Origin of the sequence: Curtobacterium sp. PhB146 (assembly GCF_004342995.1) — a bacterium.
In the GTDB taxonomy this organism is placed as follows: Bacteria; Actinomycetota; Actinomycetes; order Actinomycetales; family Microbacteriaceae; genus Curtobacterium.
Map to the genome: position 1 here is coordinate 396,203 of NZ_SMBN01000001.1, position 55,650 is coordinate 451,852.

Annotated in this window: 59 protein-coding genes (2 of these 59 only partly in view); 17 read left to right on the top strand and 42 right to left on the bottom strand. The window is 71.5% G+C overall.

What is annotated here, in order from left to right; all coding sequences use genetic code 11:
- The 7 genes from EDF33_RS01915 to EDF33_RS01940 all read right to left on the bottom strand — a co-directional run.
- Positions 1-878: the 5' portion of an ATP-binding protein gene (locus EDF33_RS01915; protein WP_132099159.1), read on the bottom strand. The gene continues 1,615 nt to the left of window position 1, outside the view; the window shows 878 of its 2,493 coding nt (coding positions 1-878); the start codon lies at positions 876-878; its stop codon lies beyond the left edge, outside the window.
- Between the two features lie 126 nt (positions 879-1,004).
- On the bottom strand, positions 1,005-1,610 hold the full coding sequence (gene kdpC / locus EDF33_RS01920; protein ID WP_132099160.1) for a potassium-transporting ATPase subunit KdpC: 606 nt from the start codon (positions 1,608-1,610) through the stop codon (positions 1,005-1,007).
- 2 nt (positions 1,611-1,612) lie between these two features.
- Complete coding sequence (gene kdpB, locus EDF33_RS01925; protein ID WP_132099161.1) at positions 1,613-3,706, bottom strand: potassium-transporting ATPase subunit KdpB; 2,094 nt, start codon at positions 3,704-3,706, stop codon at positions 1,613-1,615.
- Positions 3,703-5,394, bottom strand: coding sequence for a potassium-transporting ATPase subunit KdpA (gene kdpA / locus EDF33_RS01930; RefSeq protein ID WP_132099162.1), 1,692 nt, complete (start codon positions 5,392-5,394; stop codon positions 3,703-3,705). The genes kdpB and kdpA overlap by 4 nt, the downstream gene beginning before the upstream one ends.
- A gap of 8 nt (positions 5,395-5,402) precedes the next feature.
- Complete coding sequence (locus tag EDF33_RS01935; RefSeq protein ID WP_017887940.1) at positions 5,403-5,492, bottom strand: potassium-transporting ATPase subunit F; 90 nt, start codon at positions 5,490-5,492, stop codon at positions 5,403-5,405.
- Positions 5,489-5,659, bottom strand: a complete 171-nt coding sequence (locus tag EDF33_RS20030) for a hypothetical protein (RefSeq protein ID WP_165918692.1) — start codon at positions 5,657-5,659, stop codon at positions 5,489-5,491. The genes EDF33_RS01935 and EDF33_RS20030 overlap by 4 nt, the downstream gene beginning before the upstream one ends.
- A gap of 61 nt (positions 5,660-5,720) precedes the next feature.
- Positions 5,721-6,668 (bottom strand): WYL domain-containing protein, encoded by a 948-nt coding sequence (locus tag EDF33_RS01940; protein WP_132099163.1) that lies wholly within the window; start codon positions 6,666-6,668, stop codon positions 5,721-5,723.
- A gap of 62 nt (positions 6,669-6,730) precedes the next feature.
- On the opposite strand from EDF33_RS01940, the gene EDF33_RS01945 reads away from it, so the two are divergent.
- Entirely contained in the window at positions 6,731-7,150 is a 420-nt protein-coding gene (locus tag EDF33_RS01945) for a VOC family protein (protein ID WP_132099164.1), read from the top strand.
- A 19-nt stretch (positions 7,151-7,169) separates the two neighbouring features.
- Here EDF33_RS01945 and EDF33_RS01950 read toward each other — a convergent pair whose 3' ends face one another.
- Complete coding sequence (locus tag EDF33_RS01950) at positions 7,170-8,018, bottom strand: putative RNA methyltransferase (RefSeq protein WP_132099165.1); 849 nt, start codon at positions 8,016-8,018, stop codon at positions 7,170-7,172.
- Positions 8,019-8,053: 35 nt separating this feature from the next.
- On the opposite strand from EDF33_RS01950, the gene EDF33_RS01955 reads away from it, so the two are divergent.
- Genes EDF33_RS01955 through EDF33_RS01970 form a run of 4 tightly spaced genes read left to right on the top strand, consistent with a single transcriptional unit; the run spans position 8,054 to position 11,019 of the window.
- Positions 8,054-8,809, top strand: a complete 756-nt coding sequence (locus tag EDF33_RS01955) for an SDR family oxidoreductase (protein ID WP_132099166.1) — start codon at positions 8,054-8,056, stop codon at positions 8,807-8,809.
- Between the two features lie 49 nt (positions 8,810-8,858).
- Positions 8,859-9,479 (top strand): hypothetical protein, encoded by a 621-nt coding sequence (locus tag EDF33_RS01960; RefSeq protein ID WP_131845897.1) that lies wholly within the window; start codon positions 8,859-8,861, stop codon positions 9,477-9,479.
- A 51-nt stretch (positions 9,480-9,530) separates the two neighbouring features.
- Complete coding sequence (locus EDF33_RS01965) at positions 9,531-10,469, top strand: aldo/keto reductase (protein ID WP_132099167.1); 939 nt, start codon at positions 9,531-9,533, stop codon at positions 10,467-10,469.
- Positions 10,470-10,491: 22 nt separating this feature from the next.
- Positions 10,492-11,019: a GNAT family N-acetyltransferase gene (locus EDF33_RS01970; RefSeq protein ID WP_132099168.1), complete on the top strand. Its 528-nt coding sequence runs from the start codon at positions 10,492-10,494 to the stop codon at positions 11,017-11,019.
- A 93-nt stretch (positions 11,020-11,112) separates the two neighbouring features.
- On the opposite strand, the gene EDF33_RS01975 is transcribed toward EDF33_RS01970, so the two are convergent.
- The 13 genes from EDF33_RS01975 to EDF33_RS02035 form a co-directional block, all read right to left on the bottom strand.
- A complete protein-coding gene (locus tag EDF33_RS01975; RefSeq protein WP_131845893.1) occupies positions 11,113-11,331 on the bottom strand; it encodes a hypothetical protein in 219 nt (72 codons plus the stop codon).
- 60 nt (positions 11,332-11,391) lie between these two features.
- Entirely contained in the window at positions 11,392-14,559 is a 3,168-nt protein-coding gene (locus EDF33_RS01980; RefSeq protein WP_243692329.1) for a GH92 family glycosyl hydrolase, read from the bottom strand.
- Between the two features lie 47 nt (positions 14,560-14,606).
- On the bottom strand, positions 14,607-16,253 hold the full coding sequence (locus EDF33_RS01985; protein WP_131877756.1) for a serine/threonine-protein kinase: 1,647 nt from the start codon (positions 16,251-16,253) through the stop codon (positions 14,607-14,609).
- A gap of 208 nt (positions 16,254-16,461) precedes the next feature.
- On the bottom strand, positions 16,462-17,283 hold the full coding sequence (locus EDF33_RS01990; RefSeq protein ID WP_131877758.1) for a phosphatase PAP2 family protein: 822 nt from the start codon (positions 17,281-17,283) through the stop codon (positions 16,462-16,464).
- Positions 17,284-17,327: 44 nt separating this feature from the next.
- Entirely contained in the window at positions 17,328-17,579 is a 252-nt protein-coding gene (locus EDF33_RS01995) for a hypothetical protein (protein ID WP_131877760.1), read from the bottom strand.
- Between the two features lie 23 nt (positions 17,580-17,602).
- Positions 17,603-19,288 carry a bifunctional 3'-5' exonuclease/DNA polymerase gene (locus tag EDF33_RS02000; RefSeq protein ID WP_131877762.1) on the bottom strand — a complete coding sequence of 562 codons (1,686 nt, stop codon included), beginning with the start codon at positions 19,286-19,288 and terminating at the stop codon, positions 17,603-17,605.
- A 48-nt stretch (positions 19,289-19,336) separates the two neighbouring features.
- Entirely contained in the window at positions 19,337-19,543 is a 207-nt protein-coding gene (locus tag EDF33_RS02005) for a hypothetical protein (RefSeq protein ID WP_111083557.1), read from the bottom strand.
- 34 nt (positions 19,544-19,577) lie between these two features.
- Entirely contained in the window at positions 19,578-20,351 is a 774-nt protein-coding gene (locus tag EDF33_RS02010) for a hypothetical protein (RefSeq protein ID WP_132099169.1), read from the bottom strand.
- Entirely contained in the window at positions 20,348-21,208 is an 861-nt protein-coding gene (locus EDF33_RS02015; protein WP_165901014.1) for a carbohydrate ABC transporter permease, read from the bottom strand. Before EDF33_RS02015 ends, EDF33_RS02010 begins: the two co-directional genes overlap by 4 nt.
- Positions 21,205-22,182 (bottom strand): sugar ABC transporter permease, encoded by a 978-nt coding sequence (locus EDF33_RS02020; protein WP_111083559.1) that lies wholly within the window; start codon positions 22,180-22,182, stop codon positions 21,205-21,207. The genes EDF33_RS02015 and EDF33_RS02020 overlap by 4 nt, the downstream gene beginning before the upstream one ends.
- An 11-nt stretch (positions 22,183-22,193) precedes the next feature.
- Positions 22,194-23,519 carry a sugar ABC transporter substrate-binding protein gene (locus tag EDF33_RS02025; RefSeq protein WP_132099170.1) on the bottom strand — a complete coding sequence of 442 codons (1,326 nt, stop codon included), beginning with the start codon at positions 23,517-23,519 and terminating at the stop codon, positions 22,194-22,196.
- 23 nt (positions 23,520-23,542) lie between these two features.
- The gene (locus EDF33_RS02030; RefSeq protein WP_132099171.1) at positions 23,543-24,793 is read right to left on the bottom strand and encodes a Gfo/Idh/MocA family oxidoreductase; all 1,251 of its coding nucleotides are present in this window, start codon (positions 24,791-24,793) and stop codon (positions 23,543-23,545) included.
- 148 nt (positions 24,794-24,941) lie between these two features.
- Positions 24,942-25,730, bottom strand: coding sequence for a DeoR/GlpR family DNA-binding transcription regulator (locus EDF33_RS02035; protein WP_165901013.1), 789 nt, complete (start codon positions 25,728-25,730; stop codon positions 24,942-24,944).
- 132 nt (positions 25,731-25,862) lie between these two features.
- Here EDF33_RS02035 and EDF33_RS02040 point away from each other — a divergent pair, with 132 nt between their 5' ends.
- The 5 genes from EDF33_RS02040 to EDF33_RS02060 are packed head-to-tail and all read left to right on the top strand — an operon-like array spanning position 25,863 to position 30,553.
- Complete coding sequence (locus EDF33_RS02040; protein WP_123293030.1) at positions 25,863-26,741, top strand: SIS domain-containing protein; 879 nt, start codon at positions 25,863-25,865, stop codon at positions 26,739-26,741.
- The gene (locus EDF33_RS02045; protein ID WP_123293029.1) at positions 26,741-27,646 is read left to right on the top strand and encodes an ROK family protein; all 906 of its coding nucleotides are present in this window, start codon (positions 26,741-26,743) and stop codon (positions 27,644-27,646) included. Before EDF33_RS02040 ends, EDF33_RS02045 begins: the two co-directional genes overlap by 1 nt.
- Positions 27,643-28,764 carry an N-acetylglucosamine-6-phosphate deacetylase gene (nagA, locus tag EDF33_RS02050; protein ID WP_123293028.1) on the top strand — a complete coding sequence of 374 codons (1,122 nt, stop codon included), beginning with the start codon at positions 27,643-27,645 and terminating at the stop codon, positions 28,762-28,764. The genes EDF33_RS02045 and nagA overlap by 4 nt, the downstream gene beginning before the upstream one ends.
- Positions 28,761-29,720, top strand: a complete 960-nt coding sequence (locus tag EDF33_RS02055) for a hexose kinase (protein ID WP_132099172.1) — start codon at positions 28,761-28,763, stop codon at positions 29,718-29,720. Before nagA ends, EDF33_RS02055 begins: the two co-directional genes overlap by 4 nt.
- Positions 29,717-30,553 (top strand): class II fructose-bisphosphate aldolase, encoded by an 837-nt coding sequence (locus tag EDF33_RS02060; RefSeq protein ID WP_194671778.1) that lies wholly within the window; start codon positions 29,717-29,719, stop codon positions 30,551-30,553. The genes EDF33_RS02055 and EDF33_RS02060 overlap by 4 nt, the downstream gene beginning before the upstream one ends.
- Before the next feature lie 28 nt (positions 30,554-30,581).
- On the opposite strand, the gene EDF33_RS02065 is transcribed toward EDF33_RS02060, so the two are convergent.
- From EDF33_RS02065 to EDF33_RS02075, 3 genes are all read right to left on the bottom strand, one after another.
- Positions 30,582-32,021, bottom strand: coding sequence for an L-serine ammonia-lyase (locus EDF33_RS02065; RefSeq protein ID WP_132099173.1), 1,440 nt, complete (start codon positions 32,019-32,021; stop codon positions 30,582-30,584).
- Positions 32,022-32,197: 176 nt separating this feature from the next.
- The gene (locus EDF33_RS02070) at positions 32,198-32,392 is read right to left on the bottom strand and encodes a PspC domain-containing protein (protein WP_111083567.1); all 195 of its coding nucleotides are present in this window, start codon (positions 32,390-32,392) and stop codon (positions 32,198-32,200) included.
- Between the two features lie 132 nt (positions 32,393-32,524).
- Positions 32,525-33,463: an NADP-dependent oxidoreductase gene (locus tag EDF33_RS02075; protein ID WP_243692330.1), complete on the bottom strand. Its 939-nt coding sequence runs from the start codon at positions 33,461-33,463 to the stop codon at positions 32,525-32,527.
- A 78-nt stretch (positions 33,464-33,541) separates the two neighbouring features.
- Here EDF33_RS02075 and EDF33_RS02080 point away from each other — a divergent pair, with 78 nt between their 5' ends.
- Positions 33,542-34,360: a shikimate 5-dehydrogenase gene (locus tag EDF33_RS02080; protein WP_132099174.1), complete on the top strand. Its 819-nt coding sequence runs from the start codon at positions 33,542-33,544 to the stop codon at positions 34,358-34,360.
- Between the two features lie 77 nt (positions 34,361-34,437).
- Here the strand turns inward: EDF33_RS02080 and EDF33_RS02085 are convergent, their stop codons facing one another.
- The 3 genes from EDF33_RS02085 to EDF33_RS02095 form a co-directional block, all read right to left on the bottom strand.
- A complete protein-coding gene (locus tag EDF33_RS02085) occupies positions 34,438-34,881 on the bottom strand; it encodes an SRPBCC family protein (RefSeq protein WP_123293024.1) in 444 nt (147 codons plus the stop codon).
- A gap of 5 nt (positions 34,882-34,886) precedes the next feature.
- Positions 34,887-36,332: an NAD(P)/FAD-dependent oxidoreductase gene (locus tag EDF33_RS02090; RefSeq protein ID WP_131877782.1), complete on the bottom strand. Its 1,446-nt coding sequence runs from the start codon at positions 36,330-36,332 to the stop codon at positions 34,887-34,889.
- A gap of 307 nt (positions 36,333-36,639) precedes the next feature.
- Complete coding sequence (locus EDF33_RS02095; protein ID WP_111083572.1) at positions 36,640-37,308, bottom strand: hypothetical protein; 669 nt, start codon at positions 37,306-37,308, stop codon at positions 36,640-36,642.
- A 102-nt stretch (positions 37,309-37,410) separates the two neighbouring features.
- On the opposite strand from EDF33_RS02095, the gene EDF33_RS02100 reads away from it, so the two are divergent.
- The gene (locus EDF33_RS02100; RefSeq protein WP_123671362.1) at positions 37,411-37,686 is read left to right on the top strand and encodes a hypothetical protein; all 276 of its coding nucleotides are present in this window, start codon (positions 37,411-37,413) and stop codon (positions 37,684-37,686) included.
- Positions 37,687-37,730: 44 nt separating this feature from the next.
- Here the strand turns inward: EDF33_RS02100 and EDF33_RS02105 are convergent, their stop codons facing one another.
- Genes EDF33_RS02105 through EDF33_RS02115 form a run of 3 tightly spaced genes read right to left on the bottom strand, consistent with a single transcriptional unit; the run spans position 37,731 to position 40,305 of the window.
- Positions 37,731-38,258 carry a GNAT family protein gene (locus tag EDF33_RS02105; protein ID WP_123293021.1) on the bottom strand — a complete coding sequence of 176 codons (528 nt, stop codon included), beginning with the start codon at positions 38,256-38,258 and terminating at the stop codon, positions 37,731-37,733.
- Positions 38,259-38,284: 26 nt separating this feature from the next.
- Complete coding sequence (locus EDF33_RS02110) at positions 38,285-39,562, bottom strand: ABC transporter permease (RefSeq protein ID WP_132099175.1); 1,278 nt, start codon at positions 39,560-39,562, stop codon at positions 38,285-38,287.
- On the bottom strand, positions 39,559-40,305 hold the full coding sequence (locus EDF33_RS02115) for an ABC transporter ATP-binding protein (RefSeq protein ID WP_111083576.1): 747 nt from the start codon (positions 40,303-40,305) through the stop codon (positions 39,559-39,561). The genes EDF33_RS02110 and EDF33_RS02115 overlap by 4 nt, the downstream gene beginning before the upstream one ends.
- A gap of 80 nt (positions 40,306-40,385) precedes the next feature.
- On the opposite strand from EDF33_RS02115, the gene EDF33_RS02120 reads away from it, so the two are divergent.
- Positions 40,386-41,015, top strand: coding sequence for a TetR/AcrR family transcriptional regulator (locus EDF33_RS02120; RefSeq protein WP_123293018.1), 630 nt, complete (start codon positions 40,386-40,388; stop codon positions 41,013-41,015).
- Between the two features lie 81 nt (positions 41,016-41,096).
- Here the strand turns inward: EDF33_RS02120 and EDF33_RS02125 are convergent, their stop codons facing one another.
- The 8 genes from EDF33_RS02125 to EDF33_RS02160 all read right to left on the bottom strand — a co-directional run bounded on the left by EDF33_RS02125 (position 41,097) and on the right by EDF33_RS02160 (position 47,998).
- Positions 41,097-42,107 carry a glycine betaine ABC transporter substrate-binding protein gene (locus EDF33_RS02125; RefSeq protein WP_131877788.1) on the bottom strand — a complete coding sequence of 337 codons (1,011 nt, stop codon included), beginning with the start codon at positions 42,105-42,107 and terminating at the stop codon, positions 41,097-41,099.
- Positions 42,104-42,865, bottom strand: coding sequence for an ABC transporter permease (locus EDF33_RS02130; RefSeq protein ID WP_123937044.1), 762 nt, complete (start codon positions 42,863-42,865; stop codon positions 42,104-42,106). The genes EDF33_RS02125 and EDF33_RS02130 overlap by 4 nt, the downstream gene beginning before the upstream one ends.
- Positions 42,862-44,139, bottom strand: a complete 1,278-nt coding sequence (locus EDF33_RS02135) for an ATP-binding cassette domain-containing protein (RefSeq protein ID WP_132099176.1) — start codon at positions 44,137-44,139, stop codon at positions 42,862-42,864. The genes EDF33_RS02130 and EDF33_RS02135 overlap by 4 nt, the downstream gene beginning before the upstream one ends.
- Positions 44,126-44,773 carry an ABC transporter permease gene (locus EDF33_RS02140; protein ID WP_111083581.1) on the bottom strand — a complete coding sequence of 216 codons (648 nt, stop codon included), beginning with the start codon at positions 44,771-44,773 and terminating at the stop codon, positions 44,126-44,128. Before EDF33_RS02140 ends, EDF33_RS02135 begins: the two co-directional genes overlap by 14 nt.
- Positions 44,774-44,981: 208 nt before the next feature.
- The gene (locus EDF33_RS02145; RefSeq protein WP_132099177.1) at positions 44,982-45,686 is read right to left on the bottom strand and encodes a DinB family protein; all 705 of its coding nucleotides are present in this window, start codon (positions 45,684-45,686) and stop codon (positions 44,982-44,984) included.
- Positions 45,683-46,294 (bottom strand): hypothetical protein, encoded by a 612-nt coding sequence (locus tag EDF33_RS02150; protein WP_132099178.1) that lies wholly within the window; start codon positions 46,292-46,294, stop codon positions 45,683-45,685. Before EDF33_RS02150 ends, EDF33_RS02145 begins: the two co-directional genes overlap by 4 nt.
- Before the next feature lie 58 nt (positions 46,295-46,352).
- On the bottom strand, positions 46,353-47,231 hold the full coding sequence (locus EDF33_RS02155; protein WP_132099179.1) for an aminoglycoside phosphotransferase family protein: 879 nt from the start codon (positions 47,229-47,231) through the stop codon (positions 46,353-46,355).
- A 116-nt stretch (positions 47,232-47,347) separates the two neighbouring features.
- On the bottom strand, positions 47,348-47,998 hold the full coding sequence (locus tag EDF33_RS02160; RefSeq protein WP_132099180.1) for a ScbR family autoregulator-binding transcription factor: 651 nt from the start codon (positions 47,996-47,998) through the stop codon (positions 47,348-47,350).
- 74 nt (positions 47,999-48,072) lie between these two features.
- Here EDF33_RS02160 and EDF33_RS02165 point away from each other — a divergent pair, with 74 nt between their 5' ends.
- The gene (locus tag EDF33_RS02165; RefSeq protein WP_132099181.1) at positions 48,073-48,516 is read left to right on the top strand and encodes a hypothetical protein; all 444 of its coding nucleotides are present in this window, start codon (positions 48,073-48,075) and stop codon (positions 48,514-48,516) included.
- 22 nt (positions 48,517-48,538) lie between these two features.
- On the opposite strand, the gene EDF33_RS02170 is transcribed toward EDF33_RS02165, so the two are convergent.
- A complete protein-coding gene (locus EDF33_RS02170; RefSeq protein WP_132099182.1) occupies positions 48,539-49,693 on the bottom strand; it encodes a GAF domain-containing protein in 1,155 nt (384 codons plus the stop codon).
- Complete coding sequence (locus EDF33_RS02175; protein ID WP_235035887.1) at positions 49,690-50,466, bottom strand: ThuA domain-containing protein; 777 nt, start codon at positions 50,464-50,466, stop codon at positions 49,690-49,692. Before EDF33_RS02175 ends, EDF33_RS02170 begins: the two co-directional genes overlap by 4 nt.
- A gap of 89 nt (positions 50,467-50,555) precedes the next feature.
- Here EDF33_RS02175 and EDF33_RS02180 point away from each other — a divergent pair, with 89 nt between their 5' ends.
- Positions 50,556-51,008 carry a DUF3817 domain-containing protein gene (locus EDF33_RS02180; RefSeq protein ID WP_132099183.1) on the top strand — a complete coding sequence of 151 codons (453 nt, stop codon included), beginning with the start codon at positions 50,556-50,558 and terminating at the stop codon, positions 51,006-51,008.
- Positions 51,009-51,141: 133 nt separating this feature from the next.
- Here EDF33_RS02180 and EDF33_RS02185 read toward each other — a convergent pair whose 3' ends face one another.
- Positions 51,142-53,352: an NADP-dependent isocitrate dehydrogenase gene (locus EDF33_RS02185; RefSeq protein ID WP_123937051.1), complete on the bottom strand. Its 2,211-nt coding sequence runs from the start codon at positions 53,350-53,352 to the stop codon at positions 51,142-51,144.
- 193 nt (positions 53,353-53,545) lie between these two features.
- On the opposite strand from EDF33_RS02185, the gene EDF33_RS02190 reads away from it, so the two are divergent.
- Positions 53,546-53,911: a hypothetical protein gene (locus EDF33_RS02190; RefSeq protein WP_132099184.1), complete on the top strand. Its 366-nt coding sequence runs from the start codon at positions 53,546-53,548 to the stop codon at positions 53,909-53,911.
- A gap of 27 nt (positions 53,912-53,938) precedes the next feature.
- A complete protein-coding gene (locus tag EDF33_RS02195) occupies positions 53,939-55,630 on the top strand; it encodes a cation:proton antiporter (protein WP_131877804.1) in 1,692 nt (563 codons plus the stop codon).
- A gap of 15 nt (positions 55,631-55,645) precedes the next feature.
- Here EDF33_RS02195 and EDF33_RS02200 read toward each other — a convergent pair whose 3' ends face one another.
- Positions 55,646-55,650: the 3' end of a hypothetical protein gene (locus EDF33_RS02200; protein WP_132099185.1), read on the bottom strand. It continues 490 nt past the right edge of the window; 5 of the gene's 495 nt are visible here — the last part of the coding sequence; its start codon lies beyond the right edge, outside the window; the stop codon is at positions 55,646-55,648.

The window sequence follows — 55,650 nt, forward strand, 5'->3', positions numbered from 1 at the left end:
CCGAGCTGTTCGAGCAGGGTGCGTTGGGCACCGAGCGCCCCCGGGTGGCGCTCGCGCAGGCCGTCGTTCGTCGTCACGTGCACGGCCGCGAGTTCACCCCCGGCACTGCGGGCAGCGATGCGGGCACCGCGGCGCAGGAGGGTCTCGCCCTCGGGGCCGCCGGTCAGGGCGACCAGTACGCGCTCCCGGGTCTCCCACCGGTGCTCGATGCCGTGCTCGGCGCGGTAGGCCTTGAGCGCGTCGTCGACCTCGTCCGCCAGCCAGAGCAGCGCGATCTCGCGCAACGCCGTCAGGTTCCCGAGCCGGAAGTAGTTCGACAGGGCCGCATCGATCCGGGCAGCCGGGTACACGAGTCCGTCGGAGAGCCGCTCGCGCAGGGCGGCCGGTGCCAGGTCGACGACCTCGATCTGGTCGGCCGCGCGCACCACGGCGTCGGGGACGGTCTCGCGCTGCACGGTGCCGGTGATCTCGCGGACCACGTCGCCGAGGGACTGCATGTGCTGCACGTTGACCGTCGAGATGACGTCGATGCCGGCGGCCCGCAGCGCTTCGACGTCCTGCCAGCGCTTCTCGTTCGGACTGCCGGGAGCGTTCGTGTGCGCGAGTTCGTCGACGAGGGCGACCTCGGGCGCTCGCCGGAGCACCGCGTCGAGGTCCAGGTCGTCGAGCTCCACGCCGCGGTGGTCCACGGTGCGGCGCGGGACGACCTCGAGGCCGTCGACGAGCGCGGCGGTGGCAGCACGTTCGTGCGTCTCGACCACGGCGACGACGACGTCCCGTCCCTCGTCGAGCAGCCGGCGGCCCTCCTCGAGCATGGTGAACGTCTTGCCGACGCCCGGTGCGGCACCGAGCAGGACCCGTAGCTTGCCGCGCTTCACGTGCTCATCCTCTCGCGTCGAGTTCCGCAGCGGGCGCGAAGCCGGGCGCAGGGCGGGATCGCGCCCCCAAGTGGTCATCGCGCCCCGGTGAGTCGGGGCGCGATGACCACCGCGGGGCGCGATCGATCACGAGGATGCCTTCGCCAGCGCGAGGTTCAGGGCCAGCACGTTCACGACGGGCTCGCCGAGGAACCCGAGCTGGCGCGACTCGGTGTGCTGCACCACCAGTGCACGCACGCGGTCCTCGGACAGCCCCCGCGCCGCAGCCACACGCGCCACCTGCTGCGCCGCGTACGCCGGGCTGATGTCCGGGTCGAGACCCGAGCCCGAGGCCGTTACGGCGTCGGCCGGCACCTCGGACACGGACACACCGTCGGCCTTCGCGACCGCCTGCTGCCGCTCCTTGACGGCCTTGAGCAGGTCCGGGTTGTTCGGCCCGAGGTTCGAGCCGGACGAGGCCCCGGCGTCGTAGCCGTCCTCGCCAGCTGCGGAGGGCCGCGACTGGAACCAGCGATCAGCCTGCTTGCCGGAGAACGACTGCCCGATGAGGGAGGACCCGACGACGGCGCCGGACGAATCGGTGATCTCCGAGCCGTTGGCCTGCTCGTGGAACACCCCCTGGCCGACGCCCCAGACGGCGAGCGGGTAGCCGACGCCGAGCACGACGGTGGCGAGCAGGGTGAGGCGGATGGCCACACCAGCGGAACGGACGGTGGAACGTGCAGATGCCATGACTAGAACCCCGGGATGAGACCGACCACGAGGTCGATCAGTTTGATGCCGATGAAGGGGACGATCACGCCGCCGAGCCCGTAGACGAGCAGGTTGCGGCCGAGGATCGACGACGCTGCGGCGGCGCGGTACTTGACGCCGCGCAGTGACAGCGGGATGAGCGCCACGATGACGAGCGCGTTGAAGACGACGGCGGACAGGATCGCGGACGACGGGCTGTGCAGCCCCATGATGTTGAGCGCCGCGAGCCCGGGGAACGCCGCCTGGAACATCGCCGGGATGATCGCGAAGTACTTCGCGACGTCGTTCGCGATGGAGAAGGTGGTCAGGGCACCACGGGTGATGAGCAGCTGCTTGCCGATCCGGACGACGTCGATGAGCTTGGTCGGGTCGGAGTCGAGGTCGACCATGTTGCCCGCCTCCTTCGCCGCCGTCGTGCCGGTGTTCATCGCGACGCCGACGTCGGCCTGCGCCAGGGCCGGGGCGTCGTTGGTGCCGTCGCCGGTCATCGCGACGAGGTTGCCGCCCTCCTGCTCGCGCTTGATGTACGCGAGCTTGTCCTCCGGGGTGGCCTCGGCCAGGAAGTCGTCGACGCCGGCCTCGTGCGCGATCGCGGCCGCGGTTCGGGGGTTGTCACCGGTGATCATCACCGTGCGGATGCCCATCGACCGGAGCTCGGCGAACCGTGACGCCATGCCGTCCTTGACGACGTCCTTCAGGTGCACGACGCCGAGCAGGGCGACCGCGCCGTCCGAGGAGCGGCGGCCGACGACCAGTGGGGTGCCGCCCTGGTCGGAGATCTCCGCGACGGTGGAGTCGATCGCGGCAACCAAACCGGCTTCGGGGGTGTCTGCCCAGGCCAGTACGGCCGCAGCGGCACCCTTTCGGATCTGCGACCCGTCCGGCAGGTCCAGACCGGACATGCGCGTCTGCGCCGTGAACGGCACCTCGACGGCACCGTCCGGCAGTGCCGGCGTCACCCCGGCGTCGGCAGCGAGCGACACGATCGAGCGGCCTTCGGGCGTCGAGTCTGCCGCGCTCGACAGGGCTGTTGCCGCCATCAGCGAAGCCTCGCTCACGCCCGGCACCGGCACCACGCGGGACGCCCGACGGTTGCCGTACGTGATCGTGCCGGTCTTGTCGAGCAGCAGGGTGGTGATGTCGCCGGCGGCCTCGACCGCGCGGCCCGACATCGCGAGCACGTTGTGCTGCACGAGCCGGTCCATGCCGGCGATGCCGATCGCGGAGAGCAGGGCGCCGATGGTGGTCGGGATGAGGCAGACGAGCAGGGCGATCAGGACGGGGACGCTGACCGTGGCACCGACGAGTCCCGCGATGGGCTGCATCGTCAGGCAGACGATCACGAAGACGATCGACAGCGAGGCGAGCAGGATGTTCAGCGCGATCTCGTTGGGCGTCTTCTGCCGGGCTGCACCCTCGACGAGGCGGATCATCCGGTCGATGAAGGTCTCACCAGGGGTCGAGGTGATGCGCACGATGATCCGGTCGGACAGCACCCGGGTGCCGCCGGTGACGGCACTGCGGTCGCCGCCGGACTCGCGGATGACCGGTGCGGACTCCCCCGTGACGGCCGACTCGTCGACGGACGCGATGCCGTCGATGACGTCACCGTCACCGGGGATCACCTCGCCGGCGACGACGACCACCACGTCACCCTTGGCCAGGTCGACCGACGCGACCTCCTCGGTCTCGTTGCCGATCGCCGCTGCGTCGGCCGGGTCGTAGCCGAGCACCCGTCGGGCGCTCGTGGTCGAGCGGGTCTTCCGCAGCGTGTCGGCCTGCGCTTTCCCACGGCCCTCGGCGACCGACTCCGCCAGGTTCGCGAAGACGACGGTGAGCCAGAGCCACACCGCGATGGCGATGGTGAACGCGGACGGCTCGACGACGGCGGCCGCCGTCGTCAGGGCTGCGCCGACCTCGACGATGAACATGACGGGGTTCCGCCACATCAGTCGCGGATCGAGTTTCCGCAGGGCTCCCGGGAGGCCCGCCACCAGTTGACGGGGTCCGAATGCGGACGAGCGGGTGGCCGGCTCCACTGCGGTGCGCGGTTCCGGCTCGGTGGTCACGGTCATGACAGTCCTTCTGCGAGCGGGCCCAGTGCGAGCACCGGGAAGTAGGTGAGTGCGGTGACGATGACGGCGACGCCGCCGAGCAGCCCGATGAACAGCGGGCGGTGGGTGGGCAGCGTGCCGGCGGTCTCGGGTACGCGGTCCTGGGCGGCGAGGGACCCGGCGAGCGCCAGGACGAACACCATCGGCACGAAGCGCCCGAGCAGCATCACGACGCCGAGCGCGGAGTTCATCCACGTGGTGTTCGCGGTGAGCCCGCCGAAGGCCGAGCCGTTGTTGTTCGCACCCGAGGTGAAGGCGTAGAGCAGCTCGGAGAGCCCGTGGTTGCCGGGGTTGAAGATCGACGTGCCGAGTACCTGTTCGCGGACGCCGGGGATGACCAGGGACAGTCCGGTGGCGAGGAGCACGAGGGTCGGCGTCACCAGGATGTACAGCGCCGCGAAGGTCATCTCCTTGGCGCGGATCTTCTTGCCGAGGTACTCCGGGGTCCGGCCGACGAGCAGCCCGCCGATGAACACCGTGATGACGGCGAGCACGAGCATGCCGTACAGACCGGAACCGACACCGCCGGGGGTGACCTCGCCGAGCATCATGTTGAGCATCGCCATCATCCCGCCGATCGGCGTGAAGCTGTCGAACATGCCGTTCACCGCACCGGTCGAGGTCGCGGTCGACGTCGTGCCGAACAGGGTGGTGCCGAGGATCCCGAACCGGGTCTCCTTGCCCTCCATCGCGGCACCGGCTGCGTGTGTGGCGAGCCCCCCACCGCTGAGCTCGGCGATCGACATCACCGACAGGGACACGAGGAAGATCGCGCCCATCACGGCGAGGATCGCGTAGCCCTGGCGGTCGTCGCCGACCATCCGGCCGAAGGTGCGCGGCAGCGAGAACGGGATGACGAGCATCAGGAAGACCTCGACCAGGTTCGTCCACGCCTGCGGGTTCTCGAACGGGTGCGCCGAGTTGGCGTTGAAGTAGCCACCGCCGTTCGTGCCGAGTTCCTTGATCGCCTCCTGCGACGCCACGAACCCGTCCGGCAGGTGCTGCGTGCCACCGACCAGCGTGGTGACGTCGGTGCCGCTCCCCCACGACTGGATGACGCCGCCGGCGACGAGCACGATCGCGAAGACGAACGCCCCGGGCAGCAGCAGTCGGCCGACACCGCGGACGACGTCCACCCACACGTTGCCGAGCGTGCCGGACTTGCGGCGGGCGAACCCGCGCACCAGTGCCACGGCGACGGCGAGGCCGACGGCTGCGGACAGGAAGTTCTGCACCGCGAGGCCGGCCATCTGCACGCTGTACCCGACGGTGACCTCGGGCGAGTAGGACTGCCAGTTCGTGTTCGCGACGAACGACGCCGCGGTGTTGAACGCGAGCGACGGGCCGACGGCAGGGAGCCCGAGGTCGCCGGGCAGCACGACCTGGATGCGCTGCAGCAGGTAGACGAGCAGGAGGCCGACGACGCTGAAGAGCAGCACGCCGCGCAGGTACACGGCCCACGACTGCTCGGCGTCCGGGTCGACCCCGATCAGCCGGTAGACCCCGCGCTCGACCCGGTTGTGCCGGACGGGCGTGAAGACCCGGGCCATCCAGTCGCCGAGCGGCCGGTAGGCGACGACGAGCAGCAGGACGAGCGTGGCGACCTGGACGATCCCCGCCCAGACGTCCGCGGCGCCCGACGCGCCCACGGCGCCCACTAGAACCGCTCCGGACGCACGAGCGCCCAGACGAGGTACACGACAGCGGCGATGCCGAGGACGGCGGCCGCGATGGTGATGCCGATCACAGCCGTTCCACCCCCTTGGCGATCAGTGCCACCACGCCGAACACGGCGAGGACACCGGCGACGACGAACACGTCGAACACGAGGGACTCCAGAAGGTCTGCGGTGTCCGCGTCGGGCGACGCGGACGGCACCACGTGTGGTGCCTGGACCGATGCTGGATCCTGCACCGGGCCTCCTGGGCGCTCCTAACGGTTTCCTCACGCCGCCCTGGCGGACGCATGCGCCCCGCTAACGCGCGCTCGCCGCCTGGAGGCGCGTGGTCAACGCACCGACGGCGTCGCGGAGGCTCTCGGGACCCTCGACCACGAAGTCGATCGCGAAGCCCGCGAACGCTCCGGCGAGACCCGGCCAGGACCACGAACCGAGCGTGACACGACTCCGCTCGTCGGACAGGGGTTCGACGACGGCGCCCTCGGGCAGGTAGTGCGCGATCGTCCGGGCCTCGGCGGCCGTCATGGTGACCGCACCAACGCACGGCCACACGTCGGCCTGCGCCGATCCCTTGAAGCGCGCCGCCACGAAGACCACGGGGTCGCCACCGGGTACGGGCCGTGGGGTGAACGGCACCCGCGTACGCATCCGCGGGGTGATCCGGTCGATGCGATGGGTGCGCCAGTCGTCGCGGTCGAGGTCCCAGTCGAGCAGGTACCAGCGGCCGTTCCGCGCGATCACGGCGTGCGCTTCCACCCGGTGCGGGGTCTCGTCCTCGCCGTAGCCGAAGCGGAACACCTCGCGCAGGTGGACGGCCTCGCTCACCGCCACCAGGACGTCCGGGTCGGTCGTGGTGCGGCTCGTCGCGGTCACGGCCTGCACCGCGTCGATGCGCGACCGGAGCCGCCCCGGCATGACCTGCCGGATCGTCGCAAGCGCCCGGGCGGCCGACTCGGCGATGTCCGCGCCCGAGGCGGGTGCGACGGCGAGCGCCAGGGCGATCGCCACGGCCTGGTCGTCGTCGAACAGCAGCGGCGGAAGGTCCGAGCTCGCTGCGAGCCGGTAGCCCCCGGCCGGCCCGCGGAGCGCCTCCACCCGGTACCCGAGCTCGCGGAGCCGGTCGACGTCGCGGCGGACCGTGCGGGGGCTGACCTCGAGGCGTCCGGCGAGCTCGTCGCCTGGCCAGTCGCGGTGCACCTGCAACAGCGACAGCAGCGCGAGCATGCGCGAGGAGGGTCCGGCCATGTCGAGCATTCTCGTCGGAGAAGCGGACATGATCTGACCGCATTGCCGGTCATCCTCGTTCCATGAGCATCGAAACGACACCCCACCTCAACTTCGACGGCAATGCCCGCGAGGCCCTCGACTTCTACGCATCGGTCTTCGGCGGCGAGGTCACCGCCGCCACCTACGGCCAGATGGGCGCCCTGGACGACCAGGCCTGGGCCGACCGCATCGTCTTCGGCCAGGTCTCCACCGACGCCGGGTTCCGGGTCATGGCCTTCGACGTCTGGCCCGGGCAGCCCTACGACCGGGGATCGAACGCGTTCTACGTGTTCGTGCACGGCGACGACTCCGCTGAGATCGAGCGGTACTGGGCCGTGCTGTCCGACGGCGCCGAGATCCGGCAGCCCCTCGCTCCCTCGGCCTGGGCGCCGCTCGCCGGGCAGCTCCGCGACCGGTTCGGCGTGGTCTGGCAGCTCGACGTCGCCCCGGCCGACCGCTAGCGCGTTCCGAGGGCCGCGGTCAGCGCGTCGGCGTCCACGTCGACACGGTGACCGCGGCCGTCACCGTCGCTGGGGCGAACACCGCGTCCGGTGCGACGTGGTGGTGGCTCGGCCCCATGTGCACCACGTCGTGGACGTCCTCGGCGGAGAGGTCCATCGTCCACGTCAGGTCCTCGGAGGACCGCAGGACGAACGACGGCGTGAGCGAGTCGAGCAGCCGCCGCTCCTTCTCCGGGTCGACGGAGATCGTCGCCTCGGCCAGCTCCGCCAGGTGGCCGGTGCGCGGGGTCACGACGACCAGCACGCCGTCGGGGTGCAGGACGCGGGCGTACTCGGTCTGGTTGCGCGGAGCGAAGACGTCGAGGACGACGGTGGCAGCGTGGTCGACGACCGGGAGGCGCTCGGTCACGTCCCCGACGACGGCTCCGGCACGTTCGTGGACGCGGGCCGCCCGTCGGATCGCGATGGCCGACAGGTCCAGCGCAACCCCGAGCCTCCCGTCCGCACCGTCCGGAACGTCCGCACCGTCCGGAACGTGCGCTGCGTCCAGCGCATGCGCCAGGTAGGTCCCCGGACCGGACCCGACGTCGAGCACGATGCCGGGGGCCGTCGCCTCGGCGACGGCGTCGGCGAGCGCCCGCTCGACAGGCGCGTAGTGGCCCCGTCCCAGGAACCGCAGCCGCGCGTCGACCATCTCCGGGGTGTCCGCGGTGAGCGCCCGACGCTTCGCCGGCAGGAGCGTCAGGTGGCCCTGCTTGGCCTCGTCGAACCGGTGCCCGGTCGCACAGCCGACCTGGCCGCCGTCGACCCGACCGAGGGGCTCGGCGCACACGGGGCAGGCGAGCATCGGCAGCAGGTCGTCACGCACCGGCCCAGCGTACGGGGCCTCGCTAGCCTGGCCGGATGTCGCTGCAGCAGCTCTTCGGTCTCGACGGACGCACCGCCCTCGTGACAGGAGGCAGTTCCGGCATCGGACGCGCCATCGCCACCGCACTCGCCGACGCGGGTGCGCACGTGCTCGTCGCTGCTCGGACACGGTCAACCATCGACGCGACGGTCGACGACGTCCGCGCCGCTGGAGGATCGGCCGACGGCATCGTGGCCGACCTGTCCTCGCGTGCCGGGGCACACGCCCTCGCCGACGCGGCGGGTGACGTCGACGTCCTCGTGAACTCCGCGGGGATCAACCTCCGGCCGCCGATGGCCGACCTCGACGAGGACACCTGGGACGCCACGATGGCCGTGAACCTCGACGCACCCTTCGTGCTCGGCCAGCGGCTCGCACCCGGCATGGCCGCGCGCGGCCACGGCCGGATCATCAGCATCAGCTCGCAGCAGGCGCACCGTCCGTTCGCCTCGAGTGGCGCGTACGGGGTCTCCAAGGCCGGCCTGGAGGCACTGGCCCGGTCCCAAGCGGAGGCCTGGTCCGCGCAGGGGGTCACCTCCAACGTCCTCATCCCCGGTTTCGTGCGCACCCCGCTCAACGAGCGGCTCGGGTCCGACCCGGCCGCGGTGCCAGCCCTCGCGGCGCGGACGCTGGTCGGCCGGAACGGACTCGCGTCGGACTTCGCCGCCGCTGCCGTGTTCCTCGCCGGCCCCGGTTCGGCGTACGTCACGGGGCAGTCGATCGCGGTCGACGGCGGGTTCTCCGTCCACTGACCTCGAGGTGCGCCGACGGCAGGGTGCTGCGCAGCAGTACGGTCGGGGCATGGCAGTCATCGAGCAGGCAACGCTCCGCCCCTCCAAGGCCGAAGCGCTCGCCGCTTGGCTGCCCGACCAGGCGTGGAGCGGCGTCGTCGCGGGAGCGCCGCTGCAGGTCGTCGGGCAGTTCCGGTTCGACGATCCCGCCGGCGAGGTCGGCGTCGAAGTGCTGCTCGCCCGCACCGAGGACGGCCGGGTCCTGCAGGCGCCACTGACCTACCGGGACGCACCGCTGCCCGGCGCCGACGCGTTCCTGGTCACCGAGATGGACCACTCCGTGCTCGGGCGACGCTGGGTGTACGACGCCGTGGGCGATCCCGTCCACGCCGACGTCCTGCGCCGGGCGATCGTCACCGGCGGGCACGAAGCGGAGCTCGAACTCGCGAACGATGCCGGACGGCGGCCGAAGGACGCCTGGGCCAGCGGCAGCGGCTCCGAACCCGACTCCCCCGATGTCACCTCGGTGCACGCGACCACGACGGGCGCGGTGACGTCGATCGCGACCGACCACGGCACGATCGTCATCGCTCGGGTCGTCGGCACCGCCCTGCCCGAGGGCGAGAAGCTAACCGGTACGTGGACGGACGGCTCCGGAGTGCTCGCCGTCCTGCTGCCCGAACGCGCCTGAGGTACTGGCAGGGCCTGCCTGCGCCGGGGACCGGCTGGCAGGATCGATGGTGTGAAGACACTGGAGTTGCCACAGACGGACCTCACCGCATCCGACGTCGTCGTCGGCCTGATGCGGATCAACGACATGAGCGACGAGGACATCCGCGCGCTCTACAGCGCCTCGCGGGACGCGGGCGTGAACATGTTCGACCACGCCGCGGTGTACGGCGAGTGGCACGGTTGCGAGGAGCGGTTCGGTGCCGCCGTGACGCTGTCGCCGGCGGAGCGCGCCGAGATCGTGCTGCAGACCAAGGTCGGCATCCGTCCGACCCCGAACGGCGCGTACTTCGACTTCTCGTACGAGCACATCCTCGAGTCGGTCGAGGAATCGCTCACCGCGCTGCAGACCGAGTACATCGACATCCTGCTCCTGCACCGCCCCGACGCCCTGGTGGAGCCGGAAGAGGTCGCGAAGGCCTTCGACGAGCTGCACGCCGCCGGCAAGGTGCACCACTTCGGCGTCTCGAACCACACCCCTGGCCAGGTCGACCTGCTCAAGAAGCACGTCCAGCAGCCGCTCGCCTTCAACCAGGTGCAGCTGAGCATCACGCACGCCAACGTCATCTCGCAGGGCCTCACGGCGAACATGGGTGGCCTCGACCAGTCGATCTCCCGCGACAACGACATCCTCAACTACTCGCGGATCAACGACATCACGCTGCAGGCTTGGTCGCCGTTTCAGAAGGGGTTCTTCGACGGCGTCTTCCTCGGCGACCGCGAACAGTACGCCGACCTCAACGACGTCCTCGAGGAGATCGCCGCCGCGCACGGGGTCACCCCGACCGGCATCGCGGTCGCCTGGATCACCCGGCACCCCGCGCACTTCCAGGTCGTCCTCGGCACGACGAACCCGCAGCGCGTGCGCGACTCGGCGGCCGGCTCGGACGTCGAGTTGTCGCGCGAGGAGTGGTACCGGATCTTCACCGCTGCGGGGCACACCGTTCCGTGAGTCCGTCGGGCAGGGTGGAGTCGTGCTCCACGACCTCACCCTGCCCGTCCGCCTGTCCGCCCGCGCCGGTTCGGTGGTGGTGCGGAACGCGGTCGACGGCGACCTCGACGCCCTGATGGCGCTGTTGTCCGACGACCCGATCAGTGCCGCCCGCGGCGATGTCGCCGCCCCGGAGGACCGCCCGCAGTACGCCGCGGCCCTTCGATCGATCACCGACGACCCGGCGAACGCGCTGCTCGTCGCCGAGGACGAGTCCGGTCGGCTCGTCGGCACGCTGCAGCTCACCCGGATCCCGGGCATGGCTCGCCGGGGTTCGACGCGGCTGCTCGTCGAGGCCGTCCGCGTGAGCAGTGCGCTCCGCTCGGGAGGCATCGGCAGCGCGCTGATGCGCTGGGTGACCGACGTCGCAGCGCCGGACCTCGGGACCCCGCTCGTGCAGCTCACCTCGGACGCCGCCCGGACGGATGCGCACCGGTTCTACGAGCGCCTCGGCTTCACCGGATCGCACGTCGGCTTCAAGTACCGCGTCCCAGACTCTTTCGCGCGCTGACGTTCTTTCCCAGAGCGCGCGCGATGCAAGACGGTTTCGGGCGTACCTGGTCGAAACTTCCGATTAGGTACGCCCGATTCGACCAGGTACGCCTCAGTCGGAGGACGCCGGGGTCCCCGAGGACGGGACGCGCACGTCGACCGGGGACACCGCGGCGGGGTCGGCGGAGGCACCACCCACGACGTCGAAGGAGATCCCGAGCATCGCCGGGTCCTCGTCGAGCTCCAGCCCGTCCTCGCGGACCTGGTCCTCCGGGATTGCACGGCCACCAGACGGGTCCCACGAGTTCGCGATCGACATGCCGACGAGCATGCCGGGCGACCTTGAGTGCCGCCTCTGAACCGCCGCAGAAGACCCGATCAGCGGTCGAGATCAGGCACCGTCCGCCGCGATCAGCTCGAGCTGCGTCAGAGCGACGTCGGTACCCGCCGTGAACACGAACGACGAGCCGCCGCCGATGATCCGGAACACCCGGGTCTGCCCGGGCCAGGTGAACTCGGCGCCGTCGACGGCCGTGACGGTCTCGCCGAGGGACACCTGCCACGAGTACGACCCCGGAGTCGCCACCGTCACGGTGTACAGCGACGCGGCGGGGCAGTCCACGTCGAACGCCACCGACTCCCCCGCGGCGAGCGCCGTGACGGTCCGCCCGGTGTCGTCGACCAGTGCCGACGAGCCCTCCGACGACGTCCCGACGGGCAGCAGGTCGACCGGGGCGTCCCGGTAGCCGTGGACCTCGGAGGCCGACACCGGCCGGGTGTCCGATGCCCAGCCCTGCGGTTCGGACGACAGCGTGAAGACGATGCGCGACGCCGACACCACCACGTGGTGCGGGAAGCTGACGGACGTCCAGGGCGAGCCGTCGACCGTCACCGACGCGACGTACGCCCCTGCGGAACCGTCGGCGACCTCGATGACGGTGGGCGTTCCTCCCGGCTGCTGCAGCACCGTCCTGCGGACCGACGGCGGCACGAGCACGTAGGTGCCCGTGGACGGCGCCAGCGGGTACAGGCCGATCGTCGCGAAGACGTACCAGGCGCTCATCTCGCCGTTGTCCTCGTCGCCGGGGTAGCCCTGGCCGAGGTCGGAGCCGACGAACAGCCGCTCGAGCGACTCCCGGACGATCCGGTGCGCGTCGTCGTGCCGACCGGTGAACATCGGGAAGAACGGGATGTGGTGCGCCGGCTGGTTGGACAGGCCGAGCATGCCCATCCGGACGTCGCGGGCCTCGGTCATCTCGTGGATGGGGAAGCCGTACGCGCCGGAGCGGACGGTCGCGCCGGTCTCAGGCGTCGCGAAGAAGGCGTCGATCGTGGCGTCGAACCGCGCCGGGCCGCCGTGCAGGTCCACGATGCCGGCACCGTCGTGGGGTGCGGTGAAGGCCGTACCCCACGCGTTCGTCTCGGTGTAGTCGTCGCCCCAGTCGCGCGGGTCGAACTCGGTGCCGACCCGCCACGAGCCGTCGGGGTCGCGGCCGATGAAGAAGCCCCGCTCGGAGTCGAACACGTGCCGGTACTGCAGCGATCGACGGGCGAACCACTCCGCCTCGGCCTCGTACCGGGACAGGTCGGCGGGCGTGCCCGCCCGCGACGCGAGCAGCCCCGCCATCACCGCGAGCCCCCAGTCGTTGATGGCGGCGTCGAGGGTCCAGGACATCCCCTCGGACGTCGCGGTGTCGACGTGGCCGCGGAAGGCGCCCGGGAGGCTCCCCTTGCGTCCGACGCGCTCGTCGCGCGGCGGGACGGTCGCGTTGCGGACCGCGCTCCGGTACGCCTCGGCAAGGTCGAACCCGGTGACGCCCTTCGCCGCGAGGTCCGCGAAGACGGTGTCGCTCGTGGTGCCCGTCATGCAGTCCTCGGCGCCGGGGGCGCTCCAGCGCGGGGTCCACCCGCCGTCGTGGTGGTGCTCGACGAAGCCCTGCGCGAGCTCGCCGGCGGTCTCCGGGGTGAGGAGTCCGAGGAGCGGCCAGGCGGTGCGGTAGGTGTCCCAGAACCCGTTCGTGGTGGTGAACGGCCCCTCGACGACCTCCGGCCCGGGCTCGTCACGGATCGGGTCGGCGAGGACGGCTCCGTACGGGGAACGGTGGTGCGGCGACCCGGTCAGGGCGGCCTCGCCGGCACGGTTCGGGTAGAGGAACAGCCGGTACAGGCCGGAGTACAGGCTCACCAGCTGGTCCGGGGTGGCTCCGTCGAACGACAGGGTCGCGAGCTTCTCCGTCCAGAGCGCCTCGGCGCGGGTGCACATGGCGTCGAAGGAGCCGGCGTCGTCGAGGTTCGCGCGGGCGTCCTCGATCGAGACGGTCGAGATGCCGAGCAGGACGTCGACCGCTCCGTCGCCGTCGACGGCCAGCCAGCCGCGCAGCTCGTGCTCGCCGATGCTGGTGTGGTCCGCGGTCACGTGCGGGATCCGGACGTGCACGTGGTGCGGCGGGGTGCCGGGGCGGTCGTCGAGCAGGGCCTCGACCACGGCGGTGCCGTCGGTCACGGTCACGGAGACGTCGGAGACCCACCCGTGGTGGTCGAGCACGATGCTGCGGGTACCGGTGAACCGGAAGCCGAGGGCGAACTCCCCCGCGGTCATCTCGGCCGTCACACCCTGGTCGAGGGCGACCCGGTACCGGTGCGGACCGTCGAGTTCGTCGTCGTGGTCGAAGCCGAGCGCGCGGGCGGCTCGGTCGACGTCGGGGGTGTCGAGCGGCGACGGCATGACCTGGAACACGCCGCGGTCCCCCATCCACGGCGACGGGATGTGGCTCGTCGCGAACGCCTGGATCGCCGGTCGGACCCGCCCGTCGGCGTCGGTGCGCGAGTGCTCCTGGTACGCGTAGGGCCAGCGGTTGCTCGACGCGTCGGTCATCGGCAGGCCGAAGACCCCGCCGTGCGGGATGCCGACGAGCGGCGCGTTGTTGCCGCGGGAGAACCGTGACGACGCCTGCGTGCCGCGGGTCGTGCGGACGTGGTCGAGCGGCCTGACCGGTGCCGGGCGTGCCGGGGCGATCCGGACGTCGTCGAGCCAGCCGCGCAGGGCTGGACGCTCCCCGTCGGCGTCCGACGGCTGCGTGTCGGAGCCGAGCCGGGCCTCCAGTCGGTCGACGACCAGCCCCGCGAACGGCGTGAGGTCCACCGCGCGACGGTTCCACTGGTCGACCCACTGCTTGCGGGCTGCGTCCTGCGCCTCGGGCGTGAGCGCGTCGCCGTACTGGTCGCGGGCGTGTCCGCCGTGCGCGGCCGCGTGCTCGCTCAGTCGTGTGCCGTCGGTGAAGACGACGTCGACGGCGAAGGCCGTGGCGTCCCAGAAGTGCGGCAGGTCCGCCTCGGTGGGCTCGTTGGCGCCCTGCGGCAGCGTGCGTTCGGGGAACCAGACCCACGACAGTTCGTCGCCGGACGCGACCACCCGGCCACCGGAGCCGGGGACGAGCGCCACGACAGCGCCGTCACCCGCGGGTCGTTCGACCAGCCACCCCTCCGACGATCCGAAGCCGACACCGTTCCGCGCCGCGACGGCCGTCGTCGGCCCACCGCTCCGTTGCAGTTCTCGCACGGGTCCAGCGTATTTGGTCCAGCGTCTGGACGAAAACGCTCGGCGTGTCAGCCCTTGTTCTGCCCGGGCGCGTTCCCCGAGTTGCCCGGACCGGCGTCCGCTGAGGTGTCGGTCGTCGTGTCGGTCGTCGTGTCGGCTGCGCCGTCGGCCGGGTCGGCGCCGTCCTGCGGCTCCTGCACCGGGTTCGAGACCGGCGCGCTCGGCTCCGGACCGACCGACGGCTCCTGGCTGGGCTCGGCGGGCTCGCTCGGCTGTTCAGCGGGCTCGGACGGCTGCTCAGCCGGCTCGGAGGGCTGCTGCTCAGCCGGCTCGCTCGGCTGCTGCTGCTCCTGGCTCGGCTGCTGCTCCTCGCTCGGCTGCTGCTCCTCGCTGGGCTGCTGCTCCGTCGGCGCGGTCGAGTTCGTGTCCGTCGGAGCCGGTGTGCCGTCGTCGTCGCCGTTCAGTGCGAACACTGCGACCCCGATGCCGACCAGCACCAGGACGACCACGACGATCGCCGTGATGATCGGCCCCTTGCGTCGCTTCTCGCGCTTCGCCGAGTCGTCACCGGAGCCCGGACGGACGGGTGGGGCCGCGGGTGGCACCCCGCCTCCTCCGCCGGTCGGGCCGCCGGTGCCGCGCTGGGCACCGAGGACGGTGGTCGACACGTCGTCCGCGGCGTTCGGCTGCTGGGCGTCCATCACGCGGGTCGCGTCGTCCGCGCCCGGTTGTCCACCCGGACGGGAGGCACCACTCGCCGGCATCACGCGGGTCGCGTCGTCCGCGTGCGAGGCCATCGGAGCCGTGGCGGCGGCAGCGGCACCGGCCGCGGCTGCTCCGGCTGCCGCGCCGGCACCGGCTGCCGTCAACGTGCCGGGACCGCCGGGCAGGAGCTGCGTGGCGGGCCCGGGCTCGTCGCGGCCCAGGGCGCGGAGTCGTTCGGCTGCCTCGGCCGCGCTCGGACGCTCGGCCGGGTCCTGCGCGGTCATCACGTGCAGGAGCGTGCGCCAGGCCGTCGGCAGGTGCTGGTCGATCTCCGGGCTGCGGGTGAGTCGCGCGGTCGCGGACTCGATCGCGCTGCCCGGGAACGGTGTCCCGCCGGTCAAGCACTCGAGCAGCACCAGCCCGAGCGCGTAGACGTCGGCCTTGCCGGTGATCTCCTGCGCCAGGACCTGCTCCGGCGCGAGGTACGCGGCCGTCCCCATCACGGTGCCCGTCCCCGTCACGCGCGAGGCGTCACGGAGCAGGGCGATGCCGAAGTCGGCGAGCTTGACGTGGCTGCCGTCGCGCTCGAGCAGCACGTTGGCGGGCTTCACGTCGCGGTGGACGATGCCCTGGGCGTGCACGGCGCTCAGCCCGTCGGCCACCTGTGCGCCGACGCGGGCAGCGGTCGTGGGGTCGAGCGGTCCTTCGCGCAGCCGGGTGGCCAGGTCGCTGCCGGGCACGAGCTCCATGACGAGGTACGAGTCCCCGTCCTCGTCGTCGAGGGCAGCGTCGTACAGGGTGACGAGGGCCGGGCTGCGCAGTGTCGCGAGCGTCTGGATCTCCGACTCGGCGCGGGCGCGTTCACCGTGGTCGACCGGTCCGATGCGGAACACCTTGATGGCGACCTCGCGGCCGAGCTGCTCGTCGACCGCCCGGTACACGGACGCCATGCCACCGTGTCCGAGCGTGCCCGTGACGCGGTACCTGCCGCCGAAGACCCGTTCTTCCATGACGGGCAACCTACCGGTAGCGGCTGACGGCCCCGCTCATCCGTCGGGTCTCGGCGCTTGGTGAGCAGAAGGTGTCGAGTCCATTCGACTGACTCGACGTCTTCTGCTCACGAGATGTGCGCGAGGCTTCACTGCCGGTCGTCTCACGCCGCTCAGAGGGGAGTCGTTCAAGTTTTGGAGCAGTAACTGGAACCGGGAACGCGTCGGTTCAAGTCTTCTTGACGATGTCGCCGTCCGGGGTGGGCTCGGCGCCGTGGCGGAGCGCCGTCAGGTACAGCCGGTGCGCCGTGATCACGAGGGCGAGCCAGGCGAGCCCCAGCGCCCACGCCGCGAGGACATCGGTGAGCCAGTGGTGCCCGAGGAACACCCGCGAGGCCCCGACCGACAGCACGAACAGGGTCCCGACGACGATCGTCCACACCCGCGTGACGACCCGCGACTGCCGCAGGAGCAACAGGTACACGATCGTGCCCACGATCACCGTCGCGTTGAGGGTGTGGCCGGACGGGAACGACGGCGAGTGCTCGTACGGCGGCACCGCGTCGGAGAGCGGCGGACGCGCTCGACCGATGAGGTCCTTGCCCGCGATCGTCATCAGCAGCGAGCCGCCACTCGCCGCGACGAGCAGCACCAACGGGGTCCACGCCCGACGCTGGATGGTGAACCCGACCAGGAACCCGAGGGCGACGATGGGCATGCCGATCGTGCCCGCGATGTCGGTCCACCACGTGACCAGGCGATCCCCCACGGGCGACCGGAGGGTGAGTGCCCAGTCGAGCACCGGGCGGTCGAGCACGGCGACGTCGTCGGCTTCGCGGACGGCGTCGTAGACCTCGGAGGCGAGCCAGGTCGCGACGACGGCGATGCCGATCCCGACGGCCAGCGTGAGCAGCAGGAGCGGCATCGCGCCGTACCGGTGGCCGAGCGTGGTCCACCCCTGCGCGGTCGCCCGGCCCGCGCGGGTGCGCCAGCGGGTGAGGTCGACCTCGCCGACGGTGCGGTCGGCGGCGTCCCCGCGTTCGGTGTCCATCCGTCCAGCCTGCCCGAAGCGCCCGGGAACCGCCGAGGCCGCGACTACTGCCTGCTCGCCCGGCGAGACCGCTGGAGGATGACGAGCCCGATGGTCACACCGACCGCGGTCATGAACGGGGTCATGAACCACGCGATGACGATCGGGACGGCCCGCTCCGCCGGCGCCTCGACGTGGAGCATCAACGACAGGGCGACGATCGGCAACGCGATCGTGGCCACCCAGCAGACCACCACCAGCACCGTGAGCAGTACGGCGGCACCCCGGTGGTCTGACCTTCGGTACGGAGTCGTCACGACACCATGCAACCAGGTACCGGTCAGTCCTTCGCCTCGGAGTACGCCCCCACCACCGCGACCGACAGCGGGAACGTCACCGGGAAGTCCTGGAACAACAGCCGACCGGCGTCGACCGCGGCCTCGCGGATCTGCGTCGCCACCCACTCGGCGTGCTCCTCCGGCGCGTGCACCACGATCTCGTCGTGCACGAAGAACACCAGGTGCGGCCCGTCCGTAACCGCCCCGGGGAACCGAGCGGTGAGCCGGGAGCGCAACGACCCCATCCACGCGAGCGCCCACTCGGCCGCGGTCCCCTGCACCACGAAGTTCCGGGTGAACCTCCCCCAGCTCCGCGCCCGGGACTCGACGGCACGCTGCATCGCCGGCGTCCCCTCGACCGTGTAGGCCTGGTTCCTGGCCTCGAACCACGACGACTCCGGAACGGGTGACGTCCGACCGAGCAACGTCGTGACGGCTTCGCCCCGCTCCCCCGCGCGTGCGGCGCGTTCGACCAGGTCGAGCGCACGCGGGAACGCCCGCACCAGGCGCGGGACGAGCCGACCACCCTCGCCCTGAGTGGCGCCGTACATCGCGCCCAGCATGGCCACCTTCGCCTGCTGCCGGGTCTCGACTGCGCCCGAGGCCACGACGCCGTCGTACAGGTCGCGTCCGTCGCCCGCGGAGGCCATCGCCCGGTCGCCGGCCATCGCGGCGAGCACGCGCGGTTCCAGCTGCGCAGCGTCGGCCACGACGAGCTTCCAGCCCGGGTCGGCGATGACGGCCCCGCGGATGCCCTTCGGCAGCTGCATCGCTCCCCCGCCGTCGGCTGCCCAGCGCCCGGTGACGACGCCGCCGACCACGTACTTCGGGTGGAACCGGCCGTCGCGCACCCAGTCGTCGAGCCACGTCCAACCGTTCGCCGTCAGGAGCCGCGCGAGTCGCTTGTACTCGAGCAGCGGTTCGATGACGGGGTGCTCGATCTCCTGCAGCTCCCACTTGCGGGTGCTCGTCACCATGAGCCCGGCACGGCGCAACGACCGCAGGACGTCGGCCGGCGAGTCCGGGTTGAGCGTCGGGTCGTCGAGGCGCTCGCGGACGACGGTGGCGATCTCCTCGAGCCGGCGCGGCCGCACGCCGTACGGGACGCGCGGTCCGAGCGTCTCCTCGAGCAAGCGTTCGTGCACGTCGGCACGCCACGGCAGCCCTGCGTGCAGCATCTCCGCCGCGACGAGGGCTCCGGCAGACTCCGCCGTCGTCAGCAGGCGGAGGGCACCGGGCGACGTCGACGTCGCGACCGCCGCGAGCTGGGCCCGGAACTCGGCGACCGGGTCGACGTCGTCGTCCGGCACCGAAGCGGTGAACAGGGCGTCGTCGAAGAGCTGGGCCTGCGTCGGCCGGACGACCCGGGCCTCCGCCACCGGAGCGTCGAGCGCGTCCGCCGGTGCCGCCGCGAGTGCGGAGCCACGCGCGGCCAGCGCTGCGCGGAGGATCCGTCGGCACAACCGCAGGTCGACGCAGCGCCCCACGCGTCCGCCGGCGGCGAGCACGGCCGGGTACCAGCGCGCGGTGTCGTCCCACACCCAGCGCACGCTCGGTGCGTCGTGCGCCGCGACGAAGGCCGGGAGGGCCGACTCGTCCACGCGCATCGGCTCACCGTCAGCGGTCCCCGAGTCGGTCAGGGGCGTCGCGAGGACGCCGCCGTCGACGCGGCGGAGGACGAGGTGCACGGAACGATCATGCCGTGCCCCACCGTCACCGGCTGACGGGGTGACGGATCAGGCGCGCTTCGGACCGCCGGGGCGCACGGCTGCGGTGTCGGCCACGTCGATGCGGACGTCGCCGTCCTCGGCCCGGGACACCTCGACCCGGGGGTCGGCGTCGTGCGCGTCGGACCCGGACATGCGTCGGAAGGTGTCCTGGCGTCGTTCCTCGAACGTCATGTCCACGCCGTCGTCGAGGTGGTCGTGGTCGGGCTTCGTCATGCGCTGCACGGTACGCGCTGACTGCTGCGCGCGATCAGACGACGGGTGCGGTGCCGGTCCGTTCGGTCCAGTGCGCGCCCGCCGCCCACCGGTCGAGCACCGCCCGGGGCAGTCGACCGGACGCGTTCGAGGCCCGCGCGGTGGCCAGCGGCACGCCGAACACGAACTTCGCCACGCTCTCGTCCCCCTCGGCGCCGTCGTGCGGGCCGGGTGGCGCGAGGCGGAACCGTCGCGCGAAGCGCACCAGGTTCGCGTCGGGACCGAGCACCGTGGCCAGACCGGGATCGAGGATCCACGAGCGGCACTGCCACCGGTCGGCGGCGAGTGCCGGTGCGAGGGCGCGCAGCACCTCCGGCGCGCGGGCGAACGACCGGTCGCAGGCGTCCGGATCGAGCGGCCCGGCCTCCGGTACGTGGACGCCCCAGGCCGGCTGGCCGTCGGGCAGGTGGTCGCCGAGTTCGTACTGGAGGCGCCCCACGGCCACCACGCGACCGGTCGCCACCGCGACGAGCCAGTCCACCCCCGTGCCACGCAGACCGTACCGGTCGAGTTTGCGGTCGACGTCCGCCACGGACGCCTCGGCGAGGCGGCGCGGGAGCCCCCGCGCCTCGAGCGCCGCAGCGTTGCCGGGCACGGCCGCGCGGAATGCGGCGACCAGCAGGGCGTCCCGCTGCGCGGGCTCCGCGTCGGCCACGGTGGCGGCCAGTGCGGCCGCCACCGTGGCGGAGTCGTCCGGCGACCCCACGGCGGCGGCGAGGACCGCGACGGACGCGGGACGGGCCTCCTGGCCGGGGGTGTCGGCGGTCACTTCAGACCGGACGAGGCGAGCCCGTCCATCACCCGCCGCTGCAGGACGATGAACATGATGAGCACCGGGGCCATGGCCATCAGGCTCGCGGCCATGAGCACCGGGTAGTCGATCGTCCGGTCGCTCGACAGCGTCGCGAGTCCTGCGGCGAGGGGCATGTCCTCGGCACGGGTCGAGACGACCAGCGGCCAGAGCAGCTCGTTCCACGACCACAGCACCGTCGTGATCGCGAGCACGCTGATCGAGGGACGGGCGAGCGGCAGCATGATCCGCCAGAACGTCTGGAACGGGTTCGCGCCGTCCATGCGCGCAGCCTCTTCGAGCTCGGGCGGCATGTTCAGGAACGCCGTCCGCATCAGGAAGGTGCCGAACGCGCTGAACAGGCCCGGCGCGACGATCCCCATCAGGGTGTCGAGCCATCCGAGCCCCTGCACGATCTGGTACTGCGAGATCAGGTAGACCTGCGACGGCACGAGCAGGATCGACAGCACGATCGCGAGCAGGATCGCCCGGCCGCGGAACCGCATGCGGGCGAAGGCGTAGCCGGCGAGCGTGCAGAGCACGATCTGCGCGAGGGTGCGGATGATCGTGACGTACACGGACGTGCCGAGCTGGCTGAGGAACGGCAGACGCTCGAACACCTGCGCGTAGTTCTGCCACTGCAGCTCCCCCGGCCAGAACGTCGGGGTGACGGACTGCACCTGGGCGTTCGTGGACAGCGACATAATGATCTGCCACACGAACGGGAACGCCATCGCGAAGCCGCCGACGCCGAGGACGACGTGGATCCACCAGTGACTGCCGCCGCGACGACCGGGCCGACGTGCTGCCCGTGGCGGTGTGACGGTTGCGGTCATGCCTGCACCCACTTCCGTTGGACACGGAACTGCACGAGCGTGACGATGCCGATGAGCAGGAAGATCACCATGGCGATCGCAGCCGCGAAGCCCTTGTCGTTGTCGATGAACCCGGCGCTGTAGAAGTAGAAGACGAGCGACATCGTCTTCGGGATCACCGGGTTGGTGCTGCCGAGGATGGCGTAGAGCAGGTCGAACAGCTGGAAGCTCGAGATCGTCGTGACGATGACCACGAAGAAGATGCTCGGGCTGAGCAGCGGGACCGTGACGGAGCGGAACTGCCGCCAGCGGCTCGCGCCGTCGAGCTCGGCGGCCTCGTACAGCTCCGGTGGGATGTCCTTGAGGCCTGCGCCGAGGATGATCATCGAGAACCCGAGGGACGACCACAGGCCGACGAAGCTCACCGCGACGAGCGCGAACCCGGGCGTCGAGATCCAGTACGGACCGTCGATGCCGAACAGTCCGATGAACCAGTTCACGATGCCGTAGTCGCCGTTGAACATGATGCGCCAGACGAGGGCGATCGCGGCCGGCATGGCGACGTAGGGCAGGAAGAAGAGCACACGGTAGAACTGCGCGAACCGCAGGCCCGGGGTGTTCAGCAGGCTGGCGAGCCACACCGCGATCGGGATGCCGGCCAGCACGATGACCGTGTAGACGATCGTGTTGAGCAGCGACTGGTACAGCTGCGGGTCACCGGCGAGCCGCACGTAGTTCGCGACGCCGCTGAACGTCGCACCGCCGAACACGCCCCAGCTGGTGAAGGAGTACCAGAACGTCTGGATGATCGGCCAGATGTAGAACGTGCCGACGCCGATGAGCAGCGGTAGGACGAACAGCCACGGCCACCAGCCGTCGGTCCGTCGGGGTGCGCGCTTGCCGCCGGCCGTCGGGCCGGGGGCGCCCCGCCCGGACGAACGCGTCGTCCGGGCGGGGGTGGAGGCGGCCTGCGGCCGCTCGGTGTTGATCGTCATCGGCTCGGGACTCACTGTTCCTTGGCGAGGGCGGCGTCCATCTTCTGCGCGAGCTGCTTCGCGACGTCGTCGACCGGGGTCGAACCGTCGAAGGCGTTCGGCAGGAGGTTGGTCTCGAGGGTGTTCCACGCGGCGGTGTTCTTCGACACCGGCAGGGGCTTGGCGTAGTCGACGGCGTCGAGGAACACCTGTAGGTCGGCGTCCGGCATCGTCTTCGTGAAGGCGGACTGCGTGCCCTCGTAGGCCGGGATGACGGCGCCCATGTCGCCCTGCTGCTGCTGGGCGGTCTTGCCGGCGAGGTAGACCTGGAGCGCCTGCGCCGCGGCCTTGTTCTTGCTCGCCTCGGACACGACGTTCGAGACACCGTGGATGACGGTCGCCTGCTCCTTGCCCTTCGGCAGGGGGTACACGACGATGTCCTTCTCCATCGCGGTGCCGGTCAGGGCCGAGCGGAACCAGCTGCCGCCCTGGTACATCGCGAGCTTGCCCGACGTGAACCACTGGTCGGCGGTGGTGTCGGTGAGCTGCTTCATCGACGGCGAAGCGCCCGAGTCGATCAGGTCCGTCCAGAACTGCAGACCCGCTTCCGATGCCTTCGAGGCGTACTCGGACTTCGTGCCGTCCGCGTTCACGACCGATCCCCCGGCCTGGAAGATCGTGTCGTAGTAGGTCGTCTGGCCGTCCATGCCGCCGGCCGCGCCGTACGCGCCGTCGGCCTTGAGCTTCTTGCTGAGCTCGGCGCCGGTCTTCTGGAAGTCGTCCCAGGTCCAGTCCTTCGACGGCAGGTCCATGCCGGCCTTCTCGAACAGGGCCTTGTTGACCCAGACGCCGATGGTGTCGAAGTCCTTCGGCACGCCGTACTGGGTGTCGTCGTACGTGTACAGGTCGTTCAGCGCGCTCGAGTACTTCGCGGGGTCGATGTCGCCGGCCTTGACCTCGCCGGTGATCGGCGCGAGCTTGCCGTTGGCCGCGTACAGCTGGAAGTTGGGGCCGTTCATCCAGAACAGGTCGGGCAGCGTGTTGCTCGAGCCCTGGGTCTGCAGCTTCGTCCAGTAGTTGGCGAACGGCGTGACGTCGACGCTGACCTTGATGTCCGGGTACTCCTCGTTGAAGCCCTTGAGGTTGGCCTTGATCGCCTTGACCTGGTTCTCGTCCCAGACGGCGTACGTCAGGTTCGCCTTGGTGTCCTTCGCGGCGGCGGTGTAGTCGCCGCCGGAGCTCGACGCCCCGGAGGACGTGGAGCACCCGGCGAGGAGTGCGGCCGCGCCGAGGGCGGCGACGGCGCCGACGAGGATCCGGCGGACGCCGGTTCCTCGGGCGGGGATGTGTGCGGTCATCGGGAGGTCCTTTCGCACGGCCGTCAGGAACCGACGGTCTGGGCGGGGTGGGTGGGGTGCGGAGCGGGTCGTGTGGAGGGTGTGGCGGGCCGGCTGAAGTGCGCGATCGTCTCGGCCGGCAGCGGCGGGACGTCGATGGGGACGGAACCGGTGCGCAGCGAACGGGTCGCCAGGGCACCGGCGGCGACCGCGGCGCGCGCCGCGATCGGGGACAGCTCCGTCGGTTCGTCGAGGGCGACGGACCGCAGGAACTCGGTCATGGTGATCAGATCGGCATCGGCGTGACCGTCCTCGACGCCGTCGATCGGGTACTCGCGGTCCCCCGCGGTGTCCCAGCCACGACGGTGCGTCCAGACCTTCACGACGCCACCCCCGGTGTCGCCGATGTTCTCGAGGCGCCCCTCGGTGCCGATCACCGTGTAGTTCCGCCAGTAGTCCGGGGTGAAGTGGCACTGCTCGTAGCTGGCCTGCACGCCATTGTCGAGCGTCATCATCACCATCGAGACGTCCTCGACGTCGACGACCGGGTTCAGCCCGGTCTGGGCGAGCGGCGGCCAGTTGTCGTGGGAGAACCAGTCCCCCATCAGCTCGCCGCTGCGGTCCCGTCGGTCGGTGACGTCGCCGTAGACCGACAGTGACCCCATGCCCACGACGCGGCTGGTGTCCCCGCCGCCGAGTGCGTGGATGACGTCCAGGTCGTGACTGGCCTTCTGCAGGAGCAGGGAGTTGACGTTCGCGCGGTCGGCGTGCCAGTCCTTGAAGTAGTAGTCCCCGCCGTTGCCGACGAAGTGGCGGCACCAGACGGCCTTGACCTCGCCGATCTCGCCGCGGTCGACGATCTCGCGCATCAGGCGGACGACGGCCGCGTGGCGGAAGTTGTGGCCGACGTAGAGCGAGGTGCCCGTCTCGGCGGCGGTGTTGAGGACCGCGTCGGCGTCCTCGACCGTGATGGCGAGGGGCTTCTCGAGGTAGACGGCGATGCCCGCGCGGAGCAGGTCGATCGCGATCTCGGCGTGCGTCCAGTCCGGGGTGGTCACGATCGCAGCGTCGACCTGGTCGGTGAGGTCCTGGTGGTGCTCGACCACCAGCGCATCGGGGTACTCGACCCGCCCGCGCTCGCGGCCCGCTGCGGTGACGTCCGCCACGGCGACGACCTGCGCCTGCAGTGCCGGGTCCGCGGCGACCGCCTCGGCGACGTGCCGTGCGATGGCGGACCGCTGGCCCATCCCGATCACCGCGACGCGGAGGATCCCGTTGTCAACGCCCATGCTCATCTCGCTCCCTTGCGTGATTGTGACGCCCATGATGCCGAATCGATCATAAATGCACAATAGGCGCTCACGGATCGCTCATGGGTCCACGACGGGAGGGTTTTACACGATCGAAACGTCGCGCCCGGGATCCGGGCGCTCGTCCGTCGGCTCAGTCGGCGACGACGAGCTCCACGCCGGCGCTGGCGAGGTCGGCTGCGAAGGCCGGCGGGACGGGCTGGTCGGTGACCAGGACGTCGATGCGGTCCAACGGGCAGATCCTGGCGAACGTCGAACGCTCGATCTTGGTCGAGTCGGCGACCACGATGACCCGTCGGCCGACCGAGGCGAAGTGCCGGCTGACCTCGGCCTCGCCCTCGTGCATGGTCGTCGCGCCGTACTGCCCGGTGAGCCCGTCCACCCCGAGGACCACGAGGTCGAGCGCGAACTCGTCGAGGGTGTCGCGGACGAGCGGGCCGACGAGCTCGTACGACTGCCGCCGCGCCACCCCGCCCGTCACCACGATCTTGACGTTGGCGCGGACGGACAGCTCGTACCCGACGTTGAGCGCGTTCGTCACGATCGTGATCCCGAACTCACCGTCGGCACGGATGAACCGCTCGCTCTTGCCGAGTTCCCGCGCGACCTCGGTCGTGGTGGTCCCACCGTTCAGCCCGACGGTCTCGCCCGGCTGCACCAGTCGCGCGGCGGCACGGGCGATGGCGGTCTTCGCCTCGGCCTGGCGCGCGATCTTGTACTGCAGGGGCAGTTCGTAGCCGGCCCCGAGCGCCGCGGCTCCGCCGTGCGTGCGCGTGACGAGCCGCTGGTCGGCGAGCGTCGTGAGGTCGCGTCGAGCCGTGGCGGCCGAGATCCCCAGCAGCTCGCCGATCTCGGCGATCGACACGTTGCCGCGTTCGCTCACCAGTTCGAGCAGGGCGTTCAGCCGCTGTTGGGGGGTCATGACGGCCATCCTACGGTGCCATCGCGACTGCTCGGTGATCGGAATTGACGCTTTGGTCTTCCATCGCGCACGATCGCTCGCTACGCTTCCTGATCATCGATCACCCGGATCGAACCGGACCGGAAGGCTCCCATGACCGACACCTTCGTGAGCGCCGAACTGGCCTCCCAGCCGGAGACCTGGCGCGCCGCCGCAGCACTCCTGCCGACCTTCTCGGACGCGCTCCCCCAGCCCGGTGAACGCGTCGCCGTCATCGGCTGCGGCACGAGCTGGTTCATCGCGATGAGCTACGCCGTCGCCCGTGAGCAGGCCGGCCTCGGGGTCACCGACGCCTTCGCCGGCTCCGAGTACCCCGCATCGCGCGAGTACGACCGTGTGCTCACCATCAGCCGCTCGGGCACCACGACCGAGATCGTCGACCTGCTGCAGGCCCTGCCGTCGCAGCGCACCGTCCTGATCACGGCCGTCGCGGACAGTCCCGCCGCGGCCGTCGCCGACGACGTGGTCGCACTGCCCTTCGCCGACGAGCGCTCCGTCGTGCAGACGCGGTTCGCCACCACGGCGCTCGCCCTGCTGCGCGCGTCGATCGGCGACGACGTCGAGGCCCTCGCCGCCCAGGCCGAGATCGCGCTGACCCTGCCGATCGACGACCTGCTCGACGCCGAGCAGGTCTCCTTCGTGGGCCGCGGTGCCGCCGTCGGCCTGACGTTCGAGGCCGCACTCAAGACGCGGGAGGCCGCGCAGTTCTGGGCCGAGTCCTACCCGGCGATGGACTACCGGCACGGGCCGATCGCCATCGCGCAGCCCGGCCGGCTCGTCTGGTCGCTCGGTGCCGCACCGCAGGGGCTGGCTGACGAGGTCGCCGCCACCGGTGCGCGCTTCGTGCAGCACGACCTCGACCCGATCGCCGGCCTCGTCGTCGTGCACCGGTTCGCCGTCGCCTTGGCCGAGGGTCGTGGGCTGGACCCGGACAACCCCCGTTCGCTGACGCGGTCGGTCATCCTCACCTGATGGCGGGCGCAGGCGCGGTGCTCGGGGTCGACGTCGGCGGCACGGGCACCAAGGCCCGGCTGACCGACGCCGACGGACTCGTCCTGGACGAGACCCGGGTCCCGACGCCCCGCGACGATCCGTCGGGGCTCCGACTGGCGGTGGCCGTCGCCGACCTGGCAGTGCGGGCGCTCGACCGCGGTCGGCTCGACGCCGTCGGGCTCGTCACGCCGGGTGTCGTCGACGAAGCCGCCGGCACCGTCGTCCTCGCGGTGAACCTCGGGTGGCGGGACGTGCCGGTCCGCGACCTCGTGCGGGCCGAGCTCGTCCGACGCGGTGTCGACGTCCCGATCGCCTTCGGCCACGACGTCCGCGCCGGTGCCCTCGCCGAGACCCACACCGGTGACACGGCGCTGTCCCGCGGATCGGTCGCGTTCGTACCCGTCGGCACCGGCCTGGCCAGCGCGCTGGTCGTCGACGGCCAGGTCGTGTCCGGGGGCGGATGGGCGGGGGAGATCGGCCAGGTGCTGATCCCGTCCGGACCGCACGAGGGGCTCCGGGTCGAGGAGATCGCATCGGCCGGGGGAGTCGCACGCCGCTCCGGGTCGGCATCGGCGCACGCAGCCATGCTCCGGGTGCGCGACGGCGACCCCGTGGCGACCGCCGTCTGGGACGACTGCGTCGCCGTGCTCGCGGACGCCCTCGCCTGGACGACCGCGGTCGCCGGCTGCCACACCGTCATCGTCGGCGGGGGACTCGCCGAGTCCGGCCCGCTGCTGTTCGGGCCGCTCCGCACGGCGGTGGCCGAGCGGCTCGTCGGGGTCCGCGCCCCGGAGATCCTGCCGGCCGCCCACGGCGACGCCGCCGGAGCCATCGGCGCAGGTCTGCTCGCACGGCGGCTGCTCGAGAGCGGGGTGCTGCTGTGACCACGCTCGTCCGCGCGCCACGCATCGTGACCGCCGCCCACGACCTGCACGACGGGTGGCTCGTCCTCGGCGACGACGCCACCGTGCTCGCGGTCGGTGCCGGCACACCGCCGCGCGCGGACTCCGCGGTCACCGTCGAGGGCACCGTCGTGCCGGGCTTCGTCGACCTGCACGCCCACGGCGCACTCGGCCACGACTTCGCGACGTGTTCCGCAGCGGACGCCCGAGCGGCGGCCGCGCACCACCGGTCACGGGGGACCACGACCCTCGTCGCCTCGATCGCGACCGGGCGTCCCGACGACACCGTCGCAGCCCTCACACGCCTGCGACCGCTCACCTCGGACGGCACGCTGGCGGGCCTGCACCTCGAAGGGCCGTGGTTGTCCCCGGCCCGCCGCGGAGCCCACCGGGTGGACCTGCTCCACGCGCCGGACCCGCTCGAGGTCGACGCGTACCTGGCGGCCGCCGACGGCGCGCTGCGGGTCGTGACACTCGCCCCCGAGCTCCCCGGCGCCCTCGACACCGTGGCGCGGTTCGTCGCCGCCGGGGTCGTCGTGGCGATCGGGCACACCGACGCCACCGCCGAGCAGACCCGCCGCGCGATCGACGCCGGTGCCACGCTCGTCACGCACCTGTTCAACGGCATGCCACCGCTGCACCACCGCACGCCGGGGCCGGTCGGGGTCGCCCTGACCGACGACCGCGTCCTGCTCGAGTGCATCGTCGACGGACACCACCTCGACCCGACCACGATCGGGCTCGTCCAGCGGAGTGCACCGGGCCGCCTGGTGCTCGTGTCCGATGCGATGTCGGCGACGGGCTGCCCCGACGGCGACCACACCATCGCCGGGTCCGCGGTCTCGGTCCGCGGCGGTGTCGCGATGCTCGCCGACGGGTCGTCGTTGGCGGGCAGCACGATCACCGTCGCCGACGCGGTCCGTGGGCTGCTGACGAGCGGGGTCGCGGTGCCCGAGGTCGTCGCCGCCTCTGCCACACGTGCGGCTCGGCTGCTCGGTCGGCCGGCGCCGCTCACGGTCGGCGCACCCGCCGATCTCCTCGTGCTCGACCCCGACACCGGTGCGGTGCGGAACCCCCTGCGGACGGCGGTGGTCTCGTGATCGTCGTCGTCACCCCGAACCCGGCCGTCGACGTCACGTACCGGGTCGCCGAACAGCGCATCGGCGAGACCCAGCGGGTCCTCGACGTCGCACGGCACCCGGGTGGCAAGGGCCTGAACGTCGGTCGGGTCCTGGCGGCGACGGGTGTCGCGACGCACGCGGTCCTGCCCCTCGGGGGGACGCCCGGCCGCTGGATCTCGGACGCGCTCGACGATCTCGGCCTCGACCACACCGACGTCGTGGTGTCCGGCACGACCCGCACGACCGTCACCGTGGTCGACGACGTCGCCCACCCGACGATGTTCGGTGAGCCCGGCCCGGTGCTCACCCTCACCGAGTGGGACGCCGTCGCCGCAGCGGTCGACGGACTGCTCGGCCGCGCCGATGCCACCGCCCTCGTGGTGTCCGGTTCGCTGCCCGGCGGTGCCGCACCCGACGTCGTCGCGCGCTGGGTCGCCACGGCCCACGAGCACGGCGTCCTGAGCGTCGTGGACTGCTCCGGTGCCGCATTGCTGGCGGCGGCGAGCGCGAGTGCCACCGTCTGCAAGCCCAACCGCGAAGAGCTGCTCGAGGCCACGGGCGCCCCGGACGAACGCACCGCCGCCCTCCGGCTGCTGGAACGCGGCGCGGGCGTCGTCGTGGTCTCCCGCGGAGCGCACGGCATCGCCGCCCACACCACGGACCACGTGCTCGAGGTCCCAGCGGTGCCCGGCGTCTCGGGCAACCCGACCGGGGCGGGCGACGCAGCGACCGCCGGTCTGGTCGGTGCCCTGGTCCGCTCGGGTCACCAGCAGGGCACCGGCGCCCCCTTCGCCGACGACACCCTGCGCCGAGCACTCCGGTCCGCCGCCGCCCACGGCGCCGCCGCCGTCCTGCGCCCGGTGGCGGGCGAGGTCGACCCCGCCGACGTCCACCGCTTCCTGACCCACCCCGACCGAACGAGGACCCCAGCATGATCACCGACCTCGCCCTGACGGGCCTGCTCGACACCGCCCGCACGGCACACCGTGGCGTGGGCGCGTTCAACGTCGTGCTGCTCGAGCACGCCGAGGCCATCGTCACCGGGGCCGAGCGGGCCGGACTGCCCGTCATCCTGCAGATCAGCGAGAACTGCGTCCGGTACCACGGCGGTCTCGCACCGATCACGACCGCGACCCAGGCGATCGCCCGGGCCGCCGACGTCGACGTCCTGGTCCACCTCGACCACATCGAGGACCCGGATCTCGTCGCCGCCGGCATCGACCTGGGCGTGGACTCCGTCATGTACGACGGCTCGCACCTGGACTTCGCGGCGAACGTCGCCGCCACCCGTGCCCTCGCGGTCCGGTGTCACGCCGCCGGCGTCGCCATCGAGGCCGAGCTCGGCGAAGTGGGCGGCAAGGACGGCGTGCACGCTCCGGGTGTCCGCACCGACCCCACCGATGCCGCCGCGTTCGTGGCCGACACCGGGGTGGACGCCCTGGCCGTCGCCGTCGGGACCTCGCACGCGATGCAGACCCGCGAAGCCTCGGTCGACCGCGACCTGGTGGAACGCCTGCGTGACGCGGTGCCGGTCCCGCTGGTCCTGCACGGTTCGTCGGGGCTGTCCGACGACGAACTGCGCGGCGCGGTGCAGGCCGGCATGACGAAGATCAACATCTCGACCCATCTGAACGGCCTGTTCACCCGTGCCCTGCGCACCGTGCTCGACGAGCGGCCCGACCTGGTCGACCCACGGAAGTACGTGTCGGCGGGGCGCGAGGCGATCTCCACCGAGACCGCACGACTGCTGACGCTCCTGCACGGCTGAGCGGTGGCGGCCCGGGCAGCCGCCGTGCTCAGCAGAGCGGGACGTTCACCGCGAGCCCGCCCATGGCGGTCTCCTTGTACTTCGTCGACATGTCCGCCCCGGTCTGCCGCATCGTCTCGACGACCTGGTCGAGCGACACGTGGTGCACGCCGTCGCCACGGAGGGCCATCCGTGCGGCGTTGATCGCCTTGTTCGCGGCGATCGCGTTCCGCTCGATGCACGGGATCTGCACCAGGCCGCCGATCGGGTCGCAGGTGAGCCCGAGGTTGTGCTCCATCGCGATCTCCGCGGCGTTCTCGACCTGTTCCGGGCTGCCCCCGAGGACCTCGGCGAGTCCGGCGGCCGCCATCGACGCGGCCGAGCCGACCTCGCCCTGGCAACCGACCTCGGCGCCGGAGATCGATGCGCGCTCCTTGTAGATCGACCCGACGGCGCCGGCGGTGAGCAGGAACCGCACGACGGCGTCGTCGCGGTCGGCAGCGGTGATCACGGGGACGTAGGTGAGCGCGTAGTACAGCACCGCGGGGATGATGCCGGCGGCGCCGTTGGTGGGTGCGGTGACGACCCGGCCGCCGGTGGCGTTCTCCTCGTTCACCGCCATGGCGACGAGGTTCACCCACTCCATGGCGAACAGCGGGTCGTGGTCGGGGTCCTCGCGGGTGAGCTGCTCGTGCCAGGTGGCTGCACGACGCCGGACGTCGAGCCCGCCGGGCAGGCATCCGTCACGGCGGACGGAGCGGTCGACGCATGAGTCCATGACGGCGTGGATGTCGAGCAGCCCGGAACGGACGTCGGCGTCGGTGCGGGTGACCGACTCGTTGGCGAGCGCCACTCCGCTGATCGGCAGACCGGAGGCAGCGCAGGCGGCCAGCAGCTCGGCGCCGCTCGAGAACGGGTACGGCACGCGGTCGTCGACCGGGATCGCCGCCCCCGCGACCACGGCACCGTCGTCCACGGCACCGCCGTCCTCGCCGTCGCCGTCGCTGTCGCCGTCGCTGTCGCCGTCGCTGTCGCTGTCGCGAGCGATGAAGCCGCCGCCGATCGAGTAGTACGTCTCGTCGGCCAGGTCGGCACCGGCTCCGTCACGGGCTCGCAGCCGCATGGCGTTCGGGTGCCGGGGCAGCATGGTCAGGGGGTGCAGCACGATGTCGGCGAGCCGGAACGGCACGGTCGCCCCACCGTCGAGCCGGAGCAGGCCGTCGCGTTCGAGGGTGTCGAGCGCCGACGACATCGCGTCCGGGTCGACGGTCTCGGGGTGGGACCCCATCAGGCCGGCGACCACGGCGCCGAGGGTGCCGTGGCCCTGCCCCGTCGACGCCAGTGAGCCGTACAGGTCGACGGCGACGGAGGCGACGGGCAGCCCGGCGACCAGGGACGCGAACTCGGCGCCGGCCCGCATCGGCCCGACGGTGTGCGAGCTCGAGGGACCGACACCCACGCTAAACAGATCGAAGACGGAGACCGGCACGCCGCCACACTAACCCGTCCGGACGGACCGGGCTCAGCCCGTCCGGACGGACCGGGACTCGAGCTGGCCGCACCGAGTCTCGGGCTGAGCGACAGATCACGGACTCACGAGCGCGAGAACTGTCGCTCACCGCGAGACTCGGCCCCCGCGCACGGCCCAGTCCGGACGGACCGGGCTCAGCGGCGGGTGTTGCCCTCGGCCGGCACCACGAACCACAGGACGACGTAGGCGATCCACAGCGGCCCGGGGAACAGGCTCAGGATCACCCAGCCGATGCGGACGAGGGTGCGGGACAGGCCGAAGCGATCGGCGAGGCCGGCGCAGACACCGGCGAGGATGCGGCCGTTGCGGGGACGGGAGAGTGTGCTCATGGGGTCGACGCTACGCACCGGCGACGAGCAAGGGCATCCGGGCAGTACCCCGGAGCACGGTGGGGACAACCCCCGAACGACCCCCGAACCACCGCCGACGCCCGGCCCCCGACCACCGACCACCGACACCCGTCAGGGGATCAGCACGATCTTCCCGCGGGTGTGCCGCTGCTCCAGCTGCTCGTACGCGTCCTGCACCCGGTCGAGCGGGTACGTCGCCGCGATCGGCACCTCGACCTCGCCGTTCGCCACCTGCATCGCCAGGGCGCCGAGGATCTCCGGGTCGGCGGTGTCCGCACTGCCGGAGGCCTTCGCACCGACCTCGGCGGCAGCCTCGAACGCGATGATCGTCTCGATGCGGTCGACCGGCACCCCCAGGGCGATCCCCAGGTGCACGTACTCCGGACCGTACGTGTCGATGAGGGCGTCGATGCCGTTGGTGGCGAGCTCGGTGATGCGCTCCTGCAGGCCCTCGCCGTACGCGACGGGCCGTGCACGCTTCGACCGGAGCCACTCGTGGTTCGCCTCGGACGCGATCGCGATCACGTCGATGCCCTCGTTCGTCAGCAGCTGCGTGACGAACCCGCCGACACCACCGGCGGCACCGGACACGACGACGGTCTCGCCGGGTCGGGGGTCGACGGCACGGACGGCTGCGGCAGCGGTCGTGGCGACGATGTCGAGCCCGCCAGCGACGGTCCAGTCGAGCAGCCGGGGCTTCTGCACGACCTGTTCGGCCGGCACCGAGACGTACTCGGCCTGGCTCGCGCGGTCCCACGACCACCCGAGGACCTCTTCGCCCTCGTCGACGCCGTCGACGCCCTCGCCGACGGCCACGACGATGCCGGCGAAGTCGGTGCCCTGACCGGACGGCAGCGCGTCGGAGGACCCGCCGTCGAGCAGCCCCTGGCGGATCGCCGACTCGCCCGGGTTGATGCCCGCGGCGCGGACCCGGACGAGCACCCGACCGGCGGTGGCCTCGGGGACGGGGACCTCGGCGACGTGCAGCACGGAGCGGTCACCCCACTCGTCGAAGCGGACAGCGCGCATGGTCTCCGGGATCTCAGTCATCGCGTCCGACGGTACCCCGAGCATGACGAACGGTCCGCGTGGACCGCTCCATCGGCACGACGGTGGGAGACTGGCCCCATGCCCATCCTCAACAAGGACATGCAGGTCTGCATGTCGCTCGCGGCCCGGCCGAGCAACATCGGCACCCGGTTCCACAACTTCCTGTACGACGAGCTCGGGCTCAACTTCCTGTACAAGGCGTTCACCACGACCGACCTGCCCGGCGCCGTTGCCGGCATCCGAGCGCTCGGCATCCGCGGCTGCTCGGTGTCGATGCCCTTCAAGGAGGCGATCATCCCGCTCGTCGACCACGTCGAGGAGTCCGCCGCCGCCATCCAGTCGGTGAACACGGTCGTGAACGACGACGGCGTGCTCACCGCGTCGAACACCGACTACGAGGCGATCGCCGCGCTGCTCGGGTCGTACGACGTCGACACCGCGTCCCGGGTGCTGCTCCGCGGCTCCGGCGGCATGGCGAAGGCCGTGACCGCGGCGTTCCGCGGCGCCGGCTTCGACCGCCTGACGGTCGTCGCCCGCAACGAGCAGACCGGCCCGGCGCTCGCGTCGCAGTACGGCTACGAGTGGGTCGCCGAGGAGCGCGAGGCTGGGGCGTCCGACCTGGTGGTCAACGTCACGCCGCTCGGCATGCGAGGCGACCAGCAGGACGCGCTCGCCTTCGCACAGGACCGGATCGAGGCGGCCCACACGGTCTTCGACGTGGTCGCGTTCCCGTGGGAGACCCCGCTGGTCCGTGCGGGACGGGACGCCGGCAAGCACGTCATCACCGGAGCCGAGGTCATCGCCATGCAGGCGGCCCGCCAGTTCCAGCGGTACACGGGCGTCGCCCTGACGGACGACCAGGTGGCGCGCGCCAGCGAGTTCTCGCGCGCCGAGTAGTCGACGCGCCCACAGGGCGGACGGGAGGCACGGGGCCAGCTGGCACCGCGCCTCCCGTCCGCCTTTGTGGGAACGTCTCAGGCGTTCGTCGCGCGCCCGACGGCCACCCACCCGAGGCGGCGCAGCGTCTCGTGGTTCCGGACCCAGATGAGCGGCTGCATGAGGAAGTCGGGGACCCAGGCGCCGGGACCGGCGACGGCGTTCTCGACGATCGTCACCTTGCAGCCCTTGCGGTGCGGCTCCACGGTCAGCTCCACGCGGGCCTCACCGATCGGCCACCCCTTCGGCTGGATCACCATGCGGTGCGGCGGATCCCACACCAACGAGGTCGTGACGTCGTCGATGACGAGCGGCCAGGCACCGAAGGAGTGGTGCAGGTGCGTGCCGACCTGCGGCCAACCGGCCTCCTGCTTCCGCATGCGCGAGGCGCCGACCACCCAGGTCGTGTAGAGCCAGCCGTCGCCGAGCACGTCGAAGACGTCCTCGGGAGCGCAGTGCAGGATGCGGACGTTCTTCGCCATGGTGATCAGCCTTCCGGGGTGAGGTCGACGTCGTCGGGCAGCCCGAAGGTGTGCCGGAGTGCGCTCTTCGCGGCACGCCAACCGGCCATGCCGTGCACGCCGGGGCCGGGCGCGGACGACTCGGAGCACAGGTACATGCCGCCGCCCATCCGCCACGGGTCGCTGGACAGCACCGGGCGCTTCACGAGCTGCCAGAAGCTCGCAGCACCGGCGGCGATGTCACCGCCGACGTAGTTCGGGTTGTGGTCCGCCATGTGCGCGGCCGTCCGGCTCGACGTGTGCAGGATCGTGTCGCGGAACCCTGGTGCGAACCGTTCGACCTGGCGCGTGATCGCCTCGGTCTGGTCGACGTCGGACCCCGCCGGCACGTGCGCGTAGGCCCAGAAGACGTGCTTGCCCTTCGGCGCCCGGGTCGGGTCGACCACGGTCGGCTCGGAGCCGAGCACGTACGGCCGTTCGGCGTGCTGGCCGTGCGCGACCGAGCCCTCCGCAGCGGCGATCTCGGCTCGGGTCCCGCCGATGTGCACCGTGCCGGCCCGGCGCAGCGCCTCGTTTGTCCACGGCACCGGATCGGACAGCGCGAAGTCGACCTTCGCGGCCGCGTTGCCGAACCGGAACCGGCGGAGCGCACCGCGCTTCGGCGTGGGGATCTGCGAGCCGGCGATCCGCAGCATGCCGGGGACACTCGTGTCGAACAGCACCGCCTTCGCCGGGGTGAGGTCACCGAGCGACCGGACCTCGTGCCCGGTGACGATCCGTCCGCCGTGCGCAACGAGGTCGTCGGCGAGCGCGTCGACGATCGCCTGGCTGCCGCCGATCGGCACGGGCCAGCCGCGGGCGTGCGCGTAGGCGCCGAGCGACAGCGCCGCGGCGGCCGTCGACAGCGAGGGCATGTGCTGGATGGAGTGCGCGGCGACGCCGGACACCATCGCCGGGGCGGCGTCCTGGCGGAAGCGGGCGTTCCAGGCGCTGCTGCCCTGCTCGAGTGCGCGCAGGCCGAACCGCAGCACCGTGAGCGGGTGCCGCGGCACGTGCAGGAGGGCGTCGGTGGCGAAGTCGGCGACCTGGTCGGCAGCGCGGGCGAGCGGGCCCATCAGGTTCCGGAAGGCCGGGCCGTCCACACCGAGCTCGGCGGCCGTCCGCTCGAGGTCCTGGTACGCGATGCCCGCACGACCCCCGTCGAGCGGGTGCCCGTACTGCACCTCGGGCAGACGGAGCTCGATGCGCTCCTCCATCCGGAACAGCCGGAAGAACTCGGACTGCAGCGCCATCGGGTGCACCGCCGAGCAGACGTCGTGGAGGAACCCCGGCAGGGTGAGCTCGGCGGTGCGGGCACCACCGCCGATCGTGTCGTTCCGTTCGACCACCTCGACGGACAAGCCCGCACGGGCGAGCGTCACCGCCGCCGCGAGTCCGTTCGGTCCGGCCCCGACGACCACCGCATCAACCATGGTCCGAGCCTAGGGACTCGTGTCTGCGCGTGGTCCCGGTCAGATGACCGAGGCTCCGGATGAGACAGCGATCCGCTTCCGGGCGATGACGGCGTCGATCCGTTGTGCTCCAGCGATGAAGGCCGCAGCATCGTGGTCGACGTACCCCGCGATCGCGACGATGTCATCGCGGATCCGTTCGAGCGGAGCCGCGTGGACGGGCTCGTGGTGCGCGAGACGGTTCGCCCCAGGAGTCCGGCGGTGCCGAATGGTCCTGGGGCGTTACCCGATCAGCCTAGCGACGCCGGGTGATATCTCAAGTACCGATTCAGGGGCGTGCGACGTCGGGGTCCGCAGGGTCGGAGCCGTCCTCGTCGCCGTCGGCGTCGTCGGGTTCGTCGGCGTCGACCGGGGTCGAGCCCACGGGGTGCTCGGCCAGCAACGTCGCGAAGTCCTCGTCGAGCATCTGCTGCAGACGGTCGTCGCGGCCGATCTCGTAGTCGTCGGCCGGACGCTGGGCCCATCCGAGACGCCCGACCACCGTGGTGCCGATGTCGTCCCAGGCTCGGGCGCGGGCGGCGAGCACGATGCCGTCGACGAAGTGCTGGTCGTCACGGCGCTTGTCGAGCATCGTCGCGAGTTGCTCGTACGTCGCCTCGCGCGTGCGCAGCTTGAGGTCGTCACCCCGGCGGTAGTCGTGCTGGTGCCGTGAACGGCCCTTCGACTTGCTCGACGTCGACCGGATCTCCCGCATGCGCGCGGCGTCGCCCCGCTGCTCCTCGGCCATGCGGTGGAGCTCCTCGCGCGCGGCCTCGGCGATCAGTGCGTGGTCGAAGTACCCCTGGTCGCGCAGCGCGTTCGTGATGATCCGGTTGCCGACCGCGATCGTGACCGCGGCCTTCGCGATGAGGAACCCCTCGTCGACGGCCCGCTTCAGTTCGACCTGGCTGATGGGTCGATCGCGCACGTCGTGGTTGCGTCGTCCGAACAAGGCCATGCTCCGACGATACCGGCGTCCGGTGACCATCCGTCGGCAGGTGGACCCGGATCACGCCCTGGAGGGACGACACGCCACGAGTGGTTCCGTAGCGTCGGGTGCATGGTCACGTACACGGAGTCCCCCCGCACCGGTCTCGGCACCGCGAGCCTCGTCCTCGGGATCTGCTCGCTGCTCGCCGGTTGGACGTTCGTCGCGCCGATCGTCGGGCTGTGCCTGGGCGTCGCGTCGCGCAGCCGGGAACCGCTCGCCCGTGGTCGCGCGGGCTGGGGGATCTTCCTGAACCTCATCGCGCTCGCCGTCTGGATCCTGCTGCTCGTGCTGGCGGTCGTCGGCGGTGTGTTCGCGGTCTGGCAGGGCGCGACGCACAGCTCCTGACGCACAGTTCCCGAAGCGCGCGCACGTCGGCGGGGGAGACGCGCCTAGAGCAGCAGGCCGTAGACGGCGACGTCGGCGCGGACGGGCCCGAGCGGCAGCGCGCCCCGCAGGGTCCCCTCGAGGGCGAACCCGAGCCGTTCGGCGAGCGCGCGGCTGCGGACGTTGTCGACGCCGGTCCGGATCTCGAGCCGTGCGGTGCCGCGTGCCCGCGCGACCTCGACCAGCACGCCGGCGGCCCGCCCCGCGACACCACGGCCCTCGTGTCCGGCGTCCACCCAGTAGCCGAGTGACGCCTGGCCCAGGTACGGGTCGAAGGTCAGCGACGCGACCCCGACGATGCGGTCGTCGGAACGGATGACGCAGGGGAGCGCGCGGTCCATCGCGAACTGGCCGAGCAGCCGTTCGGTGTGCAGTCCGATGGTCTCGCGGTCCTGCGGATCCCACGCCCACGGTTCGGCCGCCCGGAGCCGGTCGAGGTTCGCGCGCACGAGTTCCAGCACCGGGTCGACCGTCGTCAGGTCGCGCAGCGTCAGCGTGTACCCGTCGCCGAGGTCCCGCCCGAATGCCGCCACCCGTCAGAGACTATGCACGCCGGGCGCTACTCGTACCGGAGCGCCTCGATCGGGTTCTGCCGTGCGGCGCGGCGCGCGGGGAGGGTGCCGGCGAGGAACGCGATGAACATCACGACGAGGATGATCGTCGCCACCGAACTCGGCGCGAACTGCATGATCTGCAGGCCCGGCAGGTCCTTGAGCACCGTGCCCGCGAGCACGTTCGAGATGCCCGTCCCGAGCAGGATCGCGACACCGGCTCCGATGGCACTGCCGAGGAACCCGATGAAGACCGCCTCGAGCGAGAACAGCGTGTAGACCTTGCCGCCGCCCATGCCCATCGCCTTCATCAGGCCGATCTCGCGGGTGCGTTCCTGCACGCTCATCAGCAGCGTGTTGATGATGCCGAAGCCCGCTGCCACCAGGGCGATGACGGCGAAGGCGTTCAGGACCCCGACGATGCCGCTGATGACGGTCTGGAACTGGCCGAGCTGGTCCTGGATGGTCTGCCCGAGGAACCCGTCGTCCGACAGCGCCTTCTTGACCGTGGTCGCGGAGGCCCCGGAGTCGAGCGTCGCCGTGGCGCTGGCGTACGAGGTCGCGATCGAGTCCGGCTTGCCGATCTCCTGCGCGGCTTGCATCGCGTCGGTGAGCGCGGCGTTCGCCCCGGCACCGCCGCCGAACAGCGACTCGTTCTGCACACCGACCACCGTCGCGGTGAGGGTGTGCTCCTTGCCCTGGTAGTCGTCCACCGCGAAGGTGAGTTCCTTGCCGATGGCGGCCTTCGCGCTGCCGAGTCCGAGGTTCTCCAGGTAGTTCGTCGGCAGGATCACCTGGTTCGCGTCGGTGTCGTCGTCGAGTTGCTTCCCGCTCGCCAGGTCGGCGTCGAGTTCTCCCGCGTTGGCGGTCAGGGAGACGACGTACTTGCCGTCGTCGCCGTGCTCGGCGTACTTCGGCGCCAGGGCGACCGCCGGACGGATGCTCTTGATGCCGTCGATCGCACGGATGTCGTCGACGTCGGACTGCGACAGGTACGAGAACGACGCCGGACCGCGGTCGACGCTCTGGCCGGACTCGTCGGGGTCGTACTTCGCCGGCCCGCTGTCGGTCGATGCGGTGTCGACGGCCTTCGTGATGGTCAGGGAACCGGTGTCACCGATCGACGAGACCTGGGTGTCGATGTAGTTGCTGACCCCCGTACCGATCGCCGAGGTCAGCGTGATCGTGAAGGCGCCGATGAAGATCGCGATGACGGTCAGGGTCGTGCGCAGCTTCGACCGGAAGGTGTTCGAGACCGCGGTGCGGAGCAGGTCGAGGAAGTTCATGCGGAGTGCCTTCCGTGCGTGGCCTGCTGGTCGACGGCGGCACCGGCGGTGGGTGTGCCGTCGGATCCACCGACGATGAGTCCGTCGCGGACGTTGACGCTGCGGTCGCAGCGGGCCGCGAGTTCTTCGTCGTGGGTGACCACGACGAGCGTGATCCCGCGTTCGCGCTGCAGGCCGAAGAGCATGTCCTCGACCACCTGCCCGGTGTTCGTGTCGAGGTTGCCGGTCGGCTCGTCGGCGAAGATGACGCTCGGCTCACCGACCAGCGCGCGTGCGATGACCACGCGCTGCTTCTGCCCGCCGGACAGGTCGTTGGCGTCGTTCTTCGCCTTGTCGGCCAGACCGAGGGAGTCGAGCGCCGCCATGCCGCGTCGCTTCCGCTCGGCCCCGGAGACGCCCGCGATCTTGAGCGGGAGCACGACGTTGTCGAGGACCGAGGTCTTGGGGGTCAGGAAGAACTGCTGGAACACGAACCCGAAGGTGCTGTTGCGCGTGCGGTTCACCTGCCGCGCGCCGAGGGTCGCCGCATCGGTCCCGTCGAGCAGGACCTGCCCGGTCGACGGCTTGTCGAGCAGTGCGAGCAGGTGCATGAGCGTCGACTTGCCCGAACCGGACTTGCCGACGATCGCCAGGCTCTCGCCCTGGTGCACCTGGAGCGACACCCCCTTGAGCGCGTCGAACCGCGTCGGGCCTCGGCCGTAGGTCCTGGCGAGGTCACGGGCCTCGAGCACGGGAGTGGTCATGGCCCCACCGTAGTGTCCACTGCACGACTGCAAGTTTGCGTTTGCTGTAGATCATGTGACGTTCCGGTTACAGTCGGGCCATGCCCGACACCGCGCCCGCCACCGAGATGGGTCTGCGCGACCGCAAGCGCATCGAGACACGCCACCGCATCGCGGAGGCGGCTCGGTCCCTCGCGCTCGAGCAGGACATCGACCACACCACGATCGAACAGATCGCCGCACGCGCCGAGGTGTCACCCCGCACGTTCTTCAACTACTTCGAGAGCAAGGAGGACGCGGTCCTCGGGCACACCGAGCTCGACCTGGACGCCGAGACCCTGGCAGCGCACCTCGAGACCGTCGCGGGGGAGCCGGCTGCGCAGGCCGTGGTCGACCTCGCGTTCCTGGTGTTCGGCTCGTCGTTCGGCGACGAGCACGAGCGGCTCGCCCGGAAGGAGGTCATCGTGCGCTTCCCGCAGCTCATGCGCCGCCAGGTCAGCCGGATGACGACCGTGGCCGAGGCGATGACGGGTGCGGTGCGCACGATCCTCGAACGCGATCCGGCGTGGGGGCCGGACGCCGCGACCCCGCAGGCCGCCGAGATGCTGCTCGGCATGTGCATGACCGGCCTGCGGAGTTCGGCGCGGCACGAGGGTTCCGACCCGGAAGAGGTCCGCGCCCGCGTCGTCGCGTCGATCCGCGACACGGCTGCGCGCATCGCTGCGGCCTGAGACGCAACCACGGACGGACGGGAGGCCCGGTGCCACCCGGCACCGGGCCTCCCGTCCGTGACGTGGATGCGTCGAGAGCCGTCACGGCTTCGTGATGAAGCCCTCCTTCACCATCCAGTCGAACGCGACGTCGGCCGGCTCGCGCCCCTCGACGTCGACCTGACGGTTCAGCTCCTGCAGCACCGCATCGGTGAGCTTCGGCGAGATCTGGTCGTAGACGTCGGCGAGCTGCGGGTACTCCTTGAGCGTGGCCGAGTCGAGCACCGGCGCGACGTTGTACGCCGGGAAGAAGCCCTTGTCGTCCTCGAGCACGGTCAGGCCGAGCGACTTGATGCGACCGTCGGTGGTGAAGACCTCGCCGAAGTTGCACTTGCCGCGGTCGGTGGCCGTGTAGACCGTGCCGGTGTCGAGGATGCTGACGTTGTCGCTCGGGATCCCGTTCTCCCCCGAGCCGCCGAGCTCCAAGCCGTACTTCTTGAGCATCGGCTTGAACCCGTCGGCTCGCGAGTTGAACTCCGACTCCACGCAGAAGGTGCGCTCGTCGACGGGCAGCTTCGCGATGTCGGAGAGGGTCTTGATGTCCCCGAGCTCCTTGACCGCTTCGTCCCGCACCGCGAACGCGTAGGTGTTGTTCATCGGCGCCGGGTTCAGCCACGTGAGCCCGTTGCCGGCGTCCTCCTTCTTGACCGCTTCCCACTGCTCGGTCTTGTCCGGGATCCCCTCGGCGTGGCCCATGAAGGTCAGCCAGGCGGTGCCGGTGTACTCGTACGTGAAGTCCGCACCGTGCGAGGTCATCAACTCGCGGACGGCGACGCTGCCCGGCACGTTGGTCTCGTCGGTGACGTCGAACCCAGCGGCCTTCGCGGCGAGGACCGCGATCTTGCCGAGCACGAGCTGCTCCGTGAAGTTCTTCGACGTCACGGTGATGTGGGCACCGTCCGGCAGGTCGTCGATGCGCTCGATGGTGCCCGGACCGGCCTCGGGGACGAAGGACGTCGCGGGCTGCAGGCCGCAGCCGGCCAGGACGAGCGCGGTGGCACCGGCGAGGGCGACGGCGGCCCCGCGGCGGAGGCGGCGGGTACGGCGGTTCATCGGAGTCCCTTCGGACGTGCGACGGTCTCGACCACGCGGCCGAGCCAGTCGATGGAGAGGGCGAGGAGCGCCACGAGCAGCGCCCCGGCGACGAGCACCTTCGGCAGGAACAGCGTCACGCCCGTGGTGATGAGGAGACCGAGACCACCGGCACCGACGAAGGTGGCCAGGCTCGCGGTGCCGACGAGCAGCACGAGCGCCGTCCGGATGCCGGACAGCATGACCGGCACCGCGAGGGGCAGCTCGACGCGCATCAGGACGCTGAACGCGCTCATGCCCATGCCACGGCCGGCCTCGACGAGGCGCGAGTCGACGCTCTGCACGCCGATCATGGTGTTCCGGAGGACCGGCAGGATCGCGTAGAGCACGAGCGCGACCACGGCGGACCAGCTGTTCAGGCCGAGCCACGCGGCGAGCAGCACGATCAGGCCGACAGCGGGGGCCGCCTGCCCGAAGTTCGCGACGGCGAGCACGTACGGGCTCGCCCGACGCAGCGGTCCGCGCGTGAGGACGATGCCGAGCGGGATACCGATCACGAGCACGAGCACCGTCGCCTGCAGGGTCAGCACGAGGTGCTGCCCGGTCAGGTCGAGGATGTCGGCCGGGTTGAGCGTCGTGCGTTCGGTGGGCGTGAGGTCGGCCGTGGCGAGCCAGACCGCGAACCCGGCGAGCACGACCAGGATCGCGATCGGCTGGAACAGCAGGCCCTTCCAGGACGTGCTGGCGCCGGTGGCGGGTCCGGCGGTGACAGCACTCACAGGTCTTCCCCGGAGGGCGCGATCACGGGCGCGGCCGGCGAGGACGGCAGCGTCTCGATCTGGTTGGTGTTCGTGCCGACCGGCGTGTACGCGCGGTCGTCGGCGGCCGCTGCACGCGACCGGGTGATGGCCTCCATGACGACCTCGACCGTGATGACACCGCGGAACGCCTCGCCACGACCGGTGACCAGTGCGGCCCCGGCGCTCGAGACGAGCATGGTGTCGAGGGCGTCGTTGAGCGTCGAGGCCTCGCCCACGATGGGCAGCTCCGGGTCGACGCCGTCCGGGATCCGGTCCAGGCGCTCGAGCTGTCGGCGGGACGGCCAGCCGATCGGCCGCTGCCGACGGTCGACCACGACGGCGTGCCCGTGGCCTCCGGCCTCCTGCATGCGCTGCAGGACGGCCTTCGCCTCTTCGCCGGGGGAGCAGGTCACCGCGGAGACGACCTCGACGTCGCGGACGCGGTTCAGGGTGAGCTGCTTCAGCCCGGCGCCCGAGCCGATGAAGTTCTCGACGAACTCGTTCGCCGGCTCCGCCAGGATCCGCTCCGGGGTGTCGTACTGCACGATGTGGGCACCCTCGGTGAAGATGACGATCCAGTCGCCGAGCTTCACGGCCTCGTCGAAGTCGTGGCTGACGATGACGATCGTCTTGTGCAGCTCTTCCTGGATCCGCAGGAGCTCGTCCTGCAGGCGCTGCCGGGTGATCGGGTCGACCGCACCGAACGGCTCGTCCATCAGCAGGACGGGCGGGTCCGCGGCGAGCGCCCGGGCGACACCGACGCGCTGCTGCTGGCCACCGGAGAGTTCGCGGGGGTAGCGGTCGCGGTAGATGGCGGGGTCGAGCGACACGAGGTCGAGCAGCTCGTCGACACGCGCCGCGATCTTCTCCTTCGACCAGCCGAGCATCTTCGGCACGATCGCGATGTTCGCCGCGACGGTCATGTGCGGGAAGAGCCCGCCCGCCTGGATCACGTAGCCCATCCGGCGGCGGAGCTCGTCGGCGTCGATGCCGGTCACGTCGTCGTCACCGACGACGATGCGGCCCTCGGTGGGCTCGATCAGGCGGTTGATCATCTTGAGGGTCGTCGTCTTGCCGCAGCCGGACGGGCCGACGAGCATGACGATCTTGCCGGCCGGGATCTCGAGGGTGATGCCGTCGACGGCGGGCTTCGACTGTCCGGGGTACCGCTTGGTGACCTCGTCGAGCAGGATGCTGCGGCCGGTGACGTCCCCGTCGGGCGCGGTGGTGGTGGCGGAGTCAGTGCTGGACACGGATACCTCTCGAGATGGTCAGGCGGCCGAGGCCGAGGAGGAGCAGGTCGAGGACGAGGGCGAGCAGGACGACGCCGACCACCCCGACGACCACGGAGTACAGGGCGTTCGCGCCGCCGAGGCGCGAGAGTCCGGAGAAGATGAAGCCGCCGAGCCCGGGGCCGAGGGCGTACGCGGCGATGGCCGCGATGCCCATCACCATCTGGGCGGATACGCGGACGCCGCTCAGGATGATCGGCCAGGCCATCGGCAGTTCGACCTGCACGAGGGTCCGGAACCGGCTCATGCCGATGCCGCGCGCCGACTCGACCACGCTCGGCGGGATCTCGGCGAGGCCGACGACCGCGTTGCGCAGGATGGGCAGGGCGGCGAAGAAGACGACCGTCACGACGGACGGCAGCACGCCGAAGCCGAGCGGGACGATGAGCAGGCCGATGACCGCGAAGGACGGCAGGGTGAGGCCGATGGCGGACACCCCGTTCGCGACGGAGGTCAGGCGGGGACTGCGGTAGACGAGTGTGGCGAGCACCACGGCGATGACCGTGGCGAGCACCGTGCACTGGACCACCAGTGAGAAGTGTTGCCACGACGAGAACCAGATCTGGCTCCATCGCTCCACGACGTACTGGAACACGGGTGGGCGCTCCCCTTCCGGTCGGCCGAACTGCCCACGGGTCGGGGCACAAGCTGCGCCAAAGCTACGCAGAGCACGGACCGGTCGCACGACGAGGTGCAGCGGAAGCGATCGTTTCCTGTGCAGACGACCGGACGAGAACCCCTGGTCAGCGACCAGTTCGACCGTCGAGCCTGAGAGAACGGTAACGATCGTGAGGGGCCATCGGCTACATGGCCAAGCCCCGCAGGCCGGACCGCTCGGCGATGTCGACGAGCTGCTCGCGCCAGAGGACCCACTCTTCCGGGCTCTTGTCGGCCAGGTTGCCGTCCCCGTCGCCCGCCAGTCCGTCGAGCATCTCGCGCACGATGTCGGCGTGCCCCGCGTGCCGGGCCGTCTCGTACGCCATGTGCACCAGGATGCGGTGGAGCGTGACCTCGCGGTGCTCCTCCGGCCACCAGGGGACGGTGCCGCGGGCGTCGAGGTCGAGCGCTTCGATGGTCGCGTCGGCGTGCGCGGCACTGCGGTGGTGGAAGGCCACGACGTCGTCCAGGGTCTCGTCGAGCGTCGCGTACATGTCCTCGCCGTCCTCCGACTCGAGCCAGGCGGGCGCGTCGGGCAGCGGCCGGCCGAAGACCTCGCCGAAGTACCCGGCCTGCACACCGGCGACGTGCTTCACCAGCCCGAGCACGTTCGTACCGGTCGGGGTCACCGGCCAGCGGGCCTGCCGTTCGGCCAGGCCGTCGAGCTTGCCGAGCAGCGCGGCGCGGTGCTTCTGCAGGTACCGGTGCAGCGTCCGCTTCACCGCAGCGGCCGAGGCCAGGGGATCGGTGTCCGACGACGCGCCCTCGTCCGACAGGACCGAGTTCCCGCTGGACGCGAGACCGGTGGTCGTCGCGGGGTGGACCTCGGGGACGGCGTCGGTGCTGCTCATGCCCTCGATCGTGCCACCACGACGTCCTGCAGGCGTGCCGATTCCTGCACGGCCACACGCTCCGCGGTGAGCAGCAGTCCGGCCACCTCGGCCGAGGTGCGCGCGGGGGCGTCGTTCCAGCTCGTCAGGTCACGTACGCGGCCCATCCGGACGTCGGGTGCCGGACACCAGAGCACCGGCGCACCTTCGTCCACGGCGAGCGCGTGCCAGACCAGGTCGAGCGAGTGCTGGACCCGCGGCGAGTGCACGGCGTGCGGCCCACCGGCGGCCGAGACGACCGCGCCGACCAGGCAGGCGGCGACGAGGGGCCGCCCCTGCACGTCCATCGCGGCGGCACTCGTGGCCTTCCGCATCCGGCCGTGCTCGTCGAGGTACGCGAACCAGGCGTGCTGGATCCAGCCGCGTTCGACGACGCCACGCGCGTCGGACAGCAGGTGCTCGAGCTCGCCGAGTTCCTGCAGCCGGGCTTCGACCCGTCGGACGCGTGCGGCGGCGCGGCGATCGGCGAGGCGGTCGAGGAACCCGCGGAGGCCGGTTCGCTCGGATCGGGTGGGGGCGGGAGAGGCGTCGGTGGCGACGTCGTGCTGGACGCGGAACTCGAGGGTCATGAGGGCCCCTCCGATCGGCTGTGCACGGATGGTGCGGTCACGATAGCCCCGCGGGGTCTCAGCCGTCCAGCACCGCGTCGATGCTGCGCCGCGCGACGCTCCGGAAGGCGCGTTCGTCGGACGTCGCGAGCGCGGAGGCGAGCGCGATCGCCCATCCGCGCGCGCGTCCCCAGGTGACGTCCGGAGCGGCGACCAGCGTCCGGAACGCGTGGCGGGCCTCCCGGTCGAGCGTCAGCCAGGCGGTGGCGAGGTCGACGGCGGGGTCCCCCGAGGTCACGTCGCCGAAGTCGACGACCGCCGACAGGCGTTCGTCGCCGTCCGGCGTGCGGTCCACGAGCAGGTTGAACGGGTGCAGGTCGCCGTGCACCCAGACGGGAGGCCCGGTGTGCGTCGGCAGCGCCGCCGCGGTCCGCCAGACCGCTGCCAGCTCCACGGCCCGGGGCACGTCCTGCGTGGCGAGTCGCGTCAGGACGGCGTCGCTGCGCGTCGCCAACGGCACCGCACGGAACGGGTTCGCCGGAGCATCCACCGGAGCGGGCACGTGCAGCAGTCGCACGAACCCCGCGAGGGCCTCGGCGACCCGGACACCGGCAGCACGCTCACCGACGGGTGCTCCCGGGAGCCACGGGACGATGCTCCACGACCAGGGGTACCCGAGCGCCGGACGGCCCACGCGCACCGGAGCCGGCACCGGGACGACGGGTGCCACGCGGGCGGCGATCTCCGGCAGCCACCGCTGCTCGTGCTCGACCAGGCGTGCTGCGAGCTCTCGACGCGGCAGCCGCACGGCGTGCTCGTCGCCGAGCCGCACGATGACGTTGTCCCAGCCGTTCGCGACGACCACGAGCGTCAGGTCCGCCAGGTCGGGGTGCTGGGTGCGCAGCAGTGCCCGGACGAGCGGGACGTCGACGTCGACCTCTGCCGGTGGTGTGGGCACCGGCTCAGGCTAGTGGGCCGGTGGACACATGCCCGCGAACGGGGGCGGGTGCGGAAACCGACCGCTGGGTATCCTCGTGAAGCGGTGACGTGGGTGTTTCCCTGGGGGGACCCGCGTCATTCCGGCGCGATGATGGCGACGAGTCGCGGGACCTCTGGCCGGAGGCGTTCGGTGACGAGCGCGGCGAGCAGCACCGTCCAGAGTTCCCGCAGGCGTTCGTACAGGTCGGTGCGGTCGGCGAGCACGTCCGACACCGTCTGCACGCCCGTGTACGCGGGGATGACCACGCGTCCGACCATGTCCGGGTCCCACCGCGGTTCGACCTCGCCGGCGTCGATCGCCTGGCGGACGGTCTGTGCGATGAGCGCCATCCAGTCGGTGTACGGGTCCTGACGGGGGACGTCGTGCGTCGCGACCTCGGTCGACAGACGGATGCCGGCGCTCACGACGACCTCGGTGACCATCTGGGTCGCCAGTCCCTGCGACATCCACATGAGGGCTTCGAGCGGCGTCCGGCTCCGGGCGACCGCGGCCTCGCCGTAGCGCCGCGAGACCTCGTGCTGCTGCGCGATCACGGCACCGGCGAGGTCGGCCTTCGACGCGAAGTGGAAGTACAGCGCGCCCTTGGTCAGCCCGATCCGCTCGGCGACGCCGTCCATCGACGCGCCGAGGTACCCGCGCTCGTCGAACTCGGCGGCCGCGGCCCCGATGATCGCCGCGCGGGTCTCGAGCGCCCGCTGCTGCCGAGTGCGTCCGTCCTGCGCCATCACCTCCCGATCGTAGTCCCGCTCCGGGGCTGCGCACGGCCCGCGTTCGGGCGGGTGCCCTACGGTTGGCCGCCATGGACGGATGGCGGAACCCCGCGCGGTGGGCGCGGACCGGACGGTGGCTGCTGCTGCCGATCGCGGTGCTCGACTGGGTGGCCCTCGCGCCGCAGACCATCGTCGTGCTCGCGTTCCTGATCGCCGTCGTCGGGCTCGCCGGGATGGCAGCCGCGCTCGTCGTGCACATGCTCGGGCGCTCCCGCGGGGTGATGGCGCTGCTTGGTGTCGTCCTGCTGCTCGGCGGGCTCGTGGTGTTCGGCCTCGACCCGTTCCCCGGCTCGTTCCCGCTGATCGACGCGTGGTGGCCCGAGTCGATCACGCAGCCGCAGGTGGTCGGCAGTGCCTACTGGCAGCTCGCCGGCCTCGGCATCGAGCTCGCGGGCTTCGGCCTGCTGGCCACGCTGCTCGTCGTCGCGCTCACCGGTGCACCGCGATCACGACAGGACCGCTTCCGCTCCTGACCGCGGCGCAGCGGCACGTCGTTCAGCGGCGGCGCAGCAGCACGACGGTGACGTCCCGGCGGCTGTCCGCCGGCACGAGCGCGCGGATACGCTCGACCGCCGCGGTACCGGTCGGCTCGGACCGCACCAGGTCGGCCAGGTCGTCAAGGTGCCGGATGCCCTCGAGCGCCAGGACGCCCTCGGTGCACAGCACCAGCCGGTCGCCCGCCGCCAGGTCCAGCGTCGCGGGGGACCGCGGCACGGACTCCGGCTGCAGGCCGAGCGGCAGGTCGAGCGAGTGCAGCGCCCGGCTGGTGCCGTCGGCGCGGACGAGCACCGCGAGGCCGTGGCCGGCGTCCCCGAAGACGACGTGCCCCGACGTCGGGTCGAGCCGCAGGTGGAAGAGCGAGCCGACGGCGTCCGCAGCGGACAGGTCGGCGGTGATCTGGGCCTCCAGGCCGCCGATCGCGTCCTGCATGGCGGTCTCGGTACGCGCGACGACGGCACCGCGGACCGCGGAGGCCAGCAGGCCGGACGCGCGTCCGGCCGCCGCGACGCTGCCCATGGTGACGTGCAGCGCACAGTCGGTGGCGAGTCGCCAGTCGGCGACGTCCCCGCCGCCGTCCTCGGTCCGGAGCACCAGGGTGTCGAGGTCGTGTCCGGGGACCTCGACGGGTTCGGGGACCAGGCCCTCGAGCACGCGGGTCACCCGATCGCGGTCGATCGCGTGGCCGAGTTCGCGCTCCGCCCACCGTGCGAGGTCACGCAGCAGGTCGAGGTCGGCCGCCGACAGCTCGCGCGGGGTCGCGTCCATGATGCAGAGCGTGCCGACACGGGTGCCGTCGAGCATCGACAACGGTGCTCCGGCGTAGAACCGGATGCCCTGCTCGGTGACCGCTGCCAGGTCGCGGAACCGGGGGTCCAGCAGCGCGTCCGGCACCACCATCGGCTCGTTCGTGAGCACCGTCGTCGAGCAGAAGACCTGCTCCGCCGGGGCGCTCCCGCCCTGCCGCCAGCCCTGCGTCGACTGCGCCGTCACGACGTTGCCGTGCACCAGGTTCAGGAACGTCAGCGGGACCCCGAACGCCTCTTGGGTCATGCGGGTGATGCGGTCGAACCGCTCCTCCGGGCCACTGCCGAGGACACCGAGTGCCTCGACGACGGCGGTCCGGTGCGCGGCGGGGTCCAGCTGGGTCATGCGCCCTGTCTACCCGCACCCTCCGTCAGGAACCAGTCCCGCGGGTGCTGGTCGGCCGTCAACTCGCGTCGCTCGGACACCGGAGCGGCCCACGCCGCCGCGTTCGACAGCACGCGCTGGATGTCCGGGTGGTGGTAGACGGGGTACTCCTGGTCGCCGGGGGAGAAGTAGAAGACCTTCCCCAGACCGCGGCGGTAGGCGACACCGGACCGGAAGACCTCGCCGCCGGCGAAGGTCGACAGGAAGACCTCTTCGTCGGGGCGCGGGATGTCGAAGAACTCGCCGTACATCTCCTGCCGGTCGATCACGATCGGGTGCGGCACCCCGGCGGCGATCGGGTGTTCCGGCGCGATCGTCCAGACGAGTTCGCGCTCACCGTCGTTGCGCCACTTCAGCGAGCAGGTGGTGCCCATCAGACGCTTGAACGGCTTCGAGTAGTGCCCGGAGTGCAGCACCACCAGGCCCATGCCGGCGTGCACGGCGTCGACGACCAGGTCGACCACGGCGTCGCTGACCTCGTCGTGGGCGGCGTGGCCCCACCAGAACAGGACGTCGGTCGTGGCCAGGCGCTCGGCGGTGATGCCGTGGTCGGGCTCCTGCAGCGTGGCGGTGCTCACGGTGGCGTCGGGGTGGTGCTCGCGGAGCGCTGCCGCGATCACGGTGTGCATGCCGTCGGGGTAGTGCCCGATGACCGTCGCGTCACCGCGGGTCTCGTGCACGTTCTCGTTCCAGACGACGATGTTCAGGGGACGGTTCTCGGTCGGCACTGACATGGCCCCAACGCTAGCCTCCCCGGGCGTCGAATCGATACGACCACCGGAGTGTCGGGGGTTTCCCGGGACGCGTCCGCGACGATGTGGGCATGACTCCCCGCTCCCTGTTCCGTGCCGCCGCGGTCGCCGAACTCGTGACCTGGACCATGCTCATCGCCGGGATGGTGCTCAAGTACGGCCTGGACGCCGGCGACTGGGGCGTCCGGATCGGCGGCGGGGTGCACGGCTTCGTGTTCCTGGCCTACCTCGTCGTGACGACCGTCGTCGCGGTCAACCAGCGCTGGACCGGCGGGGCACTCGTGCTCGGCTGGGCGAGTGCCGTCGTGCCGTACGCCACGGTGCCGTTCGAGGTCGCGGTCGCCCGACGCGGCATGCTCGAGGGCCCGTGGCGCCGCTCACCCGACGCGCGCTCGGGCTTCTGGGACCGTCTGCTGTTCTTCGTGGTGCGTCGCCCCGCGGTCGCGGTCGTCATCGGGGTCGTGGCGGTCGCTCTGGTCTTCGTGGTGCTGCTGGCGGCGGGCCCGCCCCGCGTGACTTCGTGAGCAGAAATGGTCGGGTTCGTGATGCGGACCCGACCATTTCTGCTCACGATGCGCGGCCCTGGTCGCGACCACTGACGGACGGGAGGCCCGGTGCCAGCTGGCACCGGGCCTCCCGTCCGTCAGGTGCGTGCGTCTAGAGCGCGGCGAGCGTCGCGTTCAACGTGGCGGACGGGCGCATGACCGCGCTCGTCTTGGCGTCGTCCGGGCGGTAGTAGCCGCCGATGTCGGCCGGGTGGCCCTGCACGCCGTTCAGCTCCTCGACGATCTGCTGCTCCTGCGCGTCGAGCTTGCCCGCGATCTCGGCGAACGACGCTGCGAGCTCGGTGTCCGTCGTCTGCGCTGCGAGCTCTTCGGCCCAGTACTTCGCCAGGTAGAAGTGGCTGCCGCGGTTGTCGATCGAGCCGAGCTTGCGGCCCGGGGACTTGTCCTGCTCGAGGAAGGTCCCGGTGGCACGGTCGAGCGTCTCACCGAGGATCTTCGCCCGCTCGTTGCCCGTCACGCCGGCGAGGTGCTCGAGGCTGACCGCCAGGGCCAGGAACTCGCCGAGGCTGTCCCAGCGCAGGTAGTTCTGCTGCACGAGCTGCTGGACGTGCTTCGGGGCGGAGCCACCGGCACCGGTCTCGAACAGGCCGCCGCCACCGAGCAGCGGGACGACGGAGAGCATCTTCGCCGAGGTGCCGAGCTCCATGATCGGGAACAGGTCCGTCAGGTAGTCGCGCAGGACGTTGCCCGTGACGGAGATGGTGTCCTCGCCGCGGCGGATGCGCTCGAGCGAGAAACGCATGGCGTCCTCCGGCGAGAGGATCTCGATCTGCAGGCCCTCGGTGTCGAGCTCGCCCAGGTACTGGCGGACCAGACCGATCAGGTTCGCGTCGTGCGCCCGGGTCTCGTCGAGCCAGAACACGGCCGGGGTCTCCGAGGCGCGGGCACGGGTGACGGCGAGCTTGACCCAGTCGCGGATGGCGATGTCCTTGGTCTGGCAGGCGCGCCAGATGTCACCGGGCTCGACGTCGTGCTCGATGACGACGTCACCGGCGGCGTTCGTCACGCGGACGGCACCGGCGCCGGGGACCTCGAAGGTCTTGTCGTGCGAGCCGTACTCCTCGGCCTTCAGCGCCATGAGCCCGACGTTGGGCACGGAGCCCATCGTCGCCGGGTCGAAGGCACCGTTGACGCGGCAGTCGTCGATCACGGTCTGGTAGATGCCGGCGTAGCTCGAGTCCGGGATCACGGCGAGGGTGTCGTGCTCGTCGCCGTCCGGGCCCCACATGTGGCCGGAGGTGCGGATCATCGCGGGCATCGAGGCGTCCACGATGACGTCGCTCGGGACGTGCAGGTTCGTGATCCCCTTGTCCGAGTCGACCATCGCCAGCTCGGGGCCCGCGGCGATGCCGTCGGTGAAGGCCTGCTTGATCTCCGCGCCGTTCGGCAGGGCGTCGAGCCCCGCGAGGATCGAGCCGAGACCGTCGTTCGGGGTGAGCCCGGCGGCGGCCAGGTCGGCACCGAAGCGCTCGAACACCGACGGGAAGAACGCCTTGATGACGTGGCCGAAGATGATCGGGTCGGAGACCTTCATCATCGTCGCCTTGAGGTGCACGGAGAACAGGATGTCCTCGGCTGCGGCGCGCTGGATCTGGTCCTGCAGGAAGGCCTCGAGTGCGGCGACGTGCAGCACGGTGCCGTCGACGACCTCGCCCTGCACGACGGGGATCGACTGCTTGAGGACCTGGGTCTCGCCGCCCTCGGCGACGAACGTGATCGTCAGGACGTCGTCGGCGGGGGCGATCCAGGACTTCTCGTTCGAGCGGAAGTCGTCGACGCCCATCGTGACGACGTTCGTCTTCGAGTCGCCGCTCCACGCACCCATGCGGTGCGGGTGCTTCCGGGCGTAGTTCTTGACGGACAGGGGAGCGCGGCGGTCGGAGTTGCCCTCGCGCAGCACGGGGTTGACGGCGCTGCCCTGGACGCGGCCGTAGCGGGCGCGGGCGTCGCGCTGCTCGTCCGTCGTGGGCTCGTCCGGGTAGTCGGGCAGGTCGTAGCCCTGCGACTGCAGTTCCTTGATCGCGACCTTGAGCTGCGGGATCGACGCCGAGATGTTCGGCAGCTTGATGATGTTCGCTTCGGGGGTCTTCGCGAGCTCGCCGAGCTCGGCCAGGGCATCGTCCACGCGCTGCTCGTCGGTGAGCCGCTCCGGGAACTGGGCGATGATCCGGCCGGCGAGCGAGATGTCGCGGGTCTCGACGTCGACACCAGCGGTGCCGGCGAAGGCCTGGATGACCGGGAGGAAGGAGTGGGTGGCGAGGAACGGCGCCTCGTCCGTGAGGGTGTAGATGATCTTGGCCATGCTGGCGGGTACTCCCTTGTTCGACCGTCGGTACGTCCACGCTACTCGTGGTGCGGGATGTCTCGACATCAAGATACATCGTCCGGCCTGCGTCCGGCAGGTACTCGGCAGACGTCCTGGAGGCGCACTGTCGGCTCATAGGAACGCTCGGTGGACTGGTCTTCCGCAGTTCCAGAGCCGCAGGAGGGCGATCATGGCGACGACACGTGAGACACCGGAGGACTTCGGGTGGACCGCGGAGGACCTCCGCTCGGCCTACGCCTCGGACGGCAGCGGCCCGTACCGGTACGCGCCGGACGGCTCGGGGCCGTTCTCGTACGACGTCGACGGTTCCGGACCGTGGCTCGTCGGGCCGGAACCGCGCCGGGGGCTGGCACGGTTCGCCCCGCGTGACCGCGGTGGACGCTCCCGACTCCGCCGCATCGGCACAGCGGTGAGCGCCGGGGCGCTGGCGCTCGTGCTCGCCGTCGGCAGCATCGCGGTCGTCGCCCACGCCGCCCCTCCACACCCTTCGGTCCAGGCGGGGTCTCTCCACAGCGGTGAGCCCGACAGGACCTGATCGCGCGGACGGTGCCACGCTGGACCGGTGACCGAACTCCTCGTGGTCGGCGTCATCGCCGTCATCGCCATCGCGGGTGCCGCCGTGCTCGGGCCCCGCATCGGGGTCGCGGCGCCACTCGTGCTCGTCGCCGTCGGGGTCGTCGCGAGCCTGCTGCCCTTCATCCCGAACGCGGAGATCGAGCCCGAGTGGATCCTCGCCGGAGTCCTGCCGCCGCTGTTGTACTCGTCGGCGGTGTCGATGCCGTCGATGAACTTCCGGCGCGAGTTCGGTGCCATCAGTGGGCTGTCGGTGCTGCTCGTCGTCGCGAGCAGCCTCGTGCTCGGGCTCTTCTTCGCCTGGGTGGTCCCGGGCCTCGGCTTCTGGTGGGGGATCGCCCTCGGTGCGATCGTGAGTCCCACCGACGCCGTCGCGACGTCAATCGTCAAGCAGACCTCGGTGTCGCGCCGGGCGATCTCGATCCTCGACGGTGAATCGCTCCTCAACGACGCCACCGCACTGGTGCTCCTGCGGACGGCCATCGTGGCCGCTGCCGCGTCGTTCTCGTTCTGGGGAGCGCTCGGCGACTTCGCGGGCGCCGTGGCCATCGCGGTGGTCATCGGCTGGTTCGTCGGCTGGCTGAACGTGTTCGTGCGCTCCCGGGTGCCGAGCGCAGCGGTGAACACGGCGCTGTCCTTCGCGGTGCCGTTCGTCGCCGCGGTACCGACCGAGCACTTCGGCGGGTCAGGACTCGTCGCCGCTGTCGTCGCGGGGCTGTTCACCGGCATCGTCGGACCGCGCAAGCTCCCGCCGGGGCACCGACTGTCCGACGCGCAGAACTGGCAGACCATCGAGCTCGTGCTCGAGGGCGCGGTGTTCCTGACGATGGGGCTCGAACTCGCGACGATCCTCCGCGACGTGCAGGAGGACCACTCCGGCATCGGCCCGGCGCTGCTCATCGCCGTCGGCGCCCTCGTGCTCACCGTGCTCGTCCGGACCGCGTACGTCGTGCCGCTCCTGTTCGCGCTGTCGGCGGCCGCCAAGCGCGGTGAGCGGATGCAGGACCGCTTCGCCGAGATGCACGCCGGCGACCGCGACGCGATGAGCGAGGTGATCCGCGAGCACCGACCGGGCAACCGGGCGCCGTCGGAGCGCGAACTCGACCGGTTCACGACACGCGTCCGGCGAACCCTGGCGGACATCGCGTACTACACGACGGCACCGCTGGGCTGGCGCGAGGGCACGGCGGTGGTCTGGGCGGGCATGCGCGGCGCGGTGACCGTCGCGGCGGCGCAGACCCTGCCGACGGACACTCCGGAACGGTCGCTCCTGGTGTTCGTCGCGTTCGCGGTGGCCCTGCTCTCGCTCGTCGTGCAGGGCAGCACGATCGGCCCGCTGCTCCGTCGGATCGCCGCACCGGTGCCGGACACCGCCGCGAAGGACACCGAGGAACGCGGGCGGTTGCTGGAACTCATGCGGACCGCGGCGGAGCAGGTCCCCGGTACCAGCGAAGCCGGCCCCCGGACGCGCGAGGAACTGGAGGCAGCCGATCCGGCGGAACTCCGCGCGTGGATGGGCCGCGAGAAGGCGCGGCGGCTCGCCGTGCTCGAGGCACAACGCGCCGCGATCCTCGACGCCCGCGACGACGGCACCTTCGACGCCGAGGTGCTCGAGTCGATGCTGCAGAACCTCGACGCCGAGCAGATCGCCCTCGAACTCCGCGGGGCGCCTGCCCGCTGACGACGGCCAGGCCGGTCAGG

Excerpts from the sequence above, each read along its gene's own strand:
- kdpC (WP_132099160.1), bottom strand. The coding sequence starts at position 1,610 with ATGGCATCTGCACGTTCCACCGTCCGTTCCGCTGGTGTGGCCATCCGC.
- kdpB (WP_132099161.1), bottom strand. The coding sequence starts at position 3,706 with ATGACCGTGACCACCGAGCCGGAACCGCGCACCGCAGTGGAGCCGGCC.
- EDF33_RS01940 (WP_132099163.1), bottom strand. The coding sequence starts at position 6,668 with ATGGCCGGACCCTCCTCGCGCATGCTCGCGCTGCTGTCGCTGTTGCAG.
- EDF33_RS01945 (WP_132099164.1), top strand. The coding sequence starts at position 6,731 with ATGAGCATCGAAACGACACCCCACCTCAACTTCGACGGCAATGCCCGC.
- EDF33_RS01955 (WP_132099166.1), top strand. The coding sequence starts at position 8,054 with ATGTCGCTGCAGCAGCTCTTCGGTCTCGACGGACGCACCGCCCTCGTG.
- EDF33_RS01960 (WP_131845897.1), top strand. The coding sequence starts at position 8,859 with ATGGCAGTCATCGAGCAGGCAACGCTCCGCCCCTCCAAGGCCGAAGCG.
- EDF33_RS01975 (WP_131845893.1), bottom strand. The coding sequence starts at position 11,331 with ATGCTCGTCGGCATGTCGATCGCGAACTCGTGGGACCCGTCTGGTGGC.
- EDF33_RS01985 (WP_131877756.1), bottom strand. The coding sequence starts at position 16,253 with ATGGAAGAACGGGTCTTCGGCGGCAGGTACCGCGTCACGGGCACGCTC.
- EDF33_RS01990 (WP_131877758.1), bottom strand. The coding sequence starts at position 17,283 with ATGGACACCGAACGCGGGGACGCCGCCGACCGCACCGTCGGCGAGGTC.
- EDF33_RS02005 (WP_111083557.1), bottom strand. The coding sequence starts at position 19,543 with ATGACGAAGCCCGACCACGACCACCTCGACGACGGCGTGGACATGACG.
- EDF33_RS02015 (WP_165901014.1), bottom strand. The coding sequence starts at position 21,208 with ATGACCGCAACCGTCACACCGCCACGGGCAGCACGTCGGCCCGGTCGT.
- EDF33_RS02020 (WP_111083559.1), bottom strand. The coding sequence starts at position 22,182 with ATGACGATCAACACCGAGCGGCCGCAGGCCGCCTCCACCCCCGCCCGG.
- EDF33_RS02025 (WP_132099170.1), bottom strand. The coding sequence starts at position 23,519 with ATGACCGCACACATCCCCGCCCGAGGAACCGGCGTCCGCCGGATCCTC.
- EDF33_RS02030 (WP_132099171.1), bottom strand. The coding sequence starts at position 24,793 with ATGAGCATGGGCGTTGACAACGGGATCCTCCGCGTCGCGGTGATCGGG.
- EDF33_RS02035 (WP_165901013.1), bottom strand. The coding sequence starts at position 25,730 with ATGACCCCCCAACAGCGGCTGAACGCCCTGCTCGAACTGGTGAGCGAA.
- EDF33_RS02040 (WP_123293030.1), top strand. The coding sequence starts at position 25,863 with ATGACCGACACCTTCGTGAGCGCCGAACTGGCCTCCCAGCCGGAGACC.
- EDF33_RS02045 (WP_123293029.1), top strand. The coding sequence starts at position 26,741 with ATGGCGGGCGCAGGCGCGGTGCTCGGGGTCGACGTCGGCGGCACGGGC.
- EDF33_RS02060 (WP_194671778.1), top strand. The coding sequence starts at position 29,717 with ATGATCACCGACCTCGCCCTGACGGGCCTGCTCGACACCGCCCGCACG.
- EDF33_RS02070 (WP_111083567.1), bottom strand. The coding sequence starts at position 32,392 with ATGAGCACACTCTCCCGTCCCCGCAACGGCCGCATCCTCGCCGGTGTC.
- EDF33_RS02075 (WP_243692330.1), bottom strand. The coding sequence starts at position 33,463 with ATGACTGAGATCCCGGAGACCATGCGCGCTGTCCGCTTCGACGAGTGG.
- EDF33_RS02080 (WP_132099174.1), top strand. The coding sequence starts at position 33,542 with ATGCCCATCCTCAACAAGGACATGCAGGTCTGCATGTCGCTCGCGGCC.
- EDF33_RS02085 (WP_123293024.1), bottom strand. The coding sequence starts at position 34,881 with ATGGCGAAGAACGTCCGCATCCTGCACTGCGCTCCCGAGGACGTCTTC.
- EDF33_RS02090 (WP_131877782.1), bottom strand. The coding sequence starts at position 36,332 with ATGGTTGATGCGGTGGTCGTCGGGGCCGGACCGAACGGACTCGCGGCG.
- EDF33_RS02095 (WP_111083572.1), bottom strand. The coding sequence starts at position 37,308 with ATGGCCTTGTTCGGACGACGCAACCACGACGTGCGCGATCGACCCATC.
- EDF33_RS02100 (WP_123671362.1), top strand. The coding sequence starts at position 37,411 with ATGGTCACGTACACGGAGTCCCCCCGCACCGGTCTCGGCACCGCGAGC.
- EDF33_RS02110 (WP_132099175.1), bottom strand. The coding sequence starts at position 39,562 with ATGAACTTCCTCGACCTGCTCCGCACCGCGGTCTCGAACACCTTCCGG.
- EDF33_RS02115 (WP_111083576.1), bottom strand. The coding sequence starts at position 40,305 with ATGACCACTCCCGTGCTCGAGGCCCGTGACCTCGCCAGGACCTACGGC.
- EDF33_RS02120 (WP_123293018.1), top strand. The coding sequence starts at position 40,386 with ATGCCCGACACCGCGCCCGCCACCGAGATGGGTCTGCGCGACCGCAAG.
- EDF33_RS02125 (WP_131877788.1), bottom strand. The coding sequence starts at position 42,107 with ATGAACCGCCGTACCCGCCGCCTCCGCCGCGGGGCCGCCGTCGCCCTC.
- EDF33_RS02145 (WP_132099177.1), bottom strand. The coding sequence starts at position 45,686 with ATGAGCAGCACCGACGCCGTCCCCGAGGTCCACCCCGCGACGACCACC.
- EDF33_RS02150 (WP_132099178.1), bottom strand. The coding sequence starts at position 46,294 with ATGACCCTCGAGTTCCGCGTCCAGCACGACGTCGCCACCGACGCCTCT.
- EDF33_RS02160 (WP_132099180.1), bottom strand. The coding sequence starts at position 47,998 with ATGGCGCAGGACGGACGCACTCGGCAGCAGCGGGCGCTCGAGACCCGC.
- EDF33_RS02165 (WP_132099181.1), top strand. The coding sequence starts at position 48,073 with ATGGACGGATGGCGGAACCCCGCGCGGTGGGCGCGGACCGGACGGTGG.
- EDF33_RS02170 (WP_132099182.1), bottom strand. The coding sequence starts at position 49,693 with ATGACCCAGCTGGACCCCGCCGCGCACCGGACCGCCGTCGTCGAGGCA.
- EDF33_RS02175 (WP_235035887.1), bottom strand. The coding sequence starts at position 50,466 with ATGTCAGTGCCGACCGAGAACCGTCCCCTGAACATCGTCGTCTGGAAC.
- EDF33_RS02180 (WP_132099183.1), top strand. The coding sequence starts at position 50,556 with ATGACTCCCCGCTCCCTGTTCCGTGCCGCCGCGGTCGCCGAACTCGTG.
- EDF33_RS02185 (WP_123937051.1), bottom strand. The coding sequence starts at position 53,352 with ATGGCCAAGATCATCTACACCCTCACGGACGAGGCGCCGTTCCTCGCC.
- EDF33_RS02190 (WP_132099184.1), top strand. The coding sequence starts at position 53,546 with ATGGCGACGACACGTGAGACACCGGAGGACTTCGGGTGGACCGCGGAG.